Annotated in this window: 55 protein-coding genes and 1 tRNA gene (2 of these 56 only partly in view); 21 read left to right on the plus strand and 35 right to left on the minus strand. The window is 68.7% G+C overall.

The window, feature by feature from the left end:
• Positions 1–936 carry the 3' portion of an FAD-dependent oxidoreductase gene (locus AB0E56_RS12695; protein WP_359799399.1) on the plus strand. The gene continues 420 nt to the left of window position 1, outside the view, so 936 of the gene's 1,356 nt are visible here — the last part of the coding sequence; its start codon lies beyond the left edge, outside the window; the stop codon is at positions 934–936.
• Here the strand turns inward: AB0E56_RS12695 and AB0E56_RS12700 are convergent.
• Entirely contained in the window at positions 905–1,945 is a 1,041-nt protein-coding gene (locus AB0E56_RS12700; protein WP_359799401.1) for a TIGR00730 family Rossman fold protein, read from the minus strand. The two genes, AB0E56_RS12695 and AB0E56_RS12700, sit on opposite strands and share 32 nt — an antisense overlap.
• Before the next feature lie 149 nt (positions 1,946–2,094).
• On the opposite strand from AB0E56_RS12700, the gene AB0E56_RS12705 reads away from it, so the two are divergent.
• Positions 2,095–2,598 carry a pyridoxamine 5'-phosphate oxidase family protein gene (locus tag AB0E56_RS12705; protein WP_359799403.1) on the plus strand — a complete coding sequence of 168 codons (504 nt, stop codon included), beginning with the start codon at positions 2,095–2,097 and terminating at the stop codon, positions 2,596–2,598.
• 17 nt (positions 2,599–2,615) lie between these two features.
• Here the strand turns inward: AB0E56_RS12705 and AB0E56_RS12710 are convergent, their stop codons facing one another.
• Entirely contained in the window at positions 2,616–4,376 is a 1,761-nt protein-coding gene (locus tag AB0E56_RS12710; protein WP_359799405.1) for a proline--tRNA ligase, read from the minus strand.
• Positions 4,377–4,416: 40 nt separating this feature from the next.
• Entirely contained in the window at positions 4,417–5,187 is a 771-nt protein-coding gene (locus tag AB0E56_RS12715) for an isocitrate lyase/phosphoenolpyruvate mutase family protein (RefSeq protein ID WP_359799407.1), read from the minus strand.
• Between the two features lie 78 nt (positions 5,188–5,265).
• Between AB0E56_RS12715 and AB0E56_RS12720 the strand changes: the two genes are divergently transcribed.
• The 3 genes from AB0E56_RS12720 (at position 5,266) to AB0E56_RS12730 (ending at position 8,026) form a co-directional block, all read left to right on the plus strand.
• Positions 5,266–6,681, plus strand: a complete 1,416-nt coding sequence (locus AB0E56_RS12720; RefSeq protein ID WP_359799408.1) for an RNB domain-containing ribonuclease — start codon at positions 5,266–5,268, stop codon at positions 6,679–6,681.
• Positions 6,682–6,776: 95 nt separating this feature from the next.
• Complete coding sequence (locus AB0E56_RS12725; protein ID WP_359799410.1) at positions 6,777–7,679, plus strand: hypothetical protein; 903 nt, start codon at positions 6,777–6,779, stop codon at positions 7,677–7,679.
• The gene (locus AB0E56_RS12730) at positions 7,676–8,026 is read left to right on the plus strand and encodes a GntR family transcriptional regulator (RefSeq protein WP_359799412.1); all 351 of its coding nucleotides are present in this window, start codon (positions 7,676–7,678) and stop codon (positions 8,024–8,026) included. The genes AB0E56_RS12725 and AB0E56_RS12730 overlap by 4 nt, the downstream gene beginning before the upstream one ends.
• A gap of 12 nt (positions 8,027–8,038) precedes the next feature.
• Here AB0E56_RS12730 and AB0E56_RS12735 read toward each other — a convergent pair whose 3' ends face one another.
• Together AB0E56_RS12735 and ispG are read right to left on the minus strand one after the other, a co-directional pair.
• The gene (locus AB0E56_RS12735; protein ID WP_359799414.1) at positions 8,039–8,905 is read right to left on the minus strand and encodes a hypothetical protein; all 867 of its coding nucleotides are present in this window, start codon (positions 8,903–8,905) and stop codon (positions 8,039–8,041) included.
• Between the two features lie 45 nt (positions 8,906–8,950).
• Positions 8,951–10,081 carry a flavodoxin-dependent (E)-4-hydroxy-3-methylbut-2-enyl-diphosphate synthase gene (gene ispG, locus AB0E56_RS12740; RefSeq protein WP_359800062.1) on the minus strand — a complete coding sequence of 377 codons (1,131 nt, stop codon included), beginning with the start codon at positions 10,079–10,081 and terminating at the stop codon, positions 8,951–8,953.
• A 240-nt stretch (positions 10,082–10,321) separates the two neighbouring features.
• Here ispG and AB0E56_RS12745 point away from each other — a divergent pair, with 240 nt between their 5' ends.
• Positions 10,322–12,205: a chorismate-binding protein gene (locus AB0E56_RS12745; RefSeq protein WP_359799416.1), complete on the plus strand. Its 1,884-nt coding sequence runs from the start codon at positions 10,322–10,324 to the stop codon at positions 12,203–12,205.
• Positions 12,206–12,220: 15 nt separating this feature from the next.
• Here AB0E56_RS12745 and AB0E56_RS12750 read toward each other — a convergent pair whose 3' ends face one another.
• Positions 12,221–13,534, minus strand: coding sequence for a site-2 protease family protein (locus AB0E56_RS12750; RefSeq protein WP_359799418.1), 1,314 nt, complete (start codon positions 13,532–13,534; stop codon positions 12,221–12,223).
• 65 nt (positions 13,535–13,599) lie between these two features.
• Between AB0E56_RS12750 and AB0E56_RS12755 the strand changes: the two genes are divergently transcribed.
• The 3 genes from AB0E56_RS12755 to AB0E56_RS12765 all read left to right on the plus strand — a co-directional run bounded on the left by AB0E56_RS12755 (position 13,600) and on the right by AB0E56_RS12765 (position 16,683).
• A complete protein-coding gene (locus tag AB0E56_RS12755; protein WP_359799419.1) occupies positions 13,600–14,184 on the plus strand; it encodes a hypothetical protein in 585 nt (194 codons plus the stop codon).
• A 108-nt stretch (positions 14,185–14,292) separates the two neighbouring features.
• A complete protein-coding gene (locus AB0E56_RS12760) occupies positions 14,293–14,967 on the plus strand; it encodes a YcnI family protein (protein ID WP_359799421.1) in 675 nt (224 codons plus the stop codon).
• 93 nt (positions 14,968–15,060) lie between these two features.
• Positions 15,061–16,683 (plus strand): UDP-N-acetylmuramoyl-L-alanyl-D-glutamate--2,6-diaminopimelate ligase, encoded by a 1,623-nt coding sequence (locus AB0E56_RS12765; RefSeq protein ID WP_359799423.1) that lies wholly within the window; start codon positions 15,061–15,063, stop codon positions 16,681–16,683.
• A 39-nt stretch (positions 16,684–16,722) separates the two neighbouring features.
• Here the strand turns inward: AB0E56_RS12765 and dxr are convergent, their stop codons facing one another.
• Both dxr and AB0E56_RS12775 read right to left on the minus strand, forming a co-directional pair.
• Entirely contained in the window at positions 16,723–17,805 is a 1,083-nt protein-coding gene (dxr, locus tag AB0E56_RS12770; RefSeq protein ID WP_359799425.1) for a 1-deoxy-D-xylulose-5-phosphate reductoisomerase, read from the minus strand.
• Between the two features lie 36 nt (positions 17,806–17,841).
• Complete coding sequence (locus AB0E56_RS12775; protein WP_359799426.1) at positions 17,842–18,798, minus strand: FKBP-type peptidyl-prolyl cis-trans isomerase; 957 nt, start codon at positions 18,796–18,798, stop codon at positions 17,842–17,844.
• A 123-nt stretch (positions 18,799–18,921) separates the two neighbouring features.
• Here AB0E56_RS12775 and AB0E56_RS12780 point away from each other — a divergent pair, with 123 nt between their 5' ends.
• On the plus strand, positions 18,922–19,719 hold the full coding sequence (locus AB0E56_RS12780; RefSeq protein ID WP_359799427.1) for a lysophospholipid acyltransferase family protein: 798 nt from the start codon (positions 18,922–18,924) through the stop codon (positions 19,717–19,719).
• 13 nt (positions 19,720–19,732) lie between these two features.
• Here the strand turns inward: AB0E56_RS12780 and AB0E56_RS12785 are convergent, their stop codons facing one another.
• Positions 19,733–20,227 carry an OsmC family protein gene (locus AB0E56_RS12785; protein WP_359799429.1) on the minus strand — a complete coding sequence of 165 codons (495 nt, stop codon included), beginning with the start codon at positions 20,225–20,227 and terminating at the stop codon, positions 19,733–19,735.
• Between the two features lie 67 nt (positions 20,228–20,294).
• On the opposite strand from AB0E56_RS12785, the gene AB0E56_RS12790 reads away from it, so the two are divergent.
• Positions 20,295–21,290: an asparaginase gene (locus AB0E56_RS12790; protein WP_359799431.1), complete on the plus strand. Its 996-nt coding sequence runs from the start codon at positions 20,295–20,297 to the stop codon at positions 21,288–21,290.
• 40 nt (positions 21,291–21,330) lie between these two features.
• Here the strand turns inward: AB0E56_RS12790 and AB0E56_RS12795 are convergent, their stop codons facing one another.
• The 17 genes from AB0E56_RS12795 to prmC all read right to left on the minus strand — a co-directional run bounded on the left by AB0E56_RS12795 (position 21,331) and on the right by prmC (position 38,122).
• Positions 21,331–24,087 carry an FtsK/SpoIIIE domain-containing protein gene (locus tag AB0E56_RS12795; RefSeq protein WP_359799433.1) on the minus strand — a complete coding sequence of 919 codons (2,757 nt, stop codon included), beginning with the start codon at positions 24,085–24,087 and terminating at the stop codon, positions 21,331–21,333.
• Between the two features lie 57 nt (positions 24,088–24,144).
• Complete coding sequence (locus AB0E56_RS12800; protein ID WP_359799435.1) at positions 24,145–24,942, minus strand: protein phosphatase 2C domain-containing protein; 798 nt, start codon at positions 24,940–24,942, stop codon at positions 24,145–24,147.
• A gap of 87 nt (positions 24,943–25,029) precedes the next feature.
• Complete coding sequence (locus AB0E56_RS12805; protein WP_359799436.1) at positions 25,030–26,007, minus strand: aldo/keto reductase; 978 nt, start codon at positions 26,005–26,007, stop codon at positions 25,030–25,032.
• Between the two features lie 90 nt (positions 26,008–26,097).
• Positions 26,098–26,910, minus strand: a complete 813-nt coding sequence (locus tag AB0E56_RS12810) for a large exoprotein (protein ID WP_359799437.1) — start codon at positions 26,908–26,910, stop codon at positions 26,098–26,100.
• A gap of 116 nt (positions 26,911–27,026) precedes the next feature.
• A complete protein-coding gene (locus AB0E56_RS12815) occupies positions 27,027–27,773 on the minus strand; it encodes a peroxide stress protein YaaA (protein ID WP_359799439.1) in 747 nt (248 codons plus the stop codon).
• A gap of 76 nt (positions 27,774–27,849) precedes the next feature.
• The gene (locus tag AB0E56_RS12820; protein ID WP_359799440.1) at positions 27,850–28,110 is read right to left on the minus strand and encodes a F0F1 ATP synthase subunit epsilon; all 261 of its coding nucleotides are present in this window, start codon (positions 28,108–28,110) and stop codon (positions 27,850–27,852) included.
• Positions 28,111–28,112: 2 nt separating this feature from the next.
• Positions 28,113–29,567 (minus strand): F0F1 ATP synthase subunit beta, encoded by a 1,455-nt coding sequence (gene atpD / locus AB0E56_RS12825; RefSeq protein WP_337003576.1) that lies wholly within the window; start codon positions 29,565–29,567, stop codon positions 28,113–28,115.
• Between the two features lie 21 nt (positions 29,568–29,588).
• The gene (locus AB0E56_RS12830) at positions 29,589–30,485 is read right to left on the minus strand and encodes a F0F1 ATP synthase subunit gamma (RefSeq protein ID WP_359799442.1); all 897 of its coding nucleotides are present in this window, start codon (positions 30,483–30,485) and stop codon (positions 29,589–29,591) included.
• Between the two features lie 19 nt (positions 30,486–30,504).
• Positions 30,505–32,145 (minus strand): F0F1 ATP synthase subunit alpha, encoded by a 1,641-nt coding sequence (gene atpA, locus AB0E56_RS12835; RefSeq protein WP_359799443.1) that lies wholly within the window; start codon positions 32,143–32,145, stop codon positions 30,505–30,507.
• 47 nt (positions 32,146–32,192) lie between these two features.
• Positions 32,193–32,984: a F0F1 ATP synthase subunit delta gene (locus AB0E56_RS12840; RefSeq protein ID WP_359799445.1), complete on the minus strand. Its 792-nt coding sequence runs from the start codon at positions 32,982–32,984 to the stop codon at positions 32,193–32,195.
• The gene (locus AB0E56_RS12845) at positions 32,984–33,538 is read right to left on the minus strand and encodes a F0F1 ATP synthase subunit B (RefSeq protein ID WP_183152473.1); all 555 of its coding nucleotides are present in this window, start codon (positions 33,536–33,538) and stop codon (positions 32,984–32,986) included. The genes AB0E56_RS12840 and AB0E56_RS12845 overlap by 1 nt, the downstream gene beginning before the upstream one ends.
• Before the next feature lie 27 nt (positions 33,539–33,565).
• Entirely contained in the window at positions 33,566–33,805 is a 240-nt protein-coding gene (gene atpE, locus AB0E56_RS12850) for an ATP synthase F0 subunit C (protein WP_045265023.1), read from the minus strand.
• 43 nt (positions 33,806–33,848) lie between these two features.
• On the minus strand, positions 33,849–34,541 hold the full coding sequence (gene atpB, locus AB0E56_RS12855; protein ID WP_359799448.1) for a F0F1 ATP synthase subunit A: 693 nt from the start codon (positions 34,539–34,541) through the stop codon (positions 33,849–33,851).
• 237 nt (positions 34,542–34,778) lie between these two features.
• Complete coding sequence (locus AB0E56_RS12860; protein ID WP_359799450.1) at positions 34,779–35,303, minus strand: hypothetical protein; 525 nt, start codon at positions 35,301–35,303, stop codon at positions 34,779–34,781.
• Positions 35,300–36,472 (minus strand): MraY family glycosyltransferase, encoded by a 1,173-nt coding sequence (locus tag AB0E56_RS12865; protein ID WP_359799452.1) that lies wholly within the window; start codon positions 36,470–36,472, stop codon positions 35,300–35,302. Before AB0E56_RS12865 ends, AB0E56_RS12860 begins: the two co-directional genes overlap by 4 nt.
• The gene (locus AB0E56_RS12870) at positions 36,469–37,209 is read right to left on the minus strand and encodes an L-threonylcarbamoyladenylate synthase (RefSeq protein WP_359799454.1); all 741 of its coding nucleotides are present in this window, start codon (positions 37,207–37,209) and stop codon (positions 36,469–36,471) included. Before AB0E56_RS12870 ends, AB0E56_RS12865 begins: the two co-directional genes overlap by 4 nt.
• Positions 37,210–37,261: 52 nt before the next feature.
• The gene (prmC, locus tag AB0E56_RS12875) at positions 37,262–38,122 is read right to left on the minus strand and encodes a peptide chain release factor N(5)-glutamine methyltransferase (protein WP_359799456.1); all 861 of its coding nucleotides are present in this window, start codon (positions 38,120–38,122) and stop codon (positions 37,262–37,264) included.
• Between the two features lie 99 nt (positions 38,123–38,221).
• Here prmC and cysK point away from each other — a divergent pair, with 99 nt between their 5' ends.
• Both cysK and epsC read left to right on the plus strand, forming a co-directional pair.
• Positions 38,222–39,160, plus strand: a complete 939-nt coding sequence (gene cysK / locus AB0E56_RS12880) for a cysteine synthase A (RefSeq protein ID WP_359799458.1) — start codon at positions 38,222–38,224, stop codon at positions 39,158–39,160.
• Positions 39,161–39,168: 8 nt separating this feature from the next.
• On the plus strand, positions 39,169–39,741 hold the full coding sequence (epsC, locus tag AB0E56_RS12885) for a serine O-acetyltransferase EpsC (protein ID WP_359799460.1): 573 nt from the start codon (positions 39,169–39,171) through the stop codon (positions 39,739–39,741).
• Between the two features lie 60 nt (positions 39,742–39,801).
• Here the strand turns inward: epsC and AB0E56_RS12890 are convergent, their stop codons facing one another.
• The 7 genes from AB0E56_RS12890 to lysA form a co-directional block, all read right to left on the minus strand.
• Entirely contained in the window at positions 39,802–40,344 is a 543-nt protein-coding gene (locus AB0E56_RS12890) for a dihydrofolate reductase family protein (RefSeq protein WP_359799462.1), read from the minus strand.
• A gap of 49 nt (positions 40,345–40,393) precedes the next feature.
• Positions 40,394–40,801 (minus strand): hypothetical protein, encoded by a 408-nt coding sequence (locus AB0E56_RS12895; protein ID WP_359799464.1) that lies wholly within the window; start codon positions 40,799–40,801, stop codon positions 40,394–40,396.
• Positions 40,802–40,838: 37 nt separating this feature from the next.
• Positions 40,839–41,918: a peptide chain release factor 1 gene (gene prfA / locus AB0E56_RS12900; RefSeq protein WP_359799465.1), complete on the minus strand. Its 1,080-nt coding sequence runs from the start codon at positions 41,916–41,918 to the stop codon at positions 40,839–40,841.
• An 11-nt stretch (positions 41,919–41,929) separates the two neighbouring features.
• Positions 41,930–43,870 carry a transcription termination factor Rho gene (rho, locus tag AB0E56_RS12905; protein WP_359799467.1) on the minus strand — a complete coding sequence of 647 codons (1,941 nt, stop codon included), beginning with the start codon at positions 43,868–43,870 and terminating at the stop codon, positions 41,930–41,932.
• A gap of 144 nt (positions 43,871–44,014) precedes the next feature.
• Positions 44,015–44,977 (minus strand): homoserine kinase, encoded by a 963-nt coding sequence (gene thrB, locus AB0E56_RS12910; RefSeq protein WP_359799469.1) that lies wholly within the window; start codon positions 44,975–44,977, stop codon positions 44,015–44,017.
• 2 nt (positions 44,978–44,979) lie between these two features.
• Positions 44,980–46,284: a homoserine dehydrogenase gene (locus AB0E56_RS12915; protein WP_359799472.1), complete on the minus strand. Its 1,305-nt coding sequence runs from the start codon at positions 46,282–46,284 to the stop codon at positions 44,980–44,982.
• A gap of 21 nt (positions 46,285–46,305) precedes the next feature.
• A complete protein-coding gene (lysA, locus tag AB0E56_RS12920) occupies positions 46,306–47,724 on the minus strand; it encodes a diaminopimelate decarboxylase (protein WP_359799474.1) in 1,419 nt (472 codons plus the stop codon).
• Positions 47,725–47,872: 148 nt separating this feature from the next.
• Here lysA and AB0E56_RS12925 point away from each other — a divergent pair, with 148 nt between their 5' ends.
• The 4 genes from AB0E56_RS12925 to AB0E56_RS12940 are packed head-to-tail and all read left to right on the plus strand — an operon-like array spanning position 47,873 to position 51,208.
• The gene (locus tag AB0E56_RS12925; protein WP_359799475.1) at positions 47,873–48,934 is read left to right on the plus strand and encodes a YihY/virulence factor BrkB family protein; all 1,062 of its coding nucleotides are present in this window, start codon (positions 47,873–47,875) and stop codon (positions 48,932–48,934) included.
• Between the two features lie 60 nt (positions 48,935–48,994).
• Entirely contained in the window at positions 48,995–49,900 is a 906-nt protein-coding gene (locus AB0E56_RS12930) for an alpha/beta hydrolase (protein WP_359799478.1), read from the plus strand.
• A complete protein-coding gene (locus AB0E56_RS12935) occupies positions 49,875–50,456 on the plus strand; it encodes a helix-turn-helix domain-containing protein (protein ID WP_359799479.1) in 582 nt (193 codons plus the stop codon). The genes AB0E56_RS12930 and AB0E56_RS12935 overlap by 26 nt, the downstream gene beginning before the upstream one ends.
• A gap of 2 nt (positions 50,457–50,458) precedes the next feature.
• Entirely contained in the window at positions 50,459–51,208 is a 750-nt protein-coding gene (locus tag AB0E56_RS12940; RefSeq protein ID WP_359799480.1) for an alpha/beta hydrolase, read from the plus strand.
• A 15-nt stretch (positions 51,209–51,223) separates the two neighbouring features.
• Here AB0E56_RS12940 and AB0E56_RS12945 read toward each other — a convergent pair whose 3' ends face one another.
• Positions 51,224–52,072, minus strand: coding sequence for a DUF2993 domain-containing protein (locus AB0E56_RS12945; RefSeq protein ID WP_359799481.1), 849 nt, complete (start codon positions 52,070–52,072; stop codon positions 51,224–51,226).
• A gap of 40 nt (positions 52,073–52,112) precedes the next feature.
• Entirely contained in the window at positions 52,113–53,777 is a 1,665-nt protein-coding gene (gene argS, locus AB0E56_RS12950) for an arginine--tRNA ligase (RefSeq protein ID WP_359799483.1), read from the minus strand.
• Between the two features lie 93 nt (positions 53,778–53,870).
• On the opposite strand from argS, the gene AB0E56_RS12955 reads away from it, so the two are divergent.
• From AB0E56_RS12955 to AB0E56_RS12970, 4 genes are all read left to right on the plus strand, one after another.
• Positions 53,871–54,686, plus strand: coding sequence for an SGNH/GDSL hydrolase family protein (locus AB0E56_RS12955; RefSeq protein WP_359799484.1), 816 nt, complete (start codon positions 53,871–53,873; stop codon positions 54,684–54,686).
• Between the two features lie 16 nt (positions 54,687–54,702).
• Positions 54,703–54,775: transfer RNA gene (locus AB0E56_RS12960), tRNA-Arg, on the plus strand.
• 221 nt (positions 54,776–54,996) lie between these two features.
• A complete protein-coding gene (locus AB0E56_RS12965) occupies positions 54,997–55,863 on the plus strand; it encodes a tyrosine-type recombinase/integrase (protein ID WP_359799486.1) in 867 nt (288 codons plus the stop codon).
• A 134-nt stretch (positions 55,864–55,997) separates the two neighbouring features.
• A protein-coding gene (locus AB0E56_RS12970) for a hypothetical protein (protein WP_359799488.1) crosses the window boundary here: on the plus strand, positions 55,998–56,308 show its 5' portion. Its footprint extends 13 nt past the window's final position; 311 of the gene's 324 nt are visible here — the first part of the coding sequence; the start codon lies at positions 55,998–56,000; its stop codon lies off the right edge, out of view.

Raw genomic sequence — 56,308 nt, forward strand, 5'->3', positions numbered from 1 at the left:
CGTGCCCTCGACCGGTCGGGCCTGCCTCCCGAACGCATCGACGAGATCCGGGAGTTCTTCCGCCATCGCGTCGAAGAGCAGTGCGGCGCCTGGATCGGCGATCTCGACGCGCACGGTCTCGACGAGGACGCGATCGAGGGCGACGAAGTGATCTTCCCCCGTGGATACGATGAGCTGCCGCGACGCATCGGCGCCGGCCTCGACGTGCGACTCGAACACACCGTGACACGCGTGAGTCGGTCATCCGACGGGGTCGTCGTGCACGCGAACGGGACCGAGTTCCACGCGGACAGGGCGATCGTCACCGTGCCGCTCGGCATCCTCAACTCCGGCACGATCACGTTCGAACCAGCACTCCCCGACGCGGTCTCCGGCCCCATCTCGAGGCTCGGGATGGGCGTGTTCAACAAGGTGTTCGTCCAGTTCCCCGAACGCTTCTGGGACGAGGAGGCGTACGTCATCCGCGCGCTCGGTGAGGCCGGCGAGCACTGGCATTCCTGGTACGACGTCTCCGCCGTCAGCGGCGTCCCCACTCTGCTCACCTTCGCCGCCGGCCCGTTCGGTCGACGGATGCAGCAGCGTGCGGATGCCGAGATCGTCGCCGACGCGCTCAGTGCCCTGCGCCTCCTCCACGGAGAAGCCGTCGGCGAGCCGCTCGCCCACTGGGTCACCCGCTGGGGCGATGACCGGTTCTCGAACGGCTCCTACTCGTATCTGGCCACGGGTTCCTCGCATCATGACCACGACGCCCTGGCCGGTCCCGTCGACGGCGTCCTGCACTTCGCCGGTGAGGCGACGTGGGGCGACGAGCCGGCCACGGTCGGCGCCGCCTTCGCCTCCGGCCACCGAGCCGCTGAGCGCATCCTCGACCATGCCGTCGAGCTCGCGGACTTCGCCGCTCGGATCACCGCGCGGGAGCGGACGGAAGCGCGTTGACGGCTCCGATCAGCCGGAACAGGTTCCCCACCTGTCGCTGATCCAGATGCAGGATCAGCCGAGGCAGGTCGAGGTTGTCGTCGTCCGCGACCTCCGGCTGCCGCGGGGCCGTCCGTTCGATCCGCCCCGACGAGAGCATCGACGCGAACTGCTCGTTGAGCTTCTCGATCTCGGCGTCCGTCGGCGCGGCCTTGAGGCGCAGCACCAGCGCGTCACCGACCCACCGCAGCGAGTCGTAGTTGTGCCAGAACCCGGTGATCTCCGCCCGGGCGGCCTCGACCGAATCGGTGATCACGACGCGATCGAAGTCTCCCTCTGAAATCACCCCGGTCGGCGCGAGGTGGTCGTCGATGAAGCTGCGAAGCCCCTGCCAGAACGTGCCACCCGGTTGGTCGAGGAGCACGATCGGCGTCGGCTCCGCCTTGCCCGTCTGCTGCAGTGTGAGCAGCTCGAACATCTCGTCGAGCGTGCCGAAGCCGCCCGGAAGGCAGATGAACCCGAGGGACTCCTTGATGAGCATCAGTTTGCGAGTGAAGAAGTACTTCATCGCGACGACGTGATCCTGTCCCGTGACGAAGCCGTTCGGCTTCTCCTCGAACGGCAGTCGGATCGATACGCCGAGCGAGAGCGCGGGCCCCGCCCCCTCGGAGGCGGCCTGCATGATCCCCGGCCCGGCTCCCGTGACGACCATCCACCCGTCGCCGGCCAGTGCCGAGGCGACATCGCGCGCCGTGAGGTACAAGGGATCGTCCCGTCTGGTGCGAGCCGACCCGAAGACCGTCACCTTGGGGACTCCCCTGAACGGCGCGAACAGCCGGAACGCGTCGCGCATCTCGGCCAGCGCCGCCGACGCGATCTTCAGGTCGAGACGATCGGCGCCGTCCTCCCCCAGCAGGATCGCCGTGCGCAGCATGCGCATGACCAGCCGCCTGTCGGTGTGCACTCCCGCATCGTCCAGGACGGCGTTGATCTCAGAGCTGAGGGCTTCGGGAAGGGGTTCGTCGATCATGACACCAGGGTGTCATGATCCGGGGCGACCACGACCCTGTGCCACGCCGCCCTGGACCGACAGTCCCAGCGGCACCACGCGCCGATCATGTTCCCTGGCCGCTGTCAACGCCCGTGCACGGCTCGCGCCTCTCGCGGCACAGTTGCCTCATGACGGAGATCACAGGACCCGAAGCCCTCGCCCGCGTCGCCGAACTGGTGGAGGACATCGACTTCACGATGCTCACCACGGTCGACGACGACGGCCACCTCGTCAGCCGACCGATGTCGACCAGGCAGATGGACGATGCCGGCGACATCTGGTTCTTCACCGCGGAGGACACCGAGAAGGTCGAGGAGGCTCGACGCCACCACGACGTGGGCCTCTCCTATTGCGACAGCAAGGGGATGCGCTACGTGTCGGTCGCCGGCACGGCCGAGCTCGTGCACGACAGGGCGAAGATGGAGGAGCTCTACACGCCCTCACTCGACATCTGGTTCGCCGACGGCCTCGACACGCCAGGCATCGCACTGCTCAAGGTGACGCCGACGGTGACGGAGTTCTGGGAGCCGTCGAAGGGCAGGATCGCGATGGCCGCAGGCGCGCTCAAGTCACTCGTCACCCGCGACACCCCGGACGACGACATCATGAACCACGGCCACATCGTCTGCTGACGATGCGGCCGTGAGTCTCAGTCCGCGGCGGTGAGGCGCGCGACGACCTCGTCGACCGAGACCGCGTCACGATCCCCGCTCGCGCGGTCCCACAGCTCGACCTGTCCATCGGCCGCACCGCGTCCGACGATCACGATCTTCGGCACCCCGACGAGTTCCGCGTCGCCGAACTTCACGCCGGGCGAGACCTTCGGGCGATCGTCATACAGCACATCGAGCCCGGTGGCCTCGAGTTGCGCCGAGAGCTGCTCCGCCACGTCGAACGCGACCTGATCACGGCCCGCCGCGACGACCTGCACATCGAACGGTGCGACCGACGCCGGCCAGATGAGGCCCTTGTCGTCGTTGTTCAGCTCGGCGATGATCGCCAGGATGCGTGTGACCCCGATACCGTACGAGCCCATCGTGACCGTGACGAGCTTGCCGTTCTCGTTCAGGACCTTCAGCCCGAGCGCCTCGGCGTACTTGCGGCCGAGCTGGAAGACGTGTCCGATCTCCATGCCGCGGGCGAGTTCGACGGGTCCGGAGCCGTCGGGGGCGGGATCCCCCGCACGGACGTTCGCGATCTCCACGATGCCGTCGGTGGTGAAATCACGTCCGGCGACCACGGAGTGCGCGTGCTTCTGGTCGATGTTCGCACCCGTGATCCAGCTCGTCCCCTCGCTCACGCGCGGGTCGACCAGGTAGCGGAGACCGGTGGCCGACTCCTCGCCCAGCACGGCGCCGGTGGGCGACCAGGGTCCGATGTAGCCCTTGACGAGCAGCGGGTTGTTCTCGAAGTCGTCGGCGGTGGCGGTCTCGACCTCGGCGGGCGCGAACGCGACCTCTGCGCGCTTCTCGTCGACCTCGCGGTCGCCGGGGATGCCGACGACGACCAGTTCGCGCGTGCCGTCGAGGTGGGTGAGCGCCAGAACGACGTTCTTGAGCGTGTCGGCCGCCGTGAACTCGCCGTCCAGCACGCGGTTGCTGTGGGCGACGAGGGTCTCGATGGTCGGGGTGTCGGGCGAGTCGAAGACCACAGGGGTCGCGTCGGCGTCGTACGCGATCGCCTCGGGGACAGCGGTCGTGAACGCCTCGACGTTCGCGGCGTACCCTCCGGCACTGCGCACGAAGGTGTCTTCACCGACGGGGGTCGGGTGCAGGAACTCCTCGCTTCGCGAGCCGCCCATCGCGCCGGCGTCCGCCTGGACGATGACGTACTCGAGTCCGAGGCGCTGGAAGATGCGCTCGTACGCGTCGCGCTGCGCCTGGTAGCTGACGTCGAGTCCCTCGTCTGACGAGTCGAAGGAATACGCGTCCTTCATCGTGAACTCGCGGCCGCGCAGCAGACCGGCGCGGGGGCGCGCCTCGTCGCGGTACTTGTCCTGGATCTGGAAGATCGTGAGGGGCAGGTCCTTGTAGGAGGAGTAGAGGTCCTTCACCAGGAGCGTGAACGCCTCCTCGTGCGTGGGGGCGAGCAGGTAGTCACCGCCCTTGCGGTCCTGCAGACGGAAGAGCAGGTCGCCGTATTCCTCCCAGCGCCCGGTCGCCTCGTACGCCTCACGCGGCATGAGCGCGGGAAAGTGCACCTCTTGCGCGCAGGCGGCGGCCATCTCCTCGCGGACGACCGTCTCGATCTTCGCCTTCACGCGCAGACCCAATGGCAGCCACGCGAAGATGCCGGCGGCCTGCGGGCGGATGTACCCGGCCCGGATCAGCAGCCTGTGGCTGGCGACCTCTGCGCCTGCAGGGTCTTCACGGAGCGTGCGGAGGAAGAAGTTCGAAAGACGAGTGACCACGCAGCAAGTCTAGTGAGCCGTGGTCACTCTTCTTCCGCGATCAGTTCAGGGCCGGCAGGTTCGCCGGGACGACACCGCCCGCGTACAGATCGGCAGCGAGCTCCTGCAGCGCGGTCAGCGCGACCCGCTGGGGAAGAGGGCCGTAGGAGATGCGCGTGACGCCGAGCTTCTCGTACTCGGACGCAGCGAGGGCTCCGGGGAGCCCGATCACACTGACCTTGCGCTCCCCGATGCCCTCGACGAGCTGGCGGGTGACGTTCATGTCGAGGATGCCTGGCACGAAGACGGCGGTCGCTCCGGCGTCGAGGAAGGCGCGTCCGCGCTGGATCGCGTCGGCGATGCTCTCCTGCACCGGCCGGTGCCCCGCTCGGACGAACGCGTCGGTGCGCGCATTGAGGGCGAACGGCACACCCTCGGCCTCAGCCGCCCTGACGATCGCCTCGACGACAGCGACGGATTCGTCGAGCGGCTTGAGGCGGTCCTCGACGTTGGCACCGACCACGCCGGCGCCGATCGCGAGCCGAGTGGTCTCCCCCGCGTCCCCGTAGCCGTCGTCGAGGTCGGCGGAGACGGGGACCTCGACCGCCGCGGCGATGCGCCCGACCATGTCGATCATGACCTCGCGAGGGGTCGTGCCGTCGTCGTACCCGAACGACGCGGCGATGCCGTGGCCGGCGGTGGCGAGCGCTTTCGTCTCCGGGAGAGCGGCGACCGCCCGCGCCGAGACGACGTCCCACACGTTCACGACGCGGAGGATCTCCGGAGCGTCATAGAGTCCGACAAGTGTCTGGGCCTTCGCAGCAGTGGTCATGACTCCACGCTAACGCGGCACGGGCAGGAGTGGGTCGGTTCCGTGCTCCTCGTCGGCTCCTCGCCATAGTGTGGAGCCATGCCCCAGCGCCGATCGCATGTCGCCCCGTCCGCCGCGCAGACCGAACTCGCGTCCGCACTGGCTGCTCTGCGGGAGTCGCTGGACACACCGTCGTCCTTCCCCGAAGACGTTCTCGCCGAGGCCGAAGCGGCATCCGCGACGACTCCGGAGCTCGATCTCACGCACGTTCCATTCGCGACCCTTGACCCCGCGGGCTCGCGCGACCTCGATCAGGCCTTTCATCTCACGCGCGACGGCTCCGGATACACGGTCCACTACGCGATCGCCGACGTCCCCGGCTTCGTCCGCCCCGGCGGCGCCGTCGATGCGGAAGCCCGTCGCAGGGGACAGACGCTGTACACCGCGGACGGCCGGATCCCGCTGCATCCCGCCGTGCTGAGCGAGGACCGCGCCTCTCTGCTGCCCGGTGTCGACCGCCCAGCGCTGGTCTGGACGTTCGCGCTCGACTCCGCGGGCGCTGTCACGGACTTCCACCTCGAGCGCGCGCTCATCCGCTCGCGGCAGCAGCTCGACTACGCCACCACACAGGAGTCCCTCGATCGCGGTGAGGACGGCCCCGCGGCTCTCCTGCCCGTGATCGGCGCCCTCCGACTCGAACAGGAGCGGCTGCGCGGAGGTGCGAGCCTCAACCTTCCCGACGAGGAGGTCGTGCGCACCGAGGACGGCACCTACGCGATCGAACGTCGCAGTCCGCTCCCGGTCGAGGAGTGGAACGCCCAGCTCTCGCTCATGACCGGGATGGCCGCGGCATCGCTGATGCTCGAGGCCGGCGTCGGCATCCTCCGCACCATGCCCGAGCCGGACGACGCGGCGTTCGAGACGTTCCGACTGCAGACCACGGCTCTGGGGCGCCCCTGGACGAGGGGCACGTACGGCGAGTATCTCCGCGACCTCGACCGCAGCGACCCCCTGACCCTCCCGGTGCTCGAGGCCGCCGCATCGCTGTTCCGCGGTGCGGGCTATCGCGTGTTCGACGGCGAGACGCCTGAGGATGCGTTGCAGGCGGCCATCGCGGCGCCTTACGCACATGCGACCGCACCGTTGCGCCGCCTGGTCGATCGGTGGACCCTCGCCATCTGCCTCGCGGTGTCGAACGGCGTTCCGGTGCCGGACTGGGCGCGCGACTCGCTCGGCGAGCTCCCGGCACTCATGCAGGAGTCCGGGCAACGCGCGTCACGACTGAACGCCGCGACGGTCGACTGCGTCGAGGCCGCGGTGCTCACCCCGCTGGTCGGGACGAGCGTCGAGGCGAAAGTGATCGAGCTGCGGGGCGAGCGCGCCGAGGTCCAGATCGCCGTACCGGCAGTCACCGCCACAGCTCCTGTGCCCGACGGCGCGAAGCCCGGTGACGTCGTACGCCTCCGCGTGGCGGGCACCGACATCGCCAAAGGGGTCGTCGAACTCGCCCTGTGAGTCCGCCCTCGAGGTCGCCGCTCGAGGCCTTCTTGAAGTGTGTCACTTCGTTGATACATAATGTGTCGATACTGTGACACACTACGGAGGCGACATTGGTCCTGCTCATGCTCCTGACCTGGGGACCGATCCTCCTCGCCCTGGGCATCGCCCTCTCCCTCCGATGGACGCTACTCCGCCACACGCCGCGGATGACTCGGCCGGACGCCGTCGCTGCCGCGATCGCCGGAGGTATCCCGTCTCTAGTGGTGTCGGCTCCTCGCGTGGGAGCGCTCGGCGCGGGCCCACCGCTGTGGACGGACCTCGGCTTCCTGGCCGCGCTCCCCCTGATCCTCGGCATCTTCGGCGTCGTCGTGCTCTCGTTCCCGGCGCGAGCCGCACGGACGAGCGCATCAGCCCGGCTCGCGCCCCGCACGCTCCAGACCTTCGTCCGCCCGCGCCAGCCGATAGTGCTGGGATCGCTGGCCGCCATAGCCCTCGCGCTCACGCTGGCCGCCGGCGCCGCGTCCGAGACCGACGAGCTCGGTCATCACACCCGGTTCACGATCACCCTCGGCACGTCGGGCACCTCCGCGTCGACGGGTATCTACGGCTGGTACCACTCCCTTCCTTCCCTGACCCTGCTCGCCGTGCTCCTCGTCATCACCGCCGTCGCATGGCTCCGGCTCCCGCGACCCGCGTGGGGCGAAGACATCGCCCACGACACGGCCGTACGCCGCACCCGTGCAGACAACATCACGCGCCTCGCGTCCGGAGCCGTCCTCCTCCACCTCGCCGTCGTGTTCAACTCCCTCCGCGGCACCGCCTCGGTCATGCTGTCGGTGTCGGGGAACGAGCTGGGCATGATCTCCCTGGGCACCCCCTTCGCCGCCATGCAACCGGCACTCTTCATCACCGGGACCGCCTCGACGGTCGCCGGAGTGACGCTGTGGATGCTCGCGGCGCTCAGCGGAGTGACGATCCGCACACGGCGGCAGGTCCCGGTGCACACCTCATGATCATCACGATCAGCCGAGACAGCGGTGAGTCCCCTGCGGACCAGGTGCACGGGCAACTCCGCGGTCTGATCACGACCGGATACCTGCTGGCCGGGGATCGGCTTCCCTCGGTGCGTCAGCTCGCGTCGGACCTCGGCATCGCGCCGGGAACCGTCGCCAAGGCGTATCGCATTCTCGAGGACGACGGTCTCGTCACGTCGCGGATCGGCTCCGGCACGAGGGTGAGCGACACCGTGCAGCCGGTCGCCGGCGGTATCGCCGATGTGGCCCGCGCCCTGTCCGCCGCCGCGAAGGCGGAGGGACTCACGCTGGCTGATGCGCAGCGCGTGCTCCGCGCCATCTGGTGACGGCCGGCGCGATCAGACCGCTGCCGTCGCCGCCGTCGTCATCACCAGCAGCTGCGGATCGCTCAGATCGAGCGACACGGAGATCGAGGAGAACTCGGCGAGCGACGTCACATGGGTGCCACCGCACAGGATCACCGCTTCGGCTTCGGGCAGCTCGCAGTGCCAGCGACGCTTGTTCACGATCGTCGGGCCCTCCGTCTCGATCCGGCTGGAGGCACCCGTCGCGATCCATGCGGCGAGCTGCGCGTTGATCCGCTCCTCGCGGTCGGCGAGCGTCGCAGCGAACGTCTCGGTGTCGAAACCCGCGCGACGAAGGCTCTTCCCGAGGCGATACTCATCGACCGCCCCGTCTTCGCGGATGCGGCTGGACTGATTCGCGCGACCTTCGAAGTCGGGGTTACCGATCGCGTCCTGCCCGGGGTCCTTGCGCCACAGATCTGCGAGAGCCAGATCGAGGGCGAGAGAAGCGAGGTGGCACGCGGTGTGGCCGCGGCTGAGGCCGTCCCGATGCACGACGTCGACCGACATGCCCACGGGTGCTCCTTCGACGAGCGCGGCTGGGGGCTCGCCCTCGATCCGGTGCCCCACGAGCCAGGTCCAGCCTTCGGCGCCGCGCTTGACGGGGATATCGCTTCCGACGGCGAACGCCCCCTCGTCCGAAGCGGCGACCATGACCGCCTCGGCGACCGGCGCAGACTCGGCTCCGACGGTGAGCGAGCCGCGGTCACCCGGTTGGTCGGGCCAGGTGTGGTCCACGGGGTGGAAAGGCGTGGTGTCGACGATCACCACGGCTCCTTCCGGGCTGTGCTCGACGCGCGTGACGGTGCCGGAGCCCGTGACGGCCCCGCCCGGGAAGGTCACGATGGTGGGTGTCGACATGGCTCTCCTCGGTGCGACGACGCTGCCGTCTCGTGGCACGGGGTTTCAGGCCGTGACGACCTGGGCGGTGCCGAGCGGGGCGCCAGGGCCCATCTCCGCAGCGATCCGGTTGGCCTCTTCGATCAGCGTCGCGACGATATCGGCCTCCGGCACCGTCTTGATGACCTCGCCCTTGACGAAGATCTGTCCCTTGCCGTTGCCCGACGCGACCCCGAGGTCGGCCTCGCGGGCCTCACCAGGTCCGTTCACGACGCAGCCCATGACGGCGACACGAAGCGGAACGGTCATGTCCTTGAGTCCCTCGGTGACGTCTTCCGCGAGGGTGTAGACGTCGACCTGGGCGCGACCGCACGACGGGCACGAGACGATCTCGAGCTTGCGCTCCCGAAGGTTGAGCGACTGCAGGATCTGATGCCCGACCTTGACCTCTTCTGCCGGCGGTGCCGACAGGGAGACGCGGATGGTGTCGCCGATGCCCTCGCCGAGCAGGATGCCGAACGCCGTCGCGCTCTTGATCGTGCCCTGGAACGCCGGTCCCGCCTCGGTCACGCCGAGGTGCAGGGGCCAGTCACCCCGCTCGGCGAGCTGGCGGTAGGCCTTGACCATCACGATCGGATCGTTGTGCTTGACCGAGATCTTGAAGTCGTGGAAATCGTGCTCCTCGAACAGCGACGCTTCCCAGACGGCGCTCTCGACCAGAGCCTCCGCCGTGGCCTTGCCGTACTTGGTGAGGATCCGGCGATCCAGCGATCCCGCGTTCACGCCGATGCGCAGCGAGACGCCCGCAGCCTTGGCGGCCTCTGCGATCTTGCCGACATTGCCGTCGAACTCCCGGATGTTGCCGGGGTTCACGCGGACAGCCCCACATCCGGCGTCGATGGCCGTATAGATGTACCGCGGCTGGAAGTGGATGTCGGCGATGACGGGGATCTGGCTCTTCATCGCGATGATCTTGAGCGCGTCGGCGTCGTCCTGGTGCGGAACCGCGACGCGCACGATCTCGCAACCCGACGCGGTGAGCTCGGCGATCTGCTGCAGCGTCCCGTTGATGTCGGTCGTCTTCGTGGTCGTCATCGACTGGACGCTGACGGGAGCGTCGCCGCCCACGAGCACCTTGCCCACCTTGATCTGCCGGGACTTGCGGCGCGGGGCGAGGACTTCGGGGATCTTCGGCATTCCGAGGTTCACTGCTGGCACGCTCACAGCCTACGCCGCCAGGATGCATGCGGGCTGGACGACCGCGCCATGTCATGCGCCAGGGGCGCACACCGCCGGTGTGGTAGTTTCGGCCCATGTTCGCGAACTTCACCTGGTGGCCCGCCTCCTAGGCGGTGTGTTCGCGTTCCCACGAATCCAGACCGCCTCCGGGGCGGTCTTTTCGTTGCGCCGAGCCGGAGCCTTGCACAGGAGACAGCCATGACCCTCTCACGACTCGCCGAGCTCAGCGCTGACCCGGCGGCATCCTTCGTGCTGATCGCGCGCGACGGCGCGGACACCGTGGAGCTGCTCAGCGGCGACGTCGTCGACGTCGACCTGCTCGCCGACATCCCGCTGACGATCGGCGGCACACCGCGCGAGGTCTTCGCCATGGTCCCCTATCGCCAGGTGCGCGAGCGCGGGTTCGTGGCGCAGGACGACGGCGCTCCGTTGCGCTGCGTGATCGTCGACGAGCATCTCCATCTGCCGACCCGCGAGCTCCTCACGGCGCTGCCCGACGCCCCGGTTCCGCTGCACGACGACGGTTTCGACATCGCGGACGAGGACTACGCGACGATCGTCGAGAAAGTCATCGCCGAGGAGATCGGTCGGGGCGAGGGGGCGAACTTCGTCATCCGACGCGATTTCACCGCGAGCATCGATGTCGACGACCGCACGGCCGCACTCACCTGGTTCCGCGCGCTGCTCACGCACGAGCGTGGCGCCTATTGGACGTTCGCGGTCTTCACGCCAGGGCACATCGCCGTCGGCGCGAGCCCCGAGGCGCACGTCGTCGCCCGCGAGGGCGTCGTCACGATGAACCCGATCTCCGGCACGTTCCGTCATCCTGCCGGCGGCGCCACCAAGGACACCCTCGTCGAGTTCCTCTCCTCCGCGAAGGAGACCGAGGAGCTGTTCATGGTCGTGGACGAGGAGCTCAAGATGATGAGCGCTGTGTGCTCCGACGGCGGGCGCATCACCGGGCCCCACCTCAAAGAGATGTCGCGACTCACACACACCGAGTACATGCTCCGCGGACGCAGCACCCTCGACCCGCGCGACATCCTGCGCGAGACGATGTTCGCCCCCACCGTCACCGGCTCCCCGATGCAGAACGCGTGCGCCGTGATCCGCCGCCACGAGAAGAAGCCCCGCGGTTACTACTCGGGCGTCGCCGCACTGTTCACCCCGAACGCGGACGGCGGCCACGACCTCGACGCACCGATCCTCATCCGCACGGTCTATCTGCGAGACGGCGCCCTCAGCGTCCCCGTCGGCGCAACCCTCGTCCGGCACTCCGACCCGCAGGGCGAAGTGTCGGAGACTCACGGAAAGGCCGCCGGCGTGCTGGGCGCGATCGGCGCCATCGACCGAGACCGGGCAGCGGAGGCCCGCAGCGACGCCGATGCCCCGACGCAGCAGCACGTTCTCGCCGACGATCCGACGGTCGCCGCGCTGCTGTCCTCGCGCAACGCGCGCCTGGCGGAGTTCTGGCTCAACCCGCAGGGCGAAGACTTCACGGGGCCGTTCGTCGGGCGCACCGCCGTGGTCGTCGACGCCGAGGATCGGTTCACCACGATGCTCGCCCACCAACTCCGTCACCTCGGGCTCGACGTCACGATCGCCCCGTGGAACCAGGCGAAGGACGCGGAGTTGGAGAAGGCCGACGTCGTGGTCGCAGGGCCGGGCCCCGGGGATCCGCGAGACACGGACAACGCACGCATCGCTCGCATGCGCGAAGTGGTGGCCGGCCGACTCGCCGCAGGGAACCCTCTGATCGCGGTGTGCCTCAGCCACCAGATCCTCGCCGACAGGTTCGACATCCCGCTCACACCGCTCGACGCCCCGCACCAGGGCCTGCAGAAGTCCGTGCCGGTGTTCGGTGAAGATGCCTCGATCGGCTTCTACAACACCTTCACCGCCCGGGTCGCGCCTGGCACGACCGCCATCGGACCGGTGGCGGTCTCTGCGGATCCGACATCCGGCGATGTCTACGCCCTGCGCGGCCCGCGCTTCGCGTCCGTGCAGGGACACCTCGAATCGATCCTGTCGCGCGACGGCATAAGGACTCTCGAGCGTCTGGTCGCCCACGCGCTCGGGTGATGGCCCGTCGGACGTTCAGCCCAGCAGATCCACCGGGTTGAACACGTCGGCGATCAGGAGCAACGCGCCCATCGCGATCAGGAGCACCGCGACGACGACGGTCAGCGGCACGAGCTTCGTGGCGTCGACGGGTGCCGGAGGCGGCCGTCGGAAGAGCTTGGCCCACGCCCGCTTGACGCCGTCCCACAGCGCGACCACGACGTGTCCGCCGTCCAGCGGCAGCAGTGGGATCAGGTTGAACACGAAGAGGGCGATGTTCAACGAGCCCAGCAGTCCCAACAGGGTCGCGAACCGGTTGAGGATGGGCGCATCGGTCGCCGCGACCTCGCCAGCGAGACGACCGACCCCGACCACGCTCAGCGGCCCGTTGGGGTCGCGCTCGCCCCCGGTCACCAGCGAGACGCCGATGTCCCAGAGCCGTACCGGCAGTGTCACGATCAGGGAGGCGACCCTGCCGACGTTCTCGGCTGCCATCTCCGGTCCGGCGGCGAGGGGCTGCTGCACGTATCCCATCTGGGAGAACATGCCCGCATACCCGACCTCCTTCACCACGGGTGCGCCGTCCTCATCCAGCACCGGCGCGCCGCTGGCGTCTGTGATCGTCCGCTCCGCAGCGATCGGCGTCAGAGTCAACGACTCCTCGCTGCCGTCGCGCCGCACCACGACGTCGAGCGCCTCCCCTGGCGAGGACTGGATGATCGCCGTCGCATCGGCGAAAGTCGACACCGGGCGTCCGTCGACGGCGACGAGCACGTCTCCCGGCTGCACTCCGGCCTCGGCGGCCGGGGACTCAGGGTCATCTGCCGCGCACTCGGTCGCCGTGGAGGAGGACGGCAGGACGCACTCGCTCACCGCGGAGATCGTGGTCGTGCCCTGCTGCAAGCCGATTCCGGAGAGGAGCACGGTGAACACGACGACCGCGAGGAAGAGGTTCATCAGCGGTCCGCCGAGCATCACGATGACGCGCTTCCACACGGGGAGGCGATAGAAGACGCGGTCCTCCGCGCCCTCGGCGATGGTCTCGTCGTTGGCGGAGCGGGCGTCCTGGATCAGGGAGCGGAACACGCCCGTCGCCGCACGGGAGTTCTTCGACGGCGGGTACATCCCGGACATCGAGATGAAGCCCCCGAGCGGAAGCACCTTGAAGCCGTACTCGGTCTCGCCGATGCGCTTCGACCAGAGGCGGGGCCCGAACCCGATCATGTACTGGCCGACGCGTACGCCGAAGAGCTTCGCGGGGACGAGATGGCCGACCTCGTGCAGACCGATCGAGACCCCGAGGCCGATCAGCATGAAGAGGATGCCGCCCAGGTAGAGCAGGATTTCCACGTGCCAACGCTACTGCCCCCAGCTAGGAATCTGCCCGGCGCCGTCGGCGCGGCTAGGCTGTGAGGGTGAATGCCCGTCAGCTGCGACTCGTGCGCGCTGCCGTCGTCTCCACCGTCGCGACGCTGCTCGCGGCGGTCTCGCACACGCTCGGTGGCGGCGTCGCTCCGCACCCGCTGTTGATCCTCGCGGTCGCGACACTTCTCACCCCGTTCTCGGCCGTGCTGGTGGGTCTGCGCCGATCACGCGTCCGCGTCGCGGTCGCGGTCGTCCTCTCGCAAACCGTCTTCCACCTCCTGTTCCAGGCGCTCGGGTCGCCGACGGGCCCCGCTCCCCGGACCTCGATCTGTCACACTCACGTCATCGATCTCACGGCACTCGGATCGACCGAGGCCGCCACAGCACCCGGTGCGACGATGCTGCTCGCTCACGCGGTCGCCGCCGCATTGACCATCCTCCTCGTCTGGCGCGGCGAGACGACCGTCCGCGCCGTCGCCCGCTGGGTCGAGGCCGTGCTCGGCCGTGCCGTCGTCGCCGCTCCGGCGGAGCACCCGCGCCCCCCGCGCCTGCAGTCGGTGCTTCTCCGACCTCTCGACACCGCCGTCTCGGCGACCGTACGGCGTCGAGGCCCTCCTGCGCTCGTCCGCGACTGATCCACGATCCGTCGCACCGCAACCCGCCGTCACCTCCTGGCGGTGTCCCCTTTTCGCGTGAGCGCGCCGTCGTGGTGCGCCCGCAGAACGAGCAACTGGAGTCTTCTCATGTCCCGTAACACCCGTACCCGTCGCACCGCCCTCTCCGTCACCGGCGTCATCGGTGGCGCGATCCTCGCCGTCTCCCTCCCGTCGATGGCTTCAGCGCACGTCGGGGTCAGCCCCGACGAACTCGCTGTCGGAGATCACGGCGTTCTCACCTTCTCGTTCTCGCACGGCTGCGAGGACTCGCCCACCACCGCCCTGCGCATCACGATGCCGGACGGGCTCGCATCCGTCGCGCCGACCATGGACGGCGATTGGGACATCCAGGTCGAGCGCGGCGACGACGGTCTCGTCAGCGCCGTCACCTACACCGCTCTCACTCCTGTTCCCAACGGGCTCCGGGGGGCCGTGAGCATGTCCGTGGGGTTGGATGAGAACACGCCGGAGTCGCTCGCCTTCCCCGTGGTGCAGGAGTGCGTCGAGGGATCGACCGAGTGGACGCAGCTGGCCGAGGACGGCGAGGATCCGCACAGCCTCGATGCGCCCGCTCCGGTCGTGTCCGTCTCCGCAGACTCCTCGAGCGCGCACGGCCAGCACGACGATGCGCAGTCCGTCGAGGCGACGTCGGGATCGTCGGACGCTGCCGATCCGCTGCCCGTCGCCCTCGGCGCAGGTGGGCTCGTGGCCGGGCTCGCAGGACTCGTCGTCGCCGTGCTCGCCTACCGACGCCGCGCCTGACGGCTTCGCGATTCCTCGCGCGTCACACGATGGCGCGCGAGGGGTCGTGCCGCAGAGAGGTTCCGCAGGCCGTCGTGAGATCATGGAGGCGACATGTCGATTGAACAACAACCGAGCCTGCCTCCCGTGCTCCGCCCCGCGAACCCGCCCCGGCGTCAGCTGTCCGAACTCGCCTCCCGCTTCGCACGCGCCGTGCGCGGCGACATCGAAGGGGTCTCGCTCTCCGGGATCACCCTCGCCACGGCGGATCTCCGCCCCGGAGAGGCGTTCGTCGCGATCCAGGGCGTCAATCGCCATGGCGCGGACTTCGCCGCGACGGCCGCGGAGAAGGGCGCCGTCGCCGTCATCACCGATGAGCCGGGTGCGCTGATCGCGGAGCCCGCGGGGCTCCCGATCATCGTCGTCGATGATCCGCGCGGCGTGCTCGGCGACCTGAGCGCCTGGGTGTACGGCACCGGAGCAGACGACCCGCTCCCCCTGCTGCTCGCGACCACGGGCACCAACGGCAAGACCAGCGTCTCCCACCTGCTCGCGGGGATCCTCGACCAGATCGGCGTCGTCTCCGGGCTCTCGTCCACCGCCGAACGGCACATCGCCGGTGAGATCATCGTCTCCCGTCTGACGACGCCCGAGGCGTCCGAGATGCATGCGCTGCTCGCTCTGATGCGCGAGCGCGAGGTCGAGGCCGTCGCGGTCGAGGTCAGCGCGCAGGCGCTGTCACGCCACCGGGTCGACGGGATCCGCTTCGACGTCGCGGGCTTCACCAATCTGAGCCACGACCATCTCGACGACTACGCCGACATGGAGGAGTACTTCGAAGCGAAGCTCCCGCTGTTCCGCCCCGACCGGGCGAAGCGCGGCGTCATCTGCCTCGATTCCCCGTCCGGTGCGATCGTCGTCGATCGCGCGGAGGTCCCCGTCGTCACGGTGGGTACGCCGTCGATCGCGGCTGACCCCGGATCGGCGTCCGCCGCGGACTGGGTCGTCGTGATCGACGAGGAGCGCGCCGCCGGTACCACATTCACCATGACCGGTCCCGAGGGATCGCTCACGACGACGGTGCCGGTGATCGGACCTCACATGGCCGCCAACGCCGCCCTCGCCATCGTGATGCTGCTCGAGGGCGGCTACGAGTGGACACGGATCGTCGATGCGCTCACCCGTGACGGCGGCATCCGCGCGTATCTGCCCGGCCGCACGCAGCTCGTCTCCGGTGAACAGGGCCCCGCGGTGTTCGTCGACTTCGGCCACTCCCCCGACGCGTTCGAGAAGACTCTCGCCGCCGTCCGCCGCGTGACCCCCGGCAAGGTGCTCATGCTCTTCGGCGCCGACGGCGACCGTGATGCGAGCAAGCGCTTCGACATGGCACGCACCGCCGTCGAGGGCAGCGACATCCTCGTGGTCACCGACCACCACCCGCGCTTCGAGGACCCGGCTTCGATCCGCGCGACGCTCGTCGAGGGCGCACGCAAGGCACGACCGGATGCGGAGATTCACGAGGCGTCGCCTCCGGAGGACGCCATCATCACGGCCGTCGGCCTGGTCGGCGACGGCGACGCGATCCTCTGGGCAGGCCCTGGCCATCAGGACTACCGCGACATCCGCGGTATGCGCACTCCCTACTCGGCGCGAGAGCTCGCGCGCCGAGCGCTGCGCGCCGCCGGCTGGCCGGTCCCCGACTCGAAGTGGCCCGTTCCCTACCCTGACGAGGACTGACCGCTCGGCGGTGGCCTCGTCACACGCCCGGCGTGTGGATCAACGCGCCGCGATCATCCGATCGGCCGTCGTGAGCGCCCAGGCTTCGGCAGCGGCGAGCGTCTCGACCGTCAGTGCGTCCGGTGCCTCGTGGGCGTCGACGACCCGAGCGATCGTGTCGACGATGCCGAGGAAAGGCAACCGCCCCTCGTGGAAGGCGTCGACGGCCTGCTCGTTGGCCGCGTTGTAGACCGCGGGGAAGGTGCCCCCGGCCCGCCCGACGGCTTTCGCGAGCGCTACGGAGGGGAACGCCTCGCCGTCGAGGGGCTCGAACGTCCAGGACGTCGCGCCGGTCCAGTCGAGGGGCTTTCCGACCCCGCCGACGCGATGCGGCCAGTCCAGGCCCAACGAGATCGGCAGTCTCATGTCGGGCGGTGATGCCTGGGCGATGGTCGACCCGTCGATGAACTCGACCATGGAATGCACGATCGACTGCGGATGCACCACGACCTCGATGTCGTCATACGGCACGTCGAAGAGCAGATGCGCCTCGATGACCTCCAGCCCCTTGTTGACCAGGGTCGCGGAGTTGGTGGTGACCATGCGTCCCATGTCCCAGGTCGGGTGCGCGAGCGCCTCGGCGGGAGTCACGTCGACGAGGTCCGCACGGCTGCGCCCGCGGAAGGGCCCACCCGACGCCGTCACGACGAGGCGCCGCACCTCGGCGTGGGTGCCGGTACGCAGAGCCTGCGCGAGAGCGGAGTGCTCGGAGTCGACCGGAACGATCTGATCGGGAGCTGCAGCAGCCAGCACGAGGTCGCCGCCGACGATCAGCGACTCCTTGTTCGCGAGCGCCAACGTCCGCCCGGCCTTCAGCGCCGCGAGCGTCGAGCCGAGACCGATCGAGCCGGTGATCGCGTTCAGCACCACGTCTGCGTCCACATCGCGGACCAGCTGCTCGGCCTCGTCCGCACCGAGCGCGGTGTCTTCGACGTGGAACTGCTCCGCCTGCTCGGCGAGCATCGACGCGTTGGAGCCGGCAGCGAGGCCGACGAGTTCGAACCGACGAGGGTTGGCGCGGATCACGTCCAGCGCCTGGGTGCCGATGGAGCCGGTGGAGCCGAGGACGATGACGCGACGCATAACGCCAGCCTAGGACACGGCCCGGCCCCGTCCCGCTTACTGCTGGACGGGAGTGGTCGCCAGGATGTCGACCACGAACACGAGGCTCTCCTTCTGGAGTTCGTGACCTTCGCTCGCTCCGTAGCCGTCGGACGGCGGCATCACCACGACCACCTGCGAGCCGACCTTCTGCCCCTCCAGCGCCTTCTGGAAGCCGGCGACGACACCCGTGGTCTGGAACTGCGCGGGCGCGGCGTCACGGCTCCAGCTGGAGTCGAACTCCGTGCCGTCCGACCACTTGACGCCGAGGTACTGCACGACGACGAGGTCGCCGGATCCGACGGTCGGCCCATCACCCTGCTTGAGGACGGCGACCTTCGTCTCCGCCGGCGCATCTCCGTCGGGGATGGTCACGGTCGGCGCGCCCTTGTCGTCGAGTTCGACGGCCGGCATACCCGGCGTCGGGTCGACAGGGGTACCGGTCGCGACCTCGGGCAGGTGCTCCACGGCCTGGGCGTACACGACGACGTCGTTCTGCCCCTCGCCCAACGCGCTGCCGGGAAGCGACAGCACGATTCGAGAGCCGACGGGCTCGCACTCGAGCGCCGCCACGAAGAGCGACGACTGGTTGGTGTCGAGGAGGACGGGGAGGAGACCGTCCTCACCCCGCGCCGACGAGTCGACGACCTCGTTGTTGGTCGCGTCGACGATCTGGTACTCGACCGAGACCAGGTCGTTGACGTAGACCTCTTCGCCATCCCCCTCTGACACGACCGTGCGCTCGACGCCCGCGAACTCGGCATCGGCCGGGACGGTCACCTTGGTGTCCGCCCCTTCGCCCTCGACCTTCACCGCATCGGAGGTGGCACCGGGCTGCGCGTCCAGAGCGCAGGCACTCGACGCGGACGGGCTCGGCGTGCCGGAACTCGACGGAGCGGAGCTGCCGGCACAGCCCGCCAGCAGGAAGGTCGCCGCGGCGACGGTGGACAGGACGATGAGCGGACGCTTGCGCACAGTGAGACCTCGGGATCGCGGGCGGGACACTCCATCCTCCCCCATACCCCTTTGCCCTCGCTGGGAGGCGCGGCGCGAATCTTCATTCCCGCGACGGCATGGATCCCGGAGTAGCCTGCTCTGATGACCTCTGCGCCGTCCGTCGAGCCCGAACCCTCGTCAGAAGAGGCATCCTCGCCGACCGAGACGGCGAAGCCCCGTCATGCCGGACTCGCATACACCCTGGGTCGCAGCCTCATCACTCCCCTCGCGCGGACCGTCTACCGTCCGCGGATCGAGGGCCGAGACAACGTCCCGCTGACCGGGCCCGTCATCTTCGCGAGCAACCACCTCTCCTTCATCGACTCGATCGCGATCCCCGTCGCGGCGCCTCGTCCGGTTCATTTCCTCGCCAAATCGTCGTACTTCGAAGGCACGGGCTTCAAGGGGTGGATGAGCAAGACGTTCTTCGAGTCCATCGGCGCGATCCCGGTGCGACGTGGGGCGGGGCAGGCGGCGTTGGATGCGCTCGATCTGCAGCGCCAACTGCTCGACGAAGGCCTCGCGGTCGCCCTGTATCCGGAGGGCACGCGGTCCACGGACGGGCGACTGTACAAGGGCCGCACCGGCGTGGCGTTCCTCGCGCTGCAGACGGGTGCTCCCGTCGTGCCCGTGGGGCTGATCGGCACAGACACGGTGATGCCGGTGGGCGCGAAGGTTCCGACGCTCAAGGAGCGCATCACGGTCCGCTTCGGAGAACCCCTCGACCTGTCACCGCACGGCCCGGCGACGAGCGGGCGCGCCCGTCGCCTCGCGACCGATGAGATCATGGCCGCGATCCACGGGTTGTCCGGACAGGAGCTCGCTGGCACCTACAACGAGGCGCCGGCACAGGGCACGATCGAGAAGATCAAGCAGGCGCTCCCCCACGAACGTCGCTGACCCGACGCGTGGCTCAGCCGACGGCGCTGACCTTCGCCTCGTGGCGCACCGGGAAGTTCATCGAGTTCGCGATGAAGCACCACTCGTTCGCTGTCGCATGGGCGCGCTCGGCCGCCTCGATCATCGACGCCTCCGCGACGACGACCTCGGGCCGCAGCATCACCTCGACGAAGGCTCCTCCGCCCCTGCCGTCTTCGCGCATCATGCCGGTCGCGTGGTCACGGTACGAGACCACCACGACGCCCGCGGTGACGCACGCGTGCAGATACGACAGGAGGTGGCACTCCGAGAGCGAGGCGAGCAGGAGGTCCTCGGGATTCCACCGCGTCGGATCTCCGCGGAACGGCTTGTCTGCCGAGGCGAGCAGATCGGGCTTCCCCGCCACCTCGATCGTCACATCGCGCCGATAATCGCGGTAGCCCGTCGTGCCGGTGCCCGTGTTGCCCGTCCAGACGGACGTGAGTGCGTAGTGATGTTCGCCGAGGGCGCGGGGGGTCGACTCTGCCATGATGACAGTCTGCCAGGGGCGACGAGCCGGAGGTGAGCCGTCGGGCGCCCGACGCTAGAGTTGACGGGTGCTGGAGACTCTCACCGTTCAGGATTCCGTGGAACTCGCCGTCGTCGAGCGGAGCGGTTTCGTCGAATCCCGCCACGCCGGCGCCGCCGTGGTCCTCTCGTCCGATGGAGAGATCGTGGCCCGCCACGGCAACACGGATGCTCTGATCCTGCCGCGTTCGAGCCTCAAGCCCCTCCAAGCCATCGCGTGCATCACAGCCGGCGCCGTCCTCGAAGGCGAGCAACTCGCGATCTCCACGGCGAGCCACGTCGGCACCGACCGGCACGCCTCCGTCGTGCGTGACATCCTGACCGAGGGCGGGCTGACCGAAGACGCCCTCGGGTGTCCTGCCTCGTGGCCGAGCGACTCCACGACGCGGGATGATCTCGTCCGCGAGCACGGACAACCGAGTCGCGTACGCATGAACTGCTCGGGGAAGCACGCCGCGATGCTGCGCGCGTGCGTCGCGACCGGGTGGCCCACCGACGGATACCTCGACCCCGCGCATCCGCTTCAGGCCCACATCCGCGAGGTGGTCGAACGGCTCACGGGAGAGAAGATCGCGCACACCGCGATAGACGGCTGCGGGGCGCCCGTGTTCGCGATGACCCTGACCGGCCTCGCGCGTGCGCTGCACCGCGTAGGCACGGCGTCTGACCGTTCGCCGTTCGCGCTCCACCGCGTCGCGGGTTCCCTGGTGCGTGCCGTACGCGAGCACCCGTGGACCATCGAGGGCCCTGGCCGCCCCGACACCGTCGCCATCGAGAAGCTCGGAGTCTTCGCCAAGCACGGCGCAGAGGGCGTCATGGTGATGGTCGCGCCGAACGGCACGACCGTGGCCTTGAAGATGCTTGACGGCGCCACACGCGCATCGGCGATCGTCGCCGCCACTCTCCTCGCACGCGCCGGCGGGGTGAGCGACTCCGATGTGTCGGCTCTTCGCGAAGCACTCCCCCTCACGATCAGCGGCGGCGGAGCCGACGTGGGCGCCATCCGGCCGGCGACCGGGATCTGACGCCGCCTTCCCGTCGAGGTCTTCGGTCCATGGGTCCCGTTCATCGGGGCATCAGCTCCGGGATGATGACACGTCGGGGCGCACCCGCGCCGATGATCGCCCAGGCTCGACCTGCATGGGGACGTGCGTAGGGCGGGAGTTCGCGTACACCGGCAAGCTGCCGGAGATCTACGGCATGCTCCGCGCGGATCACGATCTCGCCGTCCGCGCGGATGTGCTGCCAGAGAGACCAGTGGCGCTGCCAGGTCTCCCCGTCTGCCACGACGACGCAGGGGCGATCCGGTTCGGTCGCTTCCGTCCCCGCGACGATCACCTCGAAAGACGGATGAGCCTTGCGCAAGCGAGCCGCGACCGATCGGGCACCGGCACTGATGACGCCCGTCACCGCGCAGGAGGGTGTCCACGCCGCCGCGGTCGCGCCCTCATCGGAGCCGTCGGGGTCGTCGGTGCCGTCGGCATCGTCGGGCACCCAGGCCAACTGCACCTCGCGATCACCCATGCTCGCGCGCCCCGGCACGCGATCGCGCACGAAGGACGAGGCCTCTCCGCCGGCGGCGAGGTGCTCGATGCGAGTCGGCATCCTCAGCAGCGCCCGCCGCGGGATCACCTCGAGCACCCTGCCCAGGCTCCCCGACGCCCTGGCCGCCGTCACCGCGAACGTCGTTCCTGCCCCGTTCCGCAGAATCTGTTCCCAGTACTGCGCGTACTGTTGGGCGTATTCAGGCGGCAGCCGGGAGATGAGCGCATCCATGTCGTCACAGAGCACCAACGACGGTGGTCGTCGGCTCCCGGTCGCCCACCCGACCGTCAGATCCCATGCCTGTTCCGGGTCACTCGGCACCCACTCGGCATCCGGACGTTGCACTGCCAGAGCACGCAGAGCCGCCGTACGCCCAGACCCCGGCATGCCGAGGAACAGGATGCCCCGTTCCTCCCCGCAGCGCAGAGTCTCGGCAGGCTGCGCCTGATGCGCAGGGTCGTCGGAGCGTCCGAGCACGAGAGTCTCCGCTTCAGCCGCTTCGGAGACGACCAGGTCGGCGAGGGGCACGCACGTGGGAAGTGCGGCGAGCCAGGGGCTGCGCGGGGGCGCCTCCGCCGCCCAGAGCCGCTCGACGGTGTGGAGATCGGCGGCGCCTGTCAATGCCACGCGCATCGTGACGGGCTCGGTGTCGACCGGTCGACGCACGAGCGCGAGACCGCGTGAGTCTGCGCCGCCGGGGAGCGCGGAGGCCGCCTCCGACCCGATCATGAGGCGACTGTCAGCGGGGTCGCCGACGCGAAGACTGATACGGAGCGGGCAGTTGGCGGCCAACGCATCCCGCACGACGCCCGCTGCCCGCTGGGTGCCGAGGATCAGATGAATGCCCAGCGCTCGGCCCCGGGCAGCGACGTCCGTGAACACGGCCCCCAGATCGGGGTGCTCCGAGAGCAGCGCGGCGAACTCATCGACGACGATCACCAGTCGAGGCATGTCGACCTCGCACACATCGCGCGCTCCGGCAGCGGCGAGGACGCTCTCGCGACGTCGCAGCTCTGCGGTGAGGCTGGAGACTCCCCGCCGCGCACCCTCCTCGTCGAGATCGGTGATGACGGCGGCGACCTGCCTCAGCCCGCGCAACGGCTCGAATGTCGTGCCGCCTTTGAAATCGGCCAGGACGAAGACCACCTTGTCTGGTCCGTTGCGAGCGGCGATGGCCGTGACCCAGCTGACCAGCAGTTCGCTCTTGCCAGTGCCGGTCGTGCCCGTCACGATCGCGTGCGGTCCGTCTTCCACGATGTCGAGCACGACCTCTCCACGTGCGCTCCGTCCGACCGCCGCGCTCAGGCCACGCCCCGGGACCGGCTGCTCCAGCTCTTCCAGCGACACGGCGTCGGGAAGGACAGCGGCCGCATCGTCTGACACGGCGAAGCCTTCCATGATCGCGCCCGCCTGCGCGAAGGAGAGACACTCGACCGCGATCACGGCTTCTTCGTGCGGCGTACGCAGACTCGCCCTGCGCGGTTCGATGATGTCGATCACCGTCGTCACGCCCTCTGGGACCTCCGCGTCAGCGGGCGCCAGCCAGATCACTGCATCCGCCTCCGTGCGCGTCGTCTCGCTCGAATCGACCGCGAGGGCGAACCTGCCTCGACCTCCGCGCGCCGCATGCGGTGAAGCCCCCAGCCCACACGCTTCCAGGCCCGTCCCCCGTAGCGCCAGCTGCGTCGGGCCGAAGCGCATGCCGAGTTGGACGACCAGCGCTCGTGCAGCGGCGGCGATCAGCGGTCGCGCTCCCCGCAGGCAGATTCCGCCGCCGAGCGCGACCACGACCGGCGCCGCGTCGACGACACGGCATCGCTCTCGGAACTCCCTCGCTCGTCGATCATCTCCACCACTGCAGCGGACGCTGCTCGAGACGCTGCCGGCGCCGACGACGACAGGTGTCGCCGGATCGGGCGGTTCCGCGCTGCGCAGCGGTGATTGCGCGAGGCACGCGGCCGCATCCGGGTGCCGGAGCCGCAGCGCCGTCCGCTCGTCATCGTGCCGACGTGTCAGCTCGGACTCGGCGAACGCCCACTCGCGCTCGGCCCGCGCGTCACTGTCGCGGTGCTCGCGACGCCGGGCGCGCGTCGCATCCAGCAGCGAGGCCCCCATCATGAGGGGCCCCAGAGCCGCGAAGCAGAGCGCGAACGCCGACCCGGTCACCAGCCACAACACGACCCCGCCGGCCACAGGAACGATCGGCGCGAGGATCGGCAAAGGAGCACGGCGCGGCGGAGCAGGGGAAGCAGGGAGCACGATGGGCAGGGAATCCATGCATCCAGTGGACCGCATCGCGGTCGGTGGTTCGGCGCTGTCCACAGCGCCGAACCGCTATTGCGCGGTGTCTTCGTCTGGGGAGGATGAGTCGTCTTCGTCGGAGACCTTGACGATGATGAGAGTCACGTTGTCGCGACCCCCGTTCTCGAGCGCCGCGGCCAACATCGCATCCACACCGTCGCCCGGGTCACTGTTCTCACGCAGGAAGTGCTGAATTCCGTAATCGGTGAGCTCCTTCGTGAGCCCGTCGGAGCAGATGACGAACCGGTCGCCCGGTCGTACGTCGATCGTGACGTAGTCCGGCGCGGTCAGTTCGCTCGCGCCGACCGCGCGGGTGATCACGTTGCTGTACGGATGCCCTTCGGCCTCTTCGGGGCTGAGCTTGCCGGCCGTGATCAGCTCCTGGACCACCGAATGATCCGTCGTCACCTGCACGAGGCGCTCATCCCGGAGCAGATAGACCCGGGAATCGCCGATGTTCAGCGCCACCCACTGCGCGTCTTCACCCTCGGTGTGGAAATAGACACCGGTGAGCGTCGTCCCCGTGCCTTCGTCGGTCGTCTCCGGGTGATCCGCGATGTCTCCCACGGCCAGCTCGAGAGCCTTCTCGATCGAAGGCCCGCTCACGTCCCCCGAGGACACGACGGCCTGCAGCCGCTCGACCGTACTGCGGCTCGCGATCTCCCCGCCTGCGTGACCGCCCATGCCGTCGGCGACGATGAACAGCGGGAACTCCGCGAGAAAGGCATCCTGATTCGTCTCGCGTCGCCGGCCCAGGTCGGTGACTCCCGCCCAGGACAGCAGCAGAGGGCGCTGCGCAACCGTGACGCGATGCGTCTTCGTCTCAGCCACGTGCTGCCTCCGATGAGCCTGCGACGGATCGGGCGTCCGCAGGATACTCACACATCGTAGTAGAACTCCACCGTCCCATGATCACACTCAGGCGGCCGGATCGGCGGGCAGCGGGAAAAGCCCGTCGAGGATCTCGAGGTCGGCGGCATCCGGACGCCAGGCGTCTCCGGCGACGGCATTCGCCTCGACCTGCGCCACAGACGTGGCACCGGCGATGACGCTCGACACCGCGGGCCGGGCGAGAAGCCAGCCGAACGCCGCCTGGACCATGGTGATACCTCGGTCATCACAGAAATCGCGGAACGCGTCGAGCGCATCCCAGGGCGCCCTCTCCCAGAGGTGGCGGCGTTCGGACATGATCCGACTCGACGACGGGCCTCCGTCGCGCGTGAACTTCCCGGTGAGCAGCCCGTTGTGCAACGGGAAGTAGGGGAAGAAGCCCAGTTGGAAGCGCTCCACCGCCGGGAGCACCTCGCGCTCCGCCGCCCGAGAGAGCAGGGAGTAGTGATTCTGGGCAGAGACGAATCGGCCGGTCGAGCGAGCACGGGTCGTGAGCTCGGCTTCAGCCACCTGCCATCCAGTGAAGTTCGAGTGCCCGTAGTAGCGGATCTTGCCTTCGCGCACGAGCTCGTCGAGCGCGTCCGTGGTCTCGGTGATCGGCGTCTCGGGGTCGGGAAGGTGCAGCTGATAAAGGTCGATCCAGTCGGTGCGCAGTCTCCGCAGCGACTCCTCGACGGCGCGACGGACATATCGACGTGACCCGCGGGCCGCCGGGAACGCGTATCCCATGTCGCGCTCCTGCCCGAACTTCGTCGCCAGCACGACGCTGTCGCGCCGCCCCTCCAGCGCTTCACCCATCAACGCCTCGCTGGCACCGGCGACCGCGCCGTACATGTCGGCGGTGTCGAAGAAGGTGATCCCGTTGGCGAGGGCGGCGTCGATCACCTCGCGCGTTCCGGCAAGGGTCTCGGTCGCGGTTCCCGCGCGTCCGAAATTATTGCAGCCGAGGCCTGTGGACGAGACGAGGAGACCGGACGCGCCGACTCGGCGCTGCGACAAGACCATGGCTTCCACGTTAGCGGCCGGTCCGGATCGAGGACCACCCGGGAACGCCACAGGGCTCCCGACCGAGGTCGGGAGCCCTGTTTCCGATGGTCAGGCCGGCGGCTGCGTGGGATCGCTCGGCGGCGTGGTCGGCGGTGCAGCCGGGGGCGCCGTCGGAGGCGCGGGCGGCGTCGTCGGCGGTGCAGCCGGAGGTGCCGGAGGCGTCGTCGGCGGAGCCGGCGGAACCGGGGCGCCGGTTGCGGGAGCTGCGGGCCCCGCGGGCGGAGCATAGCCGGGCTGGGCGGGCGGAGCATAGCCGGGCTGTGCGGGCGGAGCGTAGCCGGGCTGTGCCGGCGGAGCGTAGCCCTGCGGGGCCGGAGGCGCGTAGCCCTGAGGAGCGCCATACCCCGCCTGCGGAGCAGCGGCCGACGGCTGAGCGGGGATGCCGTCCCACACCGTGCGGTCGCCGAGGAATCCGTTGCCCGCCCAGGAGGCCGGCTGGATGTTCGGGTTCCAGCGGGACTTGTCGAAGGCGTTGATGCCGAGCCAGACGATGCTCAGGAAGACGTAGAGGATGACCCAGACCGCATCCTTCTGGAGCTTGAGGCCCACGCGCCACGCTGCGATGGCGGAGAGGACGGCGAGTGCGACGGAGAAGACGTAACCGACTCCGATCCAACCCAGCAGCGCGGTTCCGGCGATGCCGTAGAGCACGAGCCAGGGGCTCAGATCACCCAGCTTGAAGAAGATCATCACGTTGTACACCGGCACCCAGGCGCGCCAGGCTCCCTGCACACCGGCCTTCTGGAAGATCTTCATGTAGAAGAGCGACCCCAGGACGTATCCCGCGAGCCCGATGATGATGCTGAAGATGACGATGCCGGCTATCGCGGCAAGGTATCCCGAGTCGTAGTAGGAGTCCATGATCCCCTCCGGATCTGAATGAACGGACGCGATTCACGCCGCGACACCACCATATCGGTGTGCAATATTCCGGGCAACGAGCCGCGCGGGCGACATGAGGTGCGCCGAATCACACGCTATTCGCTGACGACGAGCTCCAGAACGCCGGAGTGGTCGCCATGGCGGAACACGAGACCGTGCGAGCCCGCCCACGAACGGAGACCTCGGAGAGAACCGATTCGGGGCCGGTCTTCGGCGAGAGCGCGGACGAGGAGCCCCTTGGACTTCTTGTTGAAGTGGTTCAGCGCCCTCCCCTGTTCGGTCACGACCCGCACGTACGCGGAAGGGACGGTCGCAGGAACCGGGCCGAGGGCGACGTACGCCTCGCTGCGCAGGTCGAGCACGAACGACGGTGCAGCATCGGCCAGGGCGGAAGTGGTCGCGGAACCCCAATGGCGTCGGAGCGCAGGAAGACCAGGAAGCGAGGTCCCCGCCGCCAGCCGATACGCGGGGATCGGATCGAGCGCACCGATCGGCCCCAGCGGGGCGCTGTGGATCCAGACGTGCGTCGCCAACCAGCGGCGAGATGCGGCCGAGAGCGTCTGCGCATCGAGCGCATCGAACAGGACCCCCGTATAGCGGTCGACGGCCGGCATCGTCGGCGACGTCCGCAGCCTCCTGTTGTGTGCGATGTCGCCGCTCTGGCGCTCGCTCAGCTTCAGGACGCGCCTGGCCGCAGGCTCGTCGGCCGCGAGATCGATCAGCGCGTCGAGGACGGCGGACCGCTCGGCTCCGAGCGTCGGCAGTGCGAGCGCCTCGAGATCGAGCGGCGGACCGTCACCGCCCTCACGCTTGGTCTCCGACGGCGGGAGCAGGATCTTCATGAAACCTCTGTGGATGCAGACGCGTCCGCCCCGGGACCCGAACGGGTACCGAGGCGGACGTGTCGAACGGTTGTCGCTAGGCGATGAGAGCCGCGTTGCCGGCGACGATCGTCAGGGTGTCGCCCTCCATGGAGAGGAACCCGTCCTGTGCGTTCGCCAGCACCTTGCTGCCATCCGACTGGGTGATGCGGACCTGGCCCTCGGCGAGGATCGCCAGCACCGGCTCGTGGCCGGTCATGAAGCCGATCTCACCCTCGACGGTCTTGGCGACCACGAGGCTCGCCTCTCCCGTCCAGACCTCCGCATCCGCGGAGACGAGGCTGACGTGCAATGCCATGGTCAGCCGTTCTCCTTCTGGATCTTCGCCCACTGCTCTTCGACGTCGGAGATGCCACCGACGTTGAAGAAGGCCTGCTCGGCGACGTGGTCGAAGTCACCGCGGGTGATCGCATCGAACGACTCGATGGTCTCCTTGAGCGGGACGGTCGAACCCTCGACACCGGTGAACTTCTTGGCCATGTAGGTGTTCTGCGAGAGGAACTGCTGGATGCGACGTGCACGCGACACGACGATCTTGTCCTCTTCGGAGAGCTCGTCGACACCGAGGATCGCGATGATCTCCTGCAGTTCCTTGTTCTTCTGGAGGATCTGCTTGACCGTCGTGGCGACGCGGTAGTGGTCCTCGCCCAAGTAGCGGGGGTCCATGATGCGCGACGTCGAGGTCAGCGGGTCGATGGCCGGGTACAGACCCTTCGAGGCGATCTCACGAGAGAGCTCGGTCGTCGCGTCGAGGTGGGCGAACGTGGTCGCCGGAGCCGGGTCGGTGTAGTCATCGGCCGGCACGTAGATCGCCTGCAGCGAGGTGATCGAGTGACCACGCGTCGAGGTGATGCGCTCCTGGAGCACACCCATCTCGTCGGCGAGGTTCGGCTGGTAACCCACTGCGGAGGGCATGCGGCCCAGCAGCGTGGAGACCTCGGAACCGGCCTGCGTGAAGCGGAAGATGTTGTCGATGAAGAGCAGCACGTCCTGCTTCTGCACGTCACGGAAGTACTCCGCCATCGTCAGAGCCGACAGCGCGACGCGCAGACGCGTCCCCGGCGGCTCGTCCATCTGGCCGAACACGAGCGCGGTCTTGTCGAAGACGCCCGCCTCCTCCATCTCGTGGATGAGGTCGTTGCCCTCACGGGTGCGCTCACCGACACCGGCGAACACCGACACACCACCGTGGTCCTGCGCGACGCGCTGGATCATCTCCTGGATGAGGACGGTCTTGCCGACACCGGCTCCACCGAACAGACCGATCTTTCCACCCTGGACGTACGGGGTGAGGAGGTCGATGGACTTGATGCCCGTCTCGAACATCGTCGTCTTCGACTCCAGCTGGTCGAAGTTCGGCGCCTTGCGGTGGATGGGCCAGCGCTCGGTGACCTCGATCGTCTCGCCGGGCTCGAGGTTGAGCACCTCGCCGATGACGTTGAACACCTTGCCCTTGGTCACGTCGCCGACGGGGACCGAGATGGCCTCACCGGTGTCGCGGACCTCCTGACCGCGGACGATGCCGTCGGTCGGGTTCAGGGCGATGGCACGGACGAGGTCGTCACCGAGGTGCTGAGCGACTTCGAGCGTGATCTCGACGGTCTCTTCGTCGACCGTGATCGACGTCTTGAGAGCGTTGTAGATGTCGGGGATCGAGTCGTGCGGGAACTCGATGTCGACAACCGGACCGTTGACGCGTGCGACGCGCCCGACGACCGCGGTCGCCGGCTGGTCAGCCGGAGCGGTGAGGGTCATTTTCGTCTCTTTCCTGATGGTCTATTTGCTCGCGAGAGCGTCGGCGCCGCCGACGATCTCGGCGATCTGCTGCGTGATCTCCGCCTGACGCGCGTTGTTGCGCAGACGGGTGTAGTCGGTGATGAGCTTGTCGGCGTTGTCGCTGGCCGACTTCATCGCCTTCTGCGTGGCGGCCTGCTTGGCGGCAGACGACTGCAGGAGTGCGTTGAAGACGCGGCTCTGGATGTACACCGGCAGGATCGCGTCGAGAACGGTCTCGGCGTCCGGCTCGAACTCGTACAGCGGGTAGACGGTGTTACCGGCTTCCGACTCATCGGCTTCCGTGATCTCCAGCGGGAGCAGACGCACGGACTCCGGCGACTGCGTCATCATGCTGACGAAACGGTTGTACACGAGGTGGATCTCGTCGACGCCGCCGTCCTGTCCCCCGCGGGAGAACGCGTCGAGCAGTGTCGCGGAGATCTCCTCGGCGGTGTGGAACGACGGGGTGTCGGTGTCGCCGGTCCACTCCGCAGCCGCAGCGATCCGTCGGAACTGGAAGTAGCCGACGGCCTTGCGACCGATGAGGTAGAACACCGGTTCCTTGCCCTGCTCGCGCAGGAGCTCCGCCACCTCGAGACCCTCACGGAGGATCTGCGAGTTGAAGGCTCCGGCGAGGCCGCGGTCCGACGAGAAGATCACGACCGCGGAGCGGGTGATGTTCTCGGGCTCGCGGGTCAGCGGGTGATCCACGTTCGAGTGCGTCGCGACGGCCGATACGGCCCTCGTCACGGCTCGCGCGAAGGGAGTGGACGCCTTGACGCGTGCCATCGCCTTCTGGATGCGCGAAGCCGCGATGAGTTCCATCGCCTTCGTGATCTTCTTGGTCGTCTGAGCAGAAGAGATCTTCTGCTTGTAGACCCGGAGTTGAGCGCCCATATGTCAGTACCTCACGCGATTACGCGCGACGACCCTTGACGATCTTCTCCTGGTTGACGTCTTCAGCCTCGGCTGCAGCGTGCTCCTCGTGACCAGGGGCGCCGATGGCGTGACCCTTGCCGCCCTGGAACTCCAGGACGAAGGCATCCGTCTGCTTCTCGAGCTCCGCGACAGTGGCGTCGTCGAGGACGTTGGTGTCGCGCAGCGTGTCGAGGACCGAGGTGTTGCGACGCAGGTAGTCCAGGAGCTCGCGCTCGAAGCGCAGGACGTCTTCGACCTCGATGGTGTCGAGCTTGCCGTTCGTGCCGGCCCAGATCGAGACGACCTGCTCCTCGACGGGGTACGGCGAGTACTGCGGCTGCTTCAGCAGCTCGGTCAGGCGAGCGCCGCGGGCGAGCTGACGACGCGAAGCCGCGTCGAGGTCGGATGCGAACATCGCGAACGCCTCGAGGGAGCGGTACTGCGCGAGCTCCAGCTTCAACGTTCCGGAGACCTTCTTGATCGACTTGACCTGCGCGTCACCGCCGACGCGCGAGACCGAGATACCCACGTCGACCGCCGGACGCTGGTTGGCGTTGAAGAGGTCGGACTGGAGGAAGATCTGGCCGTCGGTGATCGAGATCACGTTGGTCGGGATGTACGCCGAGACGTCGTTGGCCTTGGTCTCGATGATCGGGAGACCCGTCATGGATCCGGCGCCGAGCTCGTCGGACAGCTTCGCGCAACGCTCGAGCAGACGCGAGTGCAGGTAGAAGACGTCACCCGGGTATGCCTCACGGCCCGGCGGGCGGCGCAGGAGGAGGGAGACGGCGCGGTAGGCCTCGGCCTGCTTCGACAGGTCGTCGAAGATGATGAGGACGTGCTTGCCGCCGTACATCCAGTGCTGGCCGATGGCCGAACCGGTGTAGGGAGCCAGGTACTTGAAGCCCGCGGGGTCGGATGCCGGAGCGGCCACGATCGTGGTGTACTCCAGGGCGCCGGCCTCTTCGAGCGCGCCCTTCACCGAAGCGATGGTCGAGCCCTTCTGGCCGATGGCGACGTAGATGCAGCGGACCTGCTTGTTGACGTCGCCGGACTCCCAGTTGGCCTTCTGGTTGATGATCGTGTCGATCGCGATCGCCGTCTTGCCGGTCTGGCGGTCACCGATGATGAGCTGACGCTGGCCACGGCCGACGGGGATCATCGCGTCGATCGCCTTGATGCCGGTCTGCATCGGCTCGTGCACCGACTTGCGCTGCATCACGCCGGGAGCCTGGAGCTCGAGAGCGCGAACGCTCTCGGTGGCGATGGCGCCGAGGCCGTCGATCGGGTTGCCGAGCGGGTCGACCACACGGCCGAGGTAGCCGTCGCCGACCGGAACCGAGAGGACCTCACCCGTGCGGGTGACTTCCTGTCCGGCCTCGACACCGGTGAAGTCGCCGAGGACGACGACGCCGATCTCGTGCTCGTTCAGGCTCTGTGCGAGTCCCTTGGTGCCGTCCGCGAAGATCACGAGCTCGTTCGCCATGACGCCGGGCAGTCCCTCGACGTGCGCGATGCCGTCTGCGGCATCGATGACGGTGCCGACCTCGGTCGCCCCGGCCGCGGTGGGCTCGTATGCTGCGGCGAAGTCCTTCAGCGCGTCACGGATGACGTCGGGGCTGATCGATAGTTCTGCCATTGTCTTCCCTTTGTATCTGGGTGCGCGGTTCCCCGCGCGAAGTCGTGTTAGCCCGCGAGCTTCTGGCGAAGGTCGGCGAGTCGTGCGGAGATGCTGCCGTCGATGACGTCATCGGCGATCTGCACACGCAGACCTCCGACCACGGCAGGGTCGATGACGACGTTGAGAGATACCTGACCGTCGTAGCGACGCGACAGCGAATCGCTGAGGCGTGCTCGCTGCGCGTCGCTCAGTGCGGTAGCGGTGTGCACCGTGGCCACCACGCGACCGCGCTGGCTGGAGACGATGCTCATCGCCCGGTTCAGCAAGCGCCGCACACGACGTTCGCGCGGCTGGCGCACGAGCGAGGTGATGATCAGCGATGTCGCAGCGCTCGTGGAGCCTTCGGCCAGGAGGCGCTCGACGAGCGCACCCTTGGCGTCTTCTCCGCCGAGGCGGCTGCCCAGGGCGAGCTCGAGCTCGGGATTGGCCGCGATCACGCGGGAGAACCCGAAGAGCTCTCCCTCGATGTCCGCATCCGGATCCGCGATCGCCGCAGCGCGGATCGCGAGCTCCTCGATACCGTCCACCAGCTCGTCGGCGTTCGACCAGCGTTCCGCCACGGCGGTCTTCAGAACATCCTGAGCACCCGTGGAGAACCCGCCGAACACCGCGGCGACGATGTTCTGCCGTGCCACGGCGGGAGCGGAGGGATCAGCAAGCGCGCCGCTCAGCTGAGACGACTCGCTCACGGCACGTGCGGCAGCGAGCAGCTCCCGCGCGGTGTCGAGAGTGACGTCCTTCGCTGCGGCAAGCGTCTGGATGGATGCCGCGAGTGCCTGAGTGGTCGCGCTGCCCATTACTGAGCCGCCTTCTCGGATGCCTCGAGGTCGGCGAGGAAGCGATCGACGACAGCCGTCGCACGAGCGTCGTCGGAGAGCGTCTCGCCGACGACGCCACCGGCGAGGTCGAGAGCCAGCGATCCGACCTCGCTGCGCAGCGAGACGAGAGCGGTCTGACGCTCTGCCTCGATCTGCGTGTGCGCGGTGGCGGTGATACGAGCGGCCTCGGCCGTCGCGGTGTCCTTCGCCTCGGCGACGATCTTCTTGCCGTCCTCGCGGGCGGCTTCGCGGATCTCGCCGGCCTCGGTGCGCGCCTCAGCGAGCTGACGCGTGTACTCCTCGAGAGCCGCCTCGGCCTGCTTCTGCGCCTCGTCGGCCTTCGCGATGTTGCCCTCGATGGCGGCGGAGCGCTCGTCGAGCATCTTCGTCAGCCGAGGAAGGGCGACCTTCCAGACGACGATCAGGATGACGATGAACCACACGCCCGACCAGATGATGTCGTACCACGCAGGGATGAGGGGGTTGTTCGGCTCCCCCTCAGCTGCGAGGTTCGTGACAAGAGCGTTCAGCATCCTGTCTCCTTCTGAAGTCGGTGAGAATTACGCGGGGAACGGGATGAATGCGACGGCGATGCCGACGAACGCGAGCGCCTCGGTGAAGGCGATACCGATCCACATGAGGACCTGGAGACGGCCGGCCAGCTCGGGCTGACGGGCGACACCCTCGATGGTCTTGCCGACGACGATGCCGACGCCGATGGCCGGGCCGATGGCTGCGAGGCCGTAGCCGACCGCTCCGATGTGACCGTTGATTTCAGCGAGAACCGTAGTAGCGTCCACGGGTTTTTCCTTTCGTTGGGTGGGAAGGCTGATGCCTGCCCGCTCAGTGCTCTTCTGCGACCGCGAGCTGGATGTAGACCGCGGTGAGGACGGTGAAGACGTATGCCTGGAGGACGGCGACCAGAATCTCGAAGAGAGTGAAGGCGCCGCCGAAGGCGAGGGTTCCGACACCCAGCGCGGCCCAGCCGCCGCCTGCGGTGAAGAAGAAGAACTGGGTCGCGGAGAACGCGAGGACCAGGATCATGTGCCCCACGACGAGGTTCATGAGAAGACGCAGCGTCAGGGTGACGGGGCGGAGGATGAAGGTCGAGATGAGCTCGATGATCGCGACGATCGGCATGGCCGCCACCGGCACACCCTGCGGGAAGAGCGAGTTCTTGAAGAACTTGAATCCGTGTCGCTTGATGCCCGCGTAGATGAAGGTCACGTAGCTGACCACCGCGAGCGTGAGCGGCACCGCCACGATCGCCGTTCCCGGCATGTTCAGGAAGGGGATGATCCCGGTGATGTTCATGAACAGCACCATGAAGAAGATCGTCGTGAGGATCGGCAGGAACCGGTCGCCGTCCTTGCGCCCCAGCATGTCGTGGGCGACGTTGGTGCGGACGAAGCCGAGCCCCATCTCGACCAGGCTCTGGAATCGTCCGGGGACGACCGTCATCCGACGCGTGCCGAGCCAGAGGATCAGGACCACGGCGATCACCGCGAGCAACTGGACCAGATGGATCCGGTTCACGGGGATCGGGCCGATGTTGAAGAGGATCTCCGGGAAGAAATCGTCAATCGAAGGGCCGTGGAACTCGCCGTCGGAGGCAAGTCGGGGGGTCAGGGTCGCAGCAAGATTAAACAGCGCGGGCTCCAGCTTCGGGGCACCGGTCTAAACCGGGGCGACGATGGTCGGTGTGCTACACAGCGCAAGCGCTCGCGGGCGAGCGGCGGGCACGTTTCAACAGTATCAGAATCTGAGGGTGTCCTAAGACCGCGGACCGCCCTCGGCGGGCGCCGCCCCGTCGTCGATGTCGTTCGCTCGGCCCGGCGCACGGTCCTCGGGAACCTCGGTCGGCAGGGTGGTGTCGCTGACGTTGGGCAGGCGCATGCGGGTGAGGACGATGACGTCGATCGCCAGCGACATCAGCACGCCCGCAACGATGGAGAGGAAGAACACCATCGGATGCAGCCACGGCTGCCCGGCGAGCAGGATCATCGCGACGACGAAGAGCCCGAGCTTGAGCAGCCAGCCGCCGAGGACGATGGCGAAGAAGAGCTGCACGTAGATCGGATCGCCATACCAGCGGTTGGCGATCAGGATGCTGATGCCGGTGATCGCGAGGAACAGCGCCGCCAGCAGGACGCCGAGCAGCCCGCTGACCAGGCCCTCGCCCTGAGCGACGATGTAGCCGATGCCGGCCGCGACGACGACGAGCACCGCGGTCGCGACAGCCGACCAGATCAGGGTTCGTCGCAGGATCGGAGTGCTGGAAACAGGGCTCGGGCTCATCGGGGCTCCACGGGGGTCTGGTCGGGTTCGGCGGCCGCTGCACGCTTCCTGCGGCGGGTGGGGCTCAGGGTCACGACGAGGCAGGCGGCGATGCCCACGATGCCGAAGCCGACGCCGGGAAGGTACTGACCGGGCCAGTCCTCCCGCGCGCCGACGTACATCAGCAGGACAGCGAGGGAGATGACCGCCGTCCATGCGTAGAAGATCAGGACCGCGTCGCGGTCACGGTGTCCGAGGTCGAGCATCCGGTGATGCAGATGCTTGCGATCGGGCGAGAACGGCGAGCGACCGGCGCTCATGCGTCGCAGCACGGCGAGTCCGAAGTCGAGCAGGGGAAGGAGCACCACCAGCAGCGGCAGCAGGATGGGCAGGAACGCGCCGACCAGCTGCGAGCGTCCGAGGCGCTCGGGGTCGAGGGCAGAGGGGTCCATCTGACCGGTGATCGCGATCGCCGACGTCGCCATGAGCAGACCCATCACAAGGGCACCGGAGTCGCCCATGAACAGCTTCGCCGGACTCCAGTTCAGCGGCAGGAAGCCCAGGCAGGCGCCGATCAGCGCGGCGGCGAGGAACGTCGACAGGTTGAAGTAGCTGGAGGCGCCGGAGTCGCGCGTGAAGATGTACGAGTATGCGAAGAAGACGCCGTTCGAGATCAGGCAGACGCCGGCCACGAGACCGTCGAGACCGTCGATGAAGTTCACGGCGTTCATCACGATCACGATCGCGAACATCGTGATCGTGATGCTCAGCCAGCTGGAGACCACGATCAGATCGCCGAAGGGCAGCGAGAGGATCTGCAGCCCTCCCCCGACGGTGATGACGCCAGCGGCCAGGAACTGCGCTCCGAGCTTGATCATCCAGTCGATGTCCCAGAGGTCGTCGACGACCCCGATGATCGCGATCAGCAGCGAGGCTCCGAGAATCGACCACATCGTCTGCGGCGGAATCCAGATGCTCTGGAAGAACGGGTTGATGGCCGAGAACCCGAAGGCCGCGGCGATCCCCAGGAAGATGGCAACACCGCCGAGACGCGGAGTCGGGGTCGTGTGCACGTCGCGCTCACGGATGCCCGGGTACAGCTTGAACCGCAGACTCAGTCGCCAGACCGCCCAGGTCAGCGCGAACGTGATCGCTGCCGTGATGATGATCGTGGCGAGATACTGCTTCACGAATCCGCGTCCTGCTGCTCCTCCGCATGCGCCTGCTCAGCGTGCTCGTGCTCGCCCTGCTCCTCGGGCTCGAGCAGATCGCCGAGCACCTCCTGCAGCTGCTCACGCGAGACCGCGCCGTCTCGGAGGATGCGGACGCCGCCGGCCTCGGAGTCGGGACCACGGCGGACCAGAGACGTCGCATCGACGATCGTGGAGGCGATGCCGTCTTTGCTGAGGCCGTCTGCGAGATACACGGAGACGCTGTCGCCCAGCATCTTCTCCGCGTCCAGAGCGGAGATGGCAGCCGGTCGGCCGGTGAGGTTCGCGCTGGACACCGCCAGGGGCCCGGTCTCGGCCAGCAGCTCCAGGGCGACGCGTCCCTCCGGCATCCGCACGGCGACCGTTCCCAGCGTCTCCCCCAGATCCCACACCAGGGAGGGCTGGGCCGGGAGCACGATCGTCAGTCCGCCGGGCCAGAAGGCCTCGATGAGGCGCTCGACGGGTTCCGGGACGGACTCCGCCAGGGCGGCGAGCGTCTCCTTCGAGCCGATGAGCACGGGCGGTGGCTGATCGCGCCCCCGCCCCTTCGCATCGAGGAGCCGCTGCACGGCTGCCGGGGAGAAGGCGTCGGCGGCGACGCCGTACACGGTGTCTGTGGGCATCACGATGAGGTCGCCACGGCCGATCGCCTGGCGCGCATGGCGCATGCCGGCGAGCAGCTGCGAGTCGTCGCGGCAGTCGAAGATGGTTGACATGACGGTTCGATTCTATGCGGCGCGGATACGGAGGATGCTCGGAGCCTGCTGATCAGGGCCTGAGTGCCGTGGTGGCACGGTCCCGCAGCGTGAGATCGCGATGCGTTGCGGCTCCCCGCCAGCCGTCGGCGGTCAGGATCTCCCTGATCGATTCGCCCTGCAGCTCGCCGTGCTCGATCACCAGAAGGCCACCGGAATGCAGCAGACGCAGCGCCCGGGTACTGAGCACGCGCACGATGTCGAGTCCGTCCTCTCCCCCGTACAGTGCCATGTCGGGGTCGAACAGGCGCACCTCCGGATCACGAGGGATCGCGGCGTCCGGCACATACGGCGGATTCGAGATGACGACCGACGCGGTGCCGTCGAGTTCGGGGAACGCCTCTGCCAGGTCGGACAGGACGAGGGTCAGGTTGTCGACCCCGGCGACGTTGCGGCTGGCCCACGCGTGCGCATCTGCAGAGAGCTCGGCGGCGAAGACACGGGCGTGCGGCACCTCGGTCGCCATCGCGAGAGCGATCGCCCCGCTCCCGGTGCCGAGATCGACCCCGATCGGCGAAGGCTCCGCCGACGCGAGCAGCGCATCGATCGCGTACTGCACGACGGTCTCGGTCTCCGGCCGCGGCACGAAGACGCCGGGACCGACGGCCAGTTCGAGATGACGGAACGGCGCCCTGCCCGTGATGTGCTGCAGGGGCTCGCGGGCGGCGCGGCGCGTCACCAGTGCTTCCAGAGTCGCCGCAGCCTCGTCGTCGATCCCGTCTCCGCGGATGACCGCCGCCTGCACCTCACCGCGACGGAGTCCGAGCGCGTGGCCGGCGAGCAGTTCGGCGTCGACCGCGGGATCCGGGACGCCGGCATCGGCCAGGCGCTGAGCTGCGGCGCGGACGACCGCGCCGAGAGAGGTGTCGGGCATGGGTTCCAGCGTAGAGTGCGCGAGCCCGTCACATTGCCCTCGCGCATAGCCTCCTCCCCTAGGCTGGTGCGGCAGCGAACCCGCACAGGAAGGCTCCCCATGCCCGGCATCCACTCCGACATCACGACCGCTTTCGGCAACACGCCGCTCGTGCGCCTGAACCGCGTGACCGAGGGCCTTGGTGCGACGGTGCTCGCCAAGCTCGAGTACTACAACCCCGCCTCCAGCGTGAAGGACCGCATCGGCATCGCCATGATCAACGCGGCCGAGGCCTCGGGCGAGCTCGCCCCCGGCGGCACGATCGTCGAGTCGACGAGCGGGAACACGGGCATCGCTCTGGCGATGGTCGGCGCGGCGCGTGGCTACCGGGTCATCCTGACGATGCCGGCGTCCATGTCGAAGGAGCGGCGCGTGCTGCTCAAGGCGTTCGGCGCCGAGATCGTGCTCACCGACCCGACGAAGGGCATGAGCGGAGCGATCGAGGAGACCAAGCGCATCGTCGCCGAGACTCCGGGCGCGATCTGGATCCGTCAGTTCGAGAACGCTGCGAACCCCCAGATCCACCGCGAGACGACGGCTCGGGAGATCCTCCGCGACACCGACGGCGCCGTCGACATCCTCGTCGCCGGAGTCGGCACCGGCGGCACCGTGACCGGAACGGGCCAGGCACTCAAGGCCGCCAAGCCCGGCGTAAAGGTCATCGCCGTGGAGCCCAAGGACTCCCCCGTGCTCACAGAGGGGCACCCGGGCCCGCACAAGATCCAGGGCATCGGCCCGAACTTCGTCCCGGACGTGCTCGACCGCGAGGTGCTCGACGAGATCCTCACCGCCGAGTTCGATGAGTCGTTGCGGGTCGCCCGTGACCTCGCGGCCAAGGAGGGTCTGCTCGTCGGCATGTCGTCCGGCGCAGCGGTCGCCGCGGCGCTCAAGGTCGCCGCCCGCCCGGAGAACGCCGGCAAGACGATCGTCGTCGTGATCCCGGACACCGGTGAGCGCTACCTCTCCACCGCGCTGTTCGAGGATCTTCGCGAAGACTGAGCCGTCCGATGGGCATGATCGGGCGAATGCGCGAGGACATCGCGGCGGCTCGCCTCCGGGACCCGGCCGCGCGCAGCGGCATCGAGGTCGCTCTGCTGTACCCCGGTCTCCACGCGATCTGGGCGCACCGCGTCGCGCACGCACTCTGGCTCCGCCGCCTGCGACTGCTCGCACGTGCGGGCTCGCAGATCACGCGGTGGCTGACCGGTATCGAGATCCATCCAGGTGCGCGGATCGGCCGTCGCTTCTTCATCGACCATGGCATGGGAGTGGTGATCGGGGAGACGAGCGAGGTGGGCGATGACGTGATGCTGTATCACGGCGTCACCCTCGGAGGACGCACCAGGACCTCGGGCAAGCGGCACCCGACGCTCGCCGACGGAGTCATGGTCGGCGCGGGGGCCAAGATCCTCGGCCCGGTGACGATCGGAGCACGGTCTGTGGTCGGCGCCAACGCCGTCGTCACCCGCGACGCCCCGGAAGACAGCGTCCTGGTCGGCGTGCCCGCCAAGCCTCGTCACCGCACCGTCGGCGACGACACGAGAGCGCTGCTCACCGCACCGGACTACTACGCGATCTGACCCGGGCGGTGTGACGCGGGCGACGAGCGCGCGTGCTGCCGGCGTGACGGTACGGCGCGCTCAGCGGAGGACGCGGTAGCGCAGGTGGGTCTCGCTCGCGAAGGCCGATGTCTCCAGGCGCTCCAGCTCGATGCGTCGACCGAGCCCGGCGAACAGCGAGATCCCGCCTCCCAGCAGAACCGGTGCGACGTCGAGGTGAAGCTCATCGACGAGCCCGAGCTGCAGACACTGTCGCGCGATGCTCCCGCCCAGCAGGCTCACCCATTTGTCACCCGCCGCCTGCATGGCCGTCTCGACCGCCTTCGCGATGTCGTCGACCACGAACGTGTAGACGATGCCGTCTCGCTCGATCGGCTCGTGCGCGGTATGGGTCATGAGGTACACCGGCACCTTCAGCATGCCGCCGTAGGGGATCTCGCCGTCCTCGATGGTCCTGGTCCTGTTAGCTCCCCCGACGATGGCGCCGATGTGCTCCATGGTCCTCTCGACGACGAGATCGTCTTCCGGAGCGGACGGGCGGCCGAACATCCAGTCGACCCCGCCGTCCTCGTCCGCGAGGAACCCGTCGAGGGTCACCGTGGCATGGACGATCACTCGAGCCATGGTCTGCTCCTTCTTCTGAGGGTGAGTGGAGCGACTCACCCGACGGAGGCTAGCGGCGCGCGGTCTTGACCGCGTCGACCTTCTTGCGCAAAAAGATCAGGGGCAGCAGCACACTCCCCAGCGCAGTGATCAGCCACACGATGACCGCTCCGAGGAGCCAGCCGGTGAGGTCGGTGATACGGAGCCCTCCGATGGGCAGCAGCACCACGATGATGAGCGAGATGAGCGTCGAGACGATCCCGATGCCACCCATCAGCACCGGGGCGTAGCGATCGGCGATCTTGCCGACCCAGGGCGAGAGCACGCTCTGCAGAATCGCGAAGATCAGGATGCAGATGACGAAGCCCCACCATCTGTCCCACTCGATCACGAAGCCATCGAGAAGGAGGTCGGCGGCGATCAGGCCGAGGCCCGCCGACACGACGTACATCAGGCCGCGGAACAGGAATGTGATCACGGCCAGAGCTTAGCGCTCGGACGACCTTCCGCGCGCGTCAGGACTCGGCGCCCACCGCGGCGAGGCGTGCTTCCTCATCCGCGGTGATCGCGCTCTCGATCAGCGGGTCGAGGGCACCGTCCATCACCTGGTCGAGGTTGTACGCCTTGAACCCGGTGCGGTGGTCGGCGATCCGGTTCTCCGGGAAGTTGTACGTGCGGATGCGCTCCGAGCGATCCATGCCGCGGATCTGCGAACGACGGGCGTCGGATGCGGCGGCGTCCAGCTCCTCCTGCTGCCGCGCGAGCAGTCGCGCCCTCAGCACACGCATTCCGGCCTCGCGGTTCTGCAGTTGCGACTTCTCGTTCTGCATCGAGACGACGATGCCGGTGGGCACGTGGGTGATGCGCACCGCGGAGTCAGTCGTGTTGACGGACTGTCCGCCAGGACCGGAGGAGCGGAAGACATCGATCTTGAGATCGTTCTGGTCGATCTGGATCTCCTCCGGCTCATCGACCTCGGGGAAGACGAGCACGCCGGTCGTGGAGGTGTGGATGCGTCCCTGCGACTCGGTGGCCGGCACGCGCTGCACCCGGTGCACTCCGCCCTCGTACTTCAGATGCGCCCAGACGCCCTGCGCCGGGTCGGACGAGGAGCCCTTGATCGCGACCTGCACGTCCTTGTAGCCGCCGAGGTCGGACTCGTTGCGCTCGAGCAGCTCGGTCTTCCACCCCTTGGACGCGGCGTACTGGATGTACATGCGCAACAGATCGGCGGCGAACAGCGCGGACTCCGCACCGCCCTCGCCCGCCTTGATCTCCATGATCACGTCGCGGGCGTCGTCGGGATCGCGTGGGATCAGCAGCCGCCGCAGACGCTGCTGGGAGGCCTGCAGCTCCTCCTCCATCGCGGGGATCTCCGCCGCGATCGACTCGTCCTCGCGAGCGAACTCGCGCGCGGTCTCGAGATCGTCGGTCGCAGCGACCCAGGCCTCGTATGCCGAGACGATGCGCGAGAGCTCGGCGTAGCGCCGGTTGACGCGCTTCGCTCGGGCGGCGTCGGCGTGCACCGCCGGGTCGGAGAGCTCCTCCTGCACCCGGCGATGCTCGTCGATCAGAGTCTGGACGGACTCGAACACGGCTCAGCCGCTCAGCGGATGTTGTTGTCGTGCCCGTGCGCGCCGGACGGGAGCGTGGGGATCGACTTCTGCATCTGCACGAGGAACTCGACGTTCGAGTTCGTCTCCTTCAGCTTGCCGAGCACGACCTCGAGGGCCTGCTGCTGGTCGAGGCCGGCGAGGGCGCGACGCAGTTTCCACGTGATCTTGACCTCGTCGGCCGAGAGCAGCATCTCTTCACGGCGGGTGCTCGACGCGTTCACGTCGACCGCCGGGAAGATCCGCTTGTCGGCGAGGGCGCGAGACAGGCGGAGCTCGCTGTTGCCGGTGCCCTTGAACTCCTCGAAGATGACCTCGTCCATCTTGGACCCGGTCTCGACGAGCGCGGTCGCGAGGATCGTGAGGGATCCGCCGTTCTCGATGTTGCGTGCCGCTCCGAAGAAGCGCTTGGGCGGGTACAGCGCCGACGCATCGACGCCACCGGTGAGCACGCGACCGGAGGCCGGCGCCGCCAGGTTGTATGCGCGGCCGAGGCGGGTGATCGAGTCGAGGAGGACGACGACATCGCGGCCGAGTTCGACGAGACGCTTCGCGCGCTCGATGGCCAGCTCGGCGACCGTGGTGTGGTCTTCGGCCGGACGGTCGAACGTCGAGGCGATGACCTCGCCCTTGACGGAGCGCTCCATGTCGGTGACCTCTTCGGGGCGCTCGTCGACGAGCACGACCATGAGGTGGACCTCGGGGTTGTTCTGTGCGATCGCGTTCGCGATCTGCTGCAGGACGATGGTCTTACCGGCCTTGGGCGGCGCGACGATCAGGCCGCGCTGGCCCTTGCCGACCGGGGCGACCAGGTCGATGATGCGCTGGGTGAGCTTCTCGGGGGCCGTCTCCAGACGCAGACGCTCCTGCGGGTACAGCGGGGTGAGCTTGCCGAACTCCACGCGCGTGGCGGCGTCATCGACGGACAGGCCGTTGATGGAGTCGACCTTCACCAGCGCGTTGTACTTCTGCCGACCCTGCTGCTCGCCCTCGCGCGGCTGCTTGATCGAGCCGACGACCGCGTCGCCCTTGCGGAGGTTGTACTTCTTGACCTGGCCGAGCGAGACGTAGACGTCGCTGGGACCGGCGAGGTATCCGGTGGTGCGGACGAAGGCGTAGTTGTCGAGCACGTCCAGGATGCCGGCGATCGGGATCAGGACGTCGTCCTCACCGATCTCGGTGTCGAACTCGTCTGCCGGGGCGCCGTTGCGGCGCTTGTTGCGCTGGCGGTTACGGCTGTTGCCGCCGGCCTGGTCGTCGTCGGCGGCGGGCTGCGCCTGCTGCTCCTGCGCCGCGCCGTTCTGGCCGCGTCCACGGTTGCGGCTGCGGTTGCGGTTGCGGCCACGGCCGCCCTGCTCCTCGCCACCGTCGGACGAGTCGGATCCGCCATCGCCGTTCTGTGCGGTCTCGGCCGGTGCCGACTCCGCTGCGGCATCGGCGGCGGGGGCTGCCACCGGGGTCGCCTCCGTCTCAGCGGCAGGCTTCTGGGCTCCACGGCGGCCGCGGCCGGTCGACTTGGGCGCGGGCTCGGCAGCTGCGTCGGCCGGAGCGGCGTCGGCGGCAGGTGCCTCCACGGGAGCGGATTCCGCGGCCGGGGCCTCGGCATCGGCCTTCTTCGCACGGCTCCGGCGCGGTGCCTTCGCCTTGGGCGCTGCCTCCGCCGTGTCGGCCGCATCGGCAGGAGCAGACTCAGCCTTCGGCGCGTCGGTCTTCTGCTCGGTCTTCTCGGCCTCGGGCGCTGCGGCCTTGGCGGCCTCGGCCTTCTCCGCCTTCGCCGCAGCCGTCGCGGTGCTCGCGCGGCGCGGCGCACGCTTGCGCGCCGGCGCGGCTTCGGTCTTCGCCTCGGCGGTGGCCGCAGGCGCTTCGGCGGTCGGAGCCGACTGGTCGTTCTGGGTCTCGGAGAGGTTCTCCACGAGTACTCCCTTATATGTCATGGGGAATGAGCGTTGAACGCGCACAACGGGTGCTGCGCACGATCGCACGGGCTGACGCTCGGCGCCAGCCAGCCTCGGCACTTGTGCCTCAAGGGTTTTGCGTGCGGGTCTTGCAAGAGTTGCAATGGGGCCAGATTCACGTCGTTACGTGGAGCCCTCCGCTCGAGTCCCCACTGTACCACCACGGACGTCGACTGCGAGCAGGAGCGCTTCCCACGGGGTGTCGGTGACCCGGTCGGCCAGCTCGACCGCGTCCTGGCGGCTGCCTGGGCCGTCCGCCAGCACCAGCACGCTCGGCCCGGCGCCGGAGACGACGGCGGCGAATCCCGCGGCTCGCAGCGCCTGCACGAGCCGCTGCGTCTCCGGCATGGCACCCGCCCGGTAGTCCTGATGCAGCCTGTCGGCGGTCGCGTCCAGAAGAAGTTCGGGGCTCTGCATCAGCGCCGCGATCAGCAGCGCGGAGCGGGAGACGTTGAACACGGCGTCGGCGGTCGAGACCTGCGGCGGCTGGAGGGAGCGCGCCTGCGACGTCGACATCGTGTACGCGGGGACCAGCACCAGCGGCGAGACTCCGCGGTGGACGAGGAGCTTCTTGTGCTGCGGGCCGCGCTCCGACATCCACGCGATCGTCAACCCGCCGAAGAGGGCGGGCGCCACGTTGTCGGGGTGCCCTTCGATCTCGGTCGCAAGGCGGAGGAGGTCGGTGTCGCCGATCTCGACATCGCCCTCGAGCAGCCCCTTCGCGGCGAGCACTCCCGCAGCCACCGCGGCACCGGACGAACCGAGTCCACGACCATGCGGGACCCCGTTCTCGGCGACGATGCGGAGCCCGGGCATCGGGCGCTGCGCGTCCGCGAACACATAGGCGATCGTGCGGACGATGAGGTTCGACGCGTCGCGCGGGATCTCGGCGGCACCGGAACCCGACACCTCGATCTCCAGCTCCCCCGCCGGGAGCGCCGTGACCTGGAGGGTGTCGTAGATGCTGAGTGCCAAGCCCAGGGTGTCGAAGCCGGGGCCGAGGTTCGCGCTCGTCGCAGGCACGCGGACCTCGACGGTACGCCCCTCGACCGTGTCGCCCGCGGTGGGCGCGAGGGCTGCGGCCATCGTCACTCGCCTTCCACCCGGAGCACCGAGACCACGCGGGCGACGACGTCGCTGTCGGCGAGAGCGTCGACGGTCGCGCTGAGGGCCTGCTCGGTCGCGCGGTGCGTGCCGATGATCAGCCGAGCCGTCGGCTCGTCCTCCCCCTCGACGGTCTGCACGACGGTGGCGACGGACACCTCACCGTCACTGAGGATTCCGGCCACGGTGGCGAGCACGCCCGGCGCATCGGAGACCTCGAGGGTGATCTGGTAGCGCGTGGTCACGTGTCCGATCGGGACGACCGGCAGGTTCGCCCTGGTGGACTCGCCGACGCCGACACCGCCCGCGATGTGGCGCCGGGCAGCCGAGACGACGTCACCGAGCACGGCGGATGCGGTCTGCACGCCGCCGGCGCCCGCACCGTAGAACATCAAAGACCCGGCGGCCTCGGCCTCGACGAACACCGCGTTGTTGGCACCGTGCACCGATGCGAGGGGGTGCGATTTCGGCACCAGCGCGGGATACACGCGCACCGATATCGACTCGGCGCCGTTCGCCTCGATGCGCTCGCACACGGCCAGAAGCTTGATGACGAAGCCCGCCGCGCGCGCCTCCTCGATCATCGACGCCGTGATCGAGGTGATGCCCTCGCGGTAGACAGCGTCCAACGGCACCGCGGTGTGGAAGGCGAGGCTCGCGAGGATCGCGGCTTTCTGCGCCGCGTCGTACCCCTCGACGTCGGCCGTCGGGTCGGCTTCGGCATAGCCCAGGCGCTGCGCGTCGGCGAGCACGTCGGCGAAATCAGCGCCCTCCGTGTCCATCCGGTCGAGGATGTAGTTGGTCGTGCCGTTCACGATGCCCATGATGCGCACCACCCGGTCGCCGGCGAGCGAATCGCGCAGTGGACGGATGATCGGGATCGCACCGGCGGCCGCTGCCTCGTAGTAGACCGAGGCTCCCACGCGGTCTGCCGCTTCGAACAGCTCGGGGCCGTGCGTCGCGAGGAGTGCCTTGTTGGCCGTCACGACGTCGGCGCCGGAGCCGATCGCCTGCAGGATGCTGGTGCGCGCGGGCTCGATGCCCCCGATGAGCTCGATGACGATGTCGGCGCCGAGGATCAGGGATTCGGCGTCGGTGGTGAACAGGTCCTTCGGCAGGTCGACATCGCGCGGCGCATCCACGTCGCGCACGGCGATGCCGGCGAGCTCCAACTCGGCGCCAGCGCGGTCCGCGAGCTCGGCGCCATGACGCAGCAGGAGCGCCGCGACCTGCGAGCCGACCGCTCCCGCGCCCAGCAGTGCAACGCGAAGTCGTCGGTAGTCAGTCATGGTTGCTCCTTCGGAGGTGGGTCATTGGTTCTCCCTCGGGGCGTCCGCCCCGTCGATGCCCGCGTCGCGAGCCAGCACATCGTCGAGCGTCTCGCCGCGGACGATGATCGTCGAACGACCATCTCGGACGGCCACGACGGGCGGACGCGGGACATGGTTGTAGTTGCTGGCCAGCGGAGCGCAGTAGGCTCCGGTCGCGGGGACCGCCAGCAGATCGCCTGGCACGAGATCGTCCGGCAGGTATTCGTGATCGACGACGATGTCGCCGGACTCGCAGTGCTTGCCGACCACGCGGCTGAGGCGCGGCTCACCCGTGCCCACGCGCGACGCGAGGCGTGCCGAGTACTCGGCGCCGTAGAGAGCGGGTCGTGCGTTGTCGCTCATGCCGCCGTCGACGCTCACGTACCGGCGGACGGACCCCGACGCCACGGTCACGTCCTTCGTGGTGCCGACCTCGTAGATCGTGACTCCCGCCGTGCCGACGATGGCCCGACCGGGCTCGAACGACAGGGCGGGGACGGGGATACCCCGAGCCGCACATCCCTCCGCCACGGCGCTGACGATGGCGCCGGCGAGTTCCTCGATCGGGGTCGGGTCGTCGACCCGCGTGTAGGCGATGCCGAAGCCGCCGCCGAGGTTGAGCTGCGGGACAGGGCCGTGCGCGAGCAATGCGGCATGGAGGTCGAGGACGCGCGAGGCCGACTCTCGGAATCCTGCGACGCCGAAGATCTGTGAACCGATGTGGCAGTGCAATCCGGCGAACACGAGGCCGGGGATCTCGCGGATGCGTGCGACCGCCGCCTCGGCCTCCCGGAGCGGGAACCCGAACTTCTGGTCTTCGTGGGCGGTCGCGAGGAAGTCGTGTGTCTCGGCGTGGACGCCGCTCACGACGCGCACGAGCACGCGCTGGGTCGCCCCGGTGCGGGCGGTGATCGCCGCGAGGCGCTCGATCTCGATCGCACTGTCGACGATGACCGTCCCGACACCGACCTCGACGGCACGCTCGAGCTCGGCGACCGACTTGTTGTTGCCATGGAACCCGAGCGATGCGGGAACGACGCCGGCGGCGAGGGCGACGGCGAGCTCTCCCCCGGTGCACACGTCGACTCGCAGCCCCTCGTCGACCATCCACCGGGCGACCGTGGTGCACAGGAACGCCTTACCGGCGTAATACACCTGCGCCGTCGTGCCGTTCTCGGCCGCTGCGCGGTCGAATGCGTCGCGGAATCGACGGGCACGACCGCGCACCTCCTCCTCGTCGAGCACGAGCAGCGGGGTGCCATACGTCTGAGCCAGAGCGGTCGCGCTGACGCCGGCGATCTCGACGGCGCCGTCGCCGCCGCGCACCGCGGATGCCGGCCACACGCCGTCGGCGAGATCATTGGCGTCCTCGGGGACGACGAGCCATTCCGGAGCGAGCGAATCGGCAGGGAGATGCACTTGTCACCAATCGTGGGAAGGACCTCGGGCGAGGGGCGCACATCGAGGTTGACCCCGATTCTAGGGCACCGGCTCGGTCGCACTGGCCATGGTGACGCGCCGCGTCAAGCCCCTGCATGGCTGCCTCCCCTGCTCCTAGGGTGGGGGCGTGGCGAACACCGAGACACGAGACGACAGCCCCCGAACGGACGCACCCGCGAAGCCCGGCCTCATCGCGCGCATCACGACGCCGGTCATCGCCTGGGCCCTCGCCAGACGGCCGGTGCGCGCCGCGCTGCTCTACTCCGAGCGACGCGGTCCGGCACTCGCCGACAGCGTGACCTACCGCGCGCTCTTCAGCGTGTTCGCCGGCGTCCTGCTCGGCTTCTCGCTCGCCGCACTGTGGCTCGCGGGCAACCCCGACGCCTGGCGCGCGATCATCGAAGCGGTGCAGTCCGCCGTCCCTGGGCTCATCGGCAAGGACGGTGCGATCGACCCGGGGGACCTCCGCGCGCCCGCATCCCTGTCGATCGCCGGCATCATCTCGCTGGTCGCCCTCGTCGGCGCCGCACTCGGCGCGATCGGCTCGCTCCGCACCGCTGTCCGGGTGATCGCGGGCACCGTGCAGGACGACATCCTGTGGATCTGGGTGATCCTGCGCAACCTGGCGCTCGCGCTGGGGATCGGACTCTCGTTCGTCGTCTCGGCGGCGCTCACGTTCGTCGGGCAGCTCGGCGTGGCCTGGATCGCGGATGCCCTCGGCCTCCCTGCGGACTCCCCCGCGGTCGCCTTGGCGGTTCGCGGCCTCTCCCTGGTCATCGTATTCGCCCTCGATACGGCTCTCATCATCGGGGTGTTCCTGCTGCTCTCCGGAGTGCGCCCACCCGCACGTTCGCTGTGGCCCGGCGCTCTGCTCGGCGCGTTCGGACTCCTGGTCCTGCAGGAGTTGTCCGGGCTCTTCGTCGGCGGCGCCACGAGCAACCCGCTCCTCGCCTCGTTCGCGTCACTGCTCGCGCTGCTGATCTGGTTGAACTTCTCCGCACAGGTCATGCTGTTCGCGTGCGCGTACATCGTCACTGCCGAGGAGGAGAGGGCCGATCGGGTGCACGCACGGTTCGCGGCCACCACGTTCGCTCAGCGTCGGCTGCAGCGCGCCGAGGCCGAGGTCGGGATCGCCACGGCGGAACTGCGCGCCGCACAACGCGCCGCGGCGGACGAGCACGCATCCTGATCCGAGCCGCACCGTTGTGACCAGAAGGGCTATACTGGTCACAACGAGAGGATGCCCGTCATGGAAGCCCGACGCTCGCGCATCGACCTCCCGCACGCCACAGTGTCGGTGTTGGAATGGCTCCCTGCCGAGGAGACCGGCGCCCCGGTGCTGCTGCTGCACGGAGGCGGCGCCGACAGCGCAGAGCTCTCGTGGGGCGAGGTCGGTCCTGCGCTCGCTGCTGCGGGACACCGCACGGTGGCGCCCGACCATCCCGGCTTCGGGCAGAGTCCCCGCGCGCAGTGGGCGCTGACCCAGGAAAAGCTCGTCCGGCATGTCGCGGAGCTCGTGGAGGCTCTGGACCTCTCCGACTACGCGGTCGCCGGACTCTCGCTCGGGGGCGGGATGACCATCGGCCACCTGCTCGACCAGCCCGGGCGGGCGCGGGCGGCGATCCTGCTCGGCTGCTACGGCCTGATGCCGCGCCTCGCGGACGGCTTCCTGGGCCCGGTGACCCACTTGTCGTCGTTCCTGCTGCTGCGGTCGGGGCTGCTGGCTGCGCTGACACGCTCGTACGCGCGCAACGATGCCGCGATGGAGCGTGGGCTTCGAGACCTCGTCAGGAACCCGCAGGCACGGACGTCCGCGCTCGTGCAGGCCGTGATGGCGGAAGCCGCCACGGGCACCGGCATGGAGGTCTTCGGCGAGTGGCAGCGCGATCAAGTGCTCTGGAACCGCCTGCGCACCGTGTACACCGACAGGCTGTCGCCGATCGAGACACCGGTGCTGCTCGTGCACGGCGACCGTGACACCGGCGTCCCGATCGCACGCGTCGAGACCGCAGCCGAACTGCTGCCTTCCGGCACGATCCTCGAGGTCCCCGGCGCCGGGCACTGGGTGCAGCGGGACCGGCCCGACCTCGTCATCCCGGCGATGCTCGATCATCTGAGGAGCGGCGACCATGCCTCGACCCCGCGTCCCGAATAGGCGAGAGCGCATCCTGGATGCGGCAGAGGAGCTCGTGCTCGCACAGGGCTTCGACGGCATGAGCATCGCTGCCGTCGCCGAGCAGGCCGGCATCGGCAAGGGCGCCGTGTACCTCGAGTTCGAGGGCAAACGCGGCATCCTCGACGCCCTCCTGCAGCGCGGCACGGCGCGCATGAACGCCCGGATACGCGACGAGCTGGGCGACCACCCCCGACTGAGTTCCGCGTATCGGGCGTCTGCACGGGCGCTCAGCGAAGACGCACTCATGACCGCGGCCTTCCTCGACGATCGCGGAGTGCTCGGCGACCACGTCGCCGCGGTCGAGGACGGCCGATATCGGGATCGGCAGCGACGAGTCGTCGAGTGGCTCCATGATCTGCAGAACCGCGGGGAGATCGTGTCCGACGTGGATGTCGACGCCCTGGCCCTCGCGTTGTCCAGTGCCTCGATCGGCCTGCTGTCGGCCGCCCGTCTGCTCGGGCCCATGGAGCCCGCACACCTCGAGCGCGCCATCGACACGATCGGCCGCATGGCCGAGACCTTCGAGAGGACCTGACGATGCACATCGCCCGCTACGGACCGGCCGACGGCCGGCGTCTGCTCCTCCTCCACGGCGGAGGTGTCGCGGGGTGGATGTGGGAGCCCCTCCGCGCGCACCTCGGCGACGAGCACCGCCTCCTCATCCCGGACCTCCCCGGTCACGGACACAGCGCAGACGAGCCGTACGTGTCGCATGCGCAGACCGCCGCTGCGCTGGCCGGACTCCTCGAAGACGAAGCACGATCTGCCATGGTCGTCGGCTTCTCACTCGGAGCCCAGCTGGCCGTCCAACTCGCGTCCGCGCATCCGCGGCTGGTCGACCATGCCGTCGTCGTGAGCGCGCAGGCCGTGCCGATGAGGGCGACGCGCGCCACTCTCGCTCTTCTCGGGGCGACGGCAGGCCTCGCAAGACGTGAATGGTTCGCGAAGCTGCAGGCGCGTCAGCTGTTCATTCCGGACGAGCTCCTCCCGGAGTATCTGCACACCTCGGCTGGCATCTCGCGGGAGACGCTTCTGCGTGCGGTCGAAGAGAATCTCCGGTTCACCCCTCCCCCGGCATGGCGCGCATTCCCCGGTGCGGCGTCGATCCTCGTCGGAGCCGAGGAGAAGCCCCTCATGAAGCGCTCAGCGGCAGCGCTGCATCGCGACCTGCCGCACAGTTCGCTCGAGGTCGTCGACGGGTGCGGCCACGGGATACCGCTGCAACGCCCCTCCTGGCTCGCCGCTCACCTCAGGGCGGGTCTCGAGGCGCACCCGGACGCCCGCTGACGGGGACACACGACGTCAGCTGGGGCAGACGCCCTTCTCCTGCAGCGAGGCGTCGGTGACGATCGCGCCGTCCACGTCGATGTCGATCACGGCGGCCCCATCCACGATCTCGAGTCCGGTCAGGGTGAGTCCCGCGGGAAGCTGATCGGCGATGCACACGCGCTGCGGTTCGGTGAGCCGTGCGCCGAGCGAACCGAGGTTCGAGCCGACCTCGTCGAGGTCGATGTCGAGCCCGCCGATGCTGGCTGCGACCGGAGTGAGCTCGAGGTCGCCGTCGACTGCACCGGGCGTGAGCGTCAGCGACAGCGGAACCGCCGATCCGAACACGTCGATGGACCCGCCGACCGTCGCATTCGGCGCGGCGAACTCCACCGACTCGATCGGCAGATCCGTGCCGGAGAGCAGCGAGGTGAACTCCTCCTGATCGATGCGGATCGTGCCGGACGCACCGCCCAGGTCGCCGCCGCGCAGCGGCACGCCCGTCGCTGTGACGTCGGCCGCACCGGTGATCCCCTCCAGCGTCACGGAATCCGTCGAGAGGTGAAGCGTGTCAAGACTGCCGCCGATGAGCTGCGGAAGCAGAAGGCCTTCGGTCTCGACATCCAACTGCTGGTCGGCGGGGAGATCGAGCTGCTCGACCACGATCGACCGCACGATGCCCGGCAGGACGGCGCGCGCGATGAACTCCGCCGCGACGACGAGCAGTGCCAACACGACGACCACGATCAGCAGCACCCATGGCCAGCGACGGCGACTCCGAGGCGCAGCATCCGTGGCCGCAGCGGAGGTGGAGCCGGGGATCACGAGCGTCGGATGCTCGGCCGAGGCGTCCGGGTACGGCAGGGTGTGGTTGTCGTCGCTCATGCCTGCCATCCTGCCGCACGCCCGGAGACGGCGGTGTGCACTACATGCGCTCCGGTGCGCTCACACCGAGCAGGTCGAGCCCGTTGCGCAGCACCTGACCGGTCGCGTCGTTCAGCCAGAGACGTGTGCGGTGCACGCTCTCGATCGGGTCGTCGCCCTGAGGGATCACCCGGCAGTTGTCGTACCAGCGGTGGTAGAGGCCCGCGAGCTCCTCGAGGTAGCGGGCGACGCGGTGAGGCTCGCGCACCTCCGCGGCGAAGGCCACGATGCGCGGGAACTCCTGCAGCGCACCGAGCAGGGCGCCTTCGGTCTCGTGCGTGAGCGTCTCGGGGACGAACTCGGTGCGATCGACGCCGGAGTCGGCGGCGTTGCGCGCCACGTTGTGCGTGCGGGCATGCGCATACTGCACGTAGAACACCGGGTTGTCGTTCGTGCGCTTCTGCAGCAGCTCGGGATCCAGGGCCAGCGGCGAGTCGGCGGGGGAACGCTCCAGCGAGTACCGCAGCGCATCGGTGCCCAGCCATTCACGCAGATCGTCCATCTCGATGATGTTCCCTGCGCGCTTGCTCAGACGCGCGCCGCCGATCGAGACGAGCTGACCGATCAGGACCTCGACGTTCTTCTCCGGGTCTTCACCCGCAGCGCCGGCGATCGCCTTGAGACGGTGCACGTAACCGTGGTGGTCGGCACCGAGGAGATACAGCTTGTACTCGAAGCCCCGGTCGCCCTTGTTGAGGTAGTACGCGGCATCCGCGGCGAAGTATGTGTACTCGCCATTGGAGCGGCGGATCACGCGGTCCTTATCGTCGCCGAAGTCGGTGGTGCGCACCCAGACGGCGCCTTGGTCGTCGAACACGTGGCCCTGCTCGCGAAGGCGGTCGACCGCCTGGTCGACGAGGCTCATGCCCTGCTCGTTCTTCGCGTGCAGGGTGCGCTCGGAGAACCAGACGTCGAAGTCGACGTTGAACTTCGACAGCGACTGCCTCTGCTCCTCGAGCTGGTATCCGTAGGCGAGCTCGCGCGTGACGACGACCTGCTCCTCGGCGGGCAGATCGAGCAGGTCGGGGCGCGCGCCGAGCACTCGTGCGGCCAGGTCGCCGATGTAGCTGCCGGCGTAGCCGCCCTCCGGTGTGGGCTCGCCCTTGGCCGCGGCGAGGACGGAGTTCGCGAAGCGCTCCATCTGCACACCGGCGTCGTTGATGTAGTACTCCCTCGCGACCGTCGCTCCGGAGGCCGTGAGCACGCGGGCGATCGCATCGCCGAGCGCCGCCCACCGGGTGTGCCCGATGTGCAGGGGTCCGGTCGGGTTCGCGCTCACGAATTCGATGTTGATGCTCTGACCGGCCTGGGAATCGTTGGTCCCGTACGCCTCGCCCGCATCGACGATGACCTTCGCCAGCGCGCCTGCGGCCCCGGCATCCAGACGGATGTTGAGGAACCCGGGACCTGCGACCTCGGCCGTGGCGATGCCGTCGACCTGAGAAAGGCCGTCGGCGATCTGCTGCGCCAACTCGCGCGGGTTCGTGCCGAGCGGCTTCGCCAGGCGCATCGCGACGTTCGACGACCAGTCGCCGTGCTCGCGGTTGCGCGGGCGCTCCAGCACGACGTCGGATGCGGCGAGGCCGAGGGGCTCGCCAGGACGTCGTTCCTCGGCGATCGGTGCGAGGACGGCGAGGACGGCGGCGGCGAGGGTTTCGGGGTTCATAGCCTCCCCAGTTTACGGGGGCTGGACAGCCGGATCCGACGACGTGAGGCGCGCGGAATTCGCGATCGACGCGACGTGATCTACTCTCAAGCCATGAAGGCCTCAGCCCCCAACCGTCGACTGCGCACCGCAGGGGTCGCCATCGCCCTGCTCCTCGCCGTCACGGCGGGCGTTCTCGGCATGTGGCGGCCGTGGACTCCGCCGCCCACCGCGGCACCTGTCGGAGCTGCGGCAGACGGCGCGACCGCGGCCGCGGAAGCGATCGCTCCCGCGGCGCTCACCCTTCCAGAGCACCCGACCGTGCTGGTGTTCGGCGACTCCTGGACGTACGGGTCCGCCGCGTCCGAGCCGACCCTCGGCTACGCCTACGTCTTGGCGGACCTGATCGGCGGCGAGACGATCGTGAACGGCGTGCGCGGGAGCGGATACCTCAAGCCGGGAATCGACGGACCGACCTTCGGCGAGCGCATCGCCGCCCTCGACCCCTCCCTCTCCCCCGACCTCGTGATCATCCAGGGCTCCATCAACGACCGCGCGCAGGGTGCCGAGGGTTACCGGGAAGCCGTCACCGCCGCGTGGGACGCCCTCGCCGCGATCTATCCCGACGCCGCGATCGTCGTTCTCGGCCCGGCCCCGCACGAGCTGCCGGTGGGCGCGACGACCGCACGCATCGACACGGATCTCGGCGAACTCGCCGGCGCACGGGGCTGGTGGTACATCTCCCCCATCGCCCAGGACTGGATCACCGAAGAGAACTATCTCTCCGTGATCGACGTCGAGGTCGGACGCAAGCACCCTTCGACCGAGGGCCACCGGTATCTGGCCGAGCGCCTCGCCGCGGCCCTCGACGAGATGCGCGTCGCACCCGTCACCGAGGCCGGTGGGTCGGAGACCACCCCCGACGAGTGATATTGTCGACCGGTACGCCTCCGTAGCTCAGTGGATAGAGCGCCGGTTTCCGGTACCGAAGGTCGCAGGTTCGACTCCTGTCGGGGGCACACTCATTACATTCCCAACCCGCGAGCGCACCACAGCGGTGCGCTCCGGGATGGCATCCGTTACGCCCATCTCTCTCGCGCGCTAATAGCGCATGGGCGACATCAGCGGTCGTGAACGACACGCCTCAGATACCCCGAGCGGGTCTGGGCGTGCCGGTCGTCGCGACCGCTGTTCCGTCGTCAATACGGTCATCGAAAGAGACTGAGCCGAGGGGGCTTTCATGAACGATCAGGACCTGCTGGACGCGTTCGCCGACTATCAACGTTCGGGGAACCGTGCAGCCCGCACCATCAGCACGCGCACCTCGATATTGCGTTCGTTCGTCGCACGGCAGCACACTGCCCTGATCGATGCGACGGTGTTCCACCTGCGCCGCGACATCGGTCGCGAGAACATCGCACCATCGACGAGGGCCACGACACGCGCGACGTTCCTCGCGTTTTACGGTTTCATCCAGTCTGAGGGGCTTCGCGCGGACAACCCTGCCCTGCGGCTTCCAGTCGTGAAGGTCCCACCGCACAGGCCGCGCCCCTACACGCAGGAGCAGATCGACAGGCTCCTCTCAACGGGTGCGTACAAGCGGACCCGGGCGATGATTCTCCTCGCCGCATACCAAGGGCTCCGCGCATCCGAAGTCGCCGCCGTCCACTCCGACGACATCGACCTTGAGGCGGGCACCCTGAAGGTGTTCGGGAAGGGAGGGCGCACCGACTACCTCCCGTTGCACGACACGATCCGGGATCTCGCGCCCACCATGCGTCAAGGGTGGTGGTTTCCTGCACGGGCCGGTCGTGAAGGGCACATCAAGGGGCAGTCGGTGAGTGACCTTCTGACTGATGCGCGTGAGCGCGCCGGGATCGTCGACAAGTCCTTGACCGGGCACTCACTGCGACACGCCTTCGGTACCGAACTTGTGCGCAGGAAAGCGAACATTCGAGCCGTCCAGGAACTCATGCGGCACTCGTCCCTCCAGACGACCCAGCGGTATACGCAGGTGCTCGATGAGGACCGCCGCAGCGCCCTCTCGGTTCTTCCCGGCCGCGCCATACCCGAACGCTCCGGACGGCGCACTCCAGAAGCGGCCTGAGTAGGCCGTAGACACACGAAATCCCCTCCCAGCACATCACGTGCGGGAGGGGATTTTCTGTTCGCCCAGAGGTGCTGTCGGAAGTCGGGCCGTAGAATCGAACCTCTCGGCCGGAGGAAGGAACACGACCGGCTATGGGGAACCCTGGGGCGACGCTCTCCGCGTATCGCGACATGCAGTCGCAGGCGCGATCGATCCTCGAGGCCGCGAAGCACGGCCCGTTGCAGTCGCTCACCGACCGGGAGATGGACGTCCGCGGGCAGCCCCTCACGATCTACCCTTACGCGCTGCAGCGCCGCGTGAAGGCATGGGTGAGGTTCGGCCCCGAGGCCGTGCGGGTCGACGCAAAGCTCGTGCGCTCGACACCGCTCGCGGCCGGCATCGAGTTCCGCGCCGAGGACCAGACGTTCCGGTGCTGGGTATGGGGCAACGCCGTACAGCTCGC

The organism is Microbacterium sp. NPDC028030, assembly GCF_040637855.1.
Lineage (GTDB): Bacteria > Actinomycetota > Actinomycetes > Actinomycetales > Microbacteriaceae > Microbacterium.

Coding starts and splice junctions, on each gene's coding strand:
- AB0E56_RS12700 (WP_359799401.1), bottom strand. CDS start 1,945: ATGATCGACGAACCCCTTCCCGAAGCCCTCAGCTCTGAGATCAACGCC.
- AB0E56_RS12705 (WP_359799403.1), top strand. CDS start 2,095: ATGACGGAGATCACAGGACCCGAAGCCCTCGCCCGCGTCGCCGAACTG.
- AB0E56_RS12715 (WP_359799407.1), bottom strand. CDS start 5,187: ATGACCACTGCTGCGAAGGCCCAGACACTTGTCGGACTCTATGACGCT.
- AB0E56_RS12720 (WP_359799408.1), top strand. CDS start 5,266: ATGCCCCAGCGCCGATCGCATGTCGCCCCGTCCGCCGCGCAGACCGAA.
- AB0E56_RS12730 (WP_359799412.1), top strand. CDS start 7,676: ATGATCATCACGATCAGCCGAGACAGCGGTGAGTCCCCTGCGGACCAG.
- AB0E56_RS12735 (WP_359799414.1), bottom strand. CDS start 8,905: ATGTCGACACCCACCATCGTGACCTTCCCGGGCGGGGCCGTCACGGGC.
- ispG (WP_359800062.1), bottom strand. CDS start 10,081: ATGCCGAAGATCCCCGAAGTCCTCGCCCCGCGCCGCAAGTCCCGGCAG.
- AB0E56_RS12745 (WP_359799416.1), top strand. CDS start 10,322: ATGACCCTCTCACGACTCGCCGAGCTCAGCGCTGACCCGGCGGCATCC.
- AB0E56_RS12760 (WP_359799421.1), top strand. CDS start 14,293: ATGTCCCGTAACACCCGTACCCGTCGCACCGCCCTCTCCGTCACCGGC.
- AB0E56_RS12765 (WP_359799423.1), top strand. CDS start 15,061: ATGTCGATTGAACAACAACCGAGCCTGCCTCCCGTGCTCCGCCCCGCG.
- dxr (WP_359799425.1), bottom strand. CDS start 17,805: ATGCGTCGCGTCATCGTCCTCGGCTCCACCGGCTCCATCGGCACCCAG.
- AB0E56_RS12780 (WP_359799427.1), top strand. CDS start 18,922: ATGACCTCTGCGCCGTCCGTCGAGCCCGAACCCTCGTCAGAAGAGGCA.
- AB0E56_RS12785 (WP_359799429.1), bottom strand. CDS start 20,227: ATGGCAGAGTCGACCCCCCGCGCCCTCGGCGAACATCACTACGCACTC.
- AB0E56_RS12795 (WP_359799433.1), bottom strand. CDS start 24,087: ATGGATTCCCTGCCCATCGTGCTCCCTGCTTCCCCTGCTCCGCCGCGC.
- AB0E56_RS12805 (WP_359799436.1), bottom strand. CDS start 26,007: ATGGTCTTGTCGCAGCGCCGAGTCGGCGCGTCCGGTCTCCTCGTCTCG.
- AB0E56_RS12810 (WP_359799437.1), bottom strand. CDS start 26,910: ATGGACTCCTACTACGACTCGGGATACCTTGCCGCGATAGCCGGCATC.
- AB0E56_RS12815 (WP_359799439.1), bottom strand. CDS start 27,773: ATGAAGATCCTGCTCCCGCCGTCGGAGACCAAGCGTGAGGGCGGTGAC.
- AB0E56_RS12820 (WP_359799440.1), bottom strand. CDS start 28,110: ATGGCATTGCACGTCAGCCTCGTCTCCGCGGATGCGGAGGTCTGGACG.
- atpD (WP_337003576.1), bottom strand. CDS start 29,567: ATGACCCTCACCGCTCCGGCTGACCAGCCGGCGACCGCGGTCGTCGGG.
- AB0E56_RS12830 (WP_359799442.1), bottom strand. CDS start 30,485: ATGGGCGCTCAACTCCGGGTCTACAAGCAGAAGATCTCTTCTGCTCAG.
- atpA (WP_359799443.1), bottom strand. CDS start 32,145: ATGGCAGAACTATCGATCAGCCCCGACGTCATCCGTGACGCGCTGAAG.
- AB0E56_RS12840 (WP_359799445.1), bottom strand. CDS start 32,984: ATGGGCAGCGCGACCACTCAGGCACTCGCGGCATCCATCCAGACGCTT.
- AB0E56_RS12845 (WP_183152473.1), bottom strand. CDS start 33,538: ATGCTGAACGCTCTTGTCACGAACCTCGCAGCTGAGGGGGAGCCGAAC.
- AB0E56_RS12860 (WP_359799450.1), bottom strand. CDS start 35,303: ATGAGCCCGAGCCCTGTTTCCAGCACTCCGATCCTGCGACGAACCCTG.
- AB0E56_RS12870 (WP_359799454.1), bottom strand. CDS start 37,209: ATGTCAACCATCTTCGACTGCCGCGACGACTCGCAGCTGCTCGCCGGC.
- prmC (WP_359799456.1), bottom strand. CDS start 38,122: ATGCCCGACACCTCTCTCGGCGCGGTCGTCCGCGCCGCAGCTCAGCGC.
- cysK (WP_359799458.1), top strand. CDS start 38,222: ATGCCCGGCATCCACTCCGACATCACGACCGCTTTCGGCAACACGCCG.
- epsC (WP_359799460.1), top strand. CDS start 39,169: ATGGGCATGATCGGGCGAATGCGCGAGGACATCGCGGCGGCTCGCCTC.
- AB0E56_RS12890 (WP_359799462.1), bottom strand. CDS start 40,344: ATGGCTCGAGTGATCGTCCATGCCACGGTGACCCTCGACGGGTTCCTC.
- rho (WP_359799467.1), bottom strand. CDS start 43,870: ATGACATATAAGGGAGTACTCGTGGAGAACCTCTCCGAGACCCAGAAC.
- thrB (WP_359799469.1), bottom strand. CDS start 44,977: ATGGCCGCAGCCCTCGCGCCCACCGCGGGCGACACGGTCGAGGGGCGT.
- AB0E56_RS12915 (WP_359799472.1), bottom strand. CDS start 46,284: ATGACTGACTACCGACGACTTCGCGTTGCACTGCTGGGCGCGGGAGCG.
- AB0E56_RS12930 (WP_359799478.1), top strand. CDS start 48,995: ATGGAAGCCCGACGCTCGCGCATCGACCTCCCGCACGCCACAGTGTCG.
- AB0E56_RS12935 (WP_359799479.1), top strand. CDS start 49,875: ATGCCTCGACCCCGCGTCCCGAATAGGCGAGAGCGCATCCTGGATGCG.
- AB0E56_RS12940 (WP_359799480.1), top strand. CDS start 50,459: ATGCACATCGCCCGCTACGGACCGGCCGACGGCCGGCGTCTGCTCCTC.
- AB0E56_RS12945 (WP_359799481.1), bottom strand. CDS start 52,072: ATGAGCGACGACAACCACACCCTGCCGTACCCGGACGCCTCGGCCGAG.
- argS (WP_359799483.1), bottom strand. CDS start 53,777: ATGAACCCCGAAACCCTCGCCGCCGCCGTCCTCGCCGTCCTCGCACCG.
- AB0E56_RS12955 (WP_359799484.1), top strand. CDS start 53,871: ATGAAGGCCTCAGCCCCCAACCGTCGACTGCGCACCGCAGGGGTCGCC.
- AB0E56_RS12965 (WP_359799486.1), top strand. CDS start 54,997: ATGAACGATCAGGACCTGCTGGACGCGTTCGCCGACTATCAACGTTCG.